Origin of the sequence: Pseudomonas sp. BN505 (genome assembly GCF_029873175.1) — a bacterium.
Lineage (GTDB): Bacteria > Pseudomonadota > Gammaproteobacteria > Pseudomonadales > Pseudomonadaceae > Aquipseudomonas > Aquipseudomonas putida.
Genome location: NZ_SSOI01000015.1, coordinates 1 through 56892 on the forward strand (window position 1 = coordinate 1; position 56892 = coordinate 56892).

Annotated in this window: 48 protein-coding genes (1 of these 48 only partly in view); 26 read left to right on the plus strand and 22 right to left on the minus strand. The window is 63.1% G+C overall.

Annotation, left to right across the window (positions count from 1 at the left end):
• Nucleotides 1-354 precede the first annotated feature (354 nt).
• Genes E8E78_RS02465 through E8E78_RS02480 form a run of 4 tightly spaced genes read right to left on the minus strand, consistent with a single transcriptional unit; the run spans nt 355 to nt 5434 of the window.
• Entirely contained in the window at nt 355-1908 is a 1554-nt protein-coding gene (locus E8E78_RS02465) for an ABC transporter substrate-binding protein (protein WP_049273625.1), read from the minus strand.
• Between the two features lie 4 nt (nt 1909-1912).
• Complete coding sequence (locus E8E78_RS02470; protein ID WP_049273624.1) at nt 1913-3112, minus strand: LLM class flavin-dependent oxidoreductase; 1200 nt, start codon at nt 3110-3112, stop codon at nt 1913-1915.
• Nucleotides 3113-3124: 12 nt separating this feature from the next.
• Nucleotides 3125-4348: a lipase family protein gene (locus E8E78_RS02475; RefSeq protein WP_059395064.1), complete on the minus strand. Its 1224-nt coding sequence runs from the start codon at nt 4346-4348 to the stop codon at nt 3125-3127.
• Between the two features lie 12 nt (nt 4349-4360).
• On the minus strand, nt 4361-5434 hold the full coding sequence (locus tag E8E78_RS02480; protein ID WP_016500369.1) for a PhnD/SsuA/transferrin family substrate-binding protein: 1074 nt from the start codon (nt 5432-5434) through the stop codon (nt 4361-4363).
• A gap of 293 nt (nt 5435-5727) precedes the next feature.
• Here E8E78_RS02480 and E8E78_RS02485 point away from each other — a divergent pair, with 293 nt between their 5' ends.
• Nucleotides 5728-6786 (plus strand): sigma-54 dependent transcriptional regulator, encoded by a 1059-nt coding sequence (locus tag E8E78_RS02485; protein ID WP_049273620.1) that lies wholly within the window; start codon nt 5728-5730, stop codon nt 6784-6786.
• Nucleotides 6787-6929: 143 nt separating this feature from the next.
• On the opposite strand, the gene ttdB is transcribed toward E8E78_RS02485, so the two are convergent.
• From ttdB to E8E78_RS02500, 3 genes are read right to left on the minus strand one after another with little or no spacing between them, the layout of a single operon-like run.
• The gene (gene ttdB, locus E8E78_RS02490; RefSeq protein WP_003259286.1) at nt 6930-7538 is read right to left on the minus strand and encodes a L(+)-tartrate dehydratase subunit beta; all 609 of its coding nucleotides are present in this window, start codon (nt 7536-7538) and stop codon (nt 6930-6932) included.
• Nucleotides 7535-8434 (minus strand): L(+)-tartrate dehydratase subunit alpha, encoded by a 900-nt coding sequence (gene ttdA, locus E8E78_RS02495; RefSeq protein WP_280313983.1) that lies wholly within the window; start codon nt 8432-8434, stop codon nt 7535-7537. The genes ttdB and ttdA overlap by 4 nt, the downstream gene beginning before the upstream one ends.
• Nucleotides 8435-8487: 53 nt before the next feature.
• A complete protein-coding gene (locus tag E8E78_RS02500) occupies nt 8488-9819 on the minus strand; it encodes a dicarboxylate/amino acid:cation symporter (RefSeq protein ID WP_016500366.1) in 1332 nt (443 codons plus the stop codon).
• 194 nt (nt 9820-10013) lie between these two features.
• Between E8E78_RS02500 and E8E78_RS02505 the strand changes: the two genes are divergently transcribed.
• The 6 genes from E8E78_RS02505 (at nt 10014) to E8E78_RS02530 (ending at nt 17688) form a co-directional block, all read left to right on the plus strand.
• Nucleotides 10014-10925 carry a LysR substrate-binding domain-containing protein gene (locus E8E78_RS02505; protein WP_016500365.1) on the plus strand — a complete coding sequence of 304 codons (912 nt, stop codon included), beginning with the start codon at nt 10014-10016 and terminating at the stop codon, nt 10923-10925.
• 152 nt (nt 10926-11077) lie between these two features.
• Entirely contained in the window at nt 11078-11587 is a 510-nt protein-coding gene (locus E8E78_RS02510; protein ID WP_041167783.1) for a sigma-70 family RNA polymerase sigma factor, read from the plus strand.
• Nucleotides 11588-11590: 3 nt separating this feature from the next.
• Nucleotides 11591-12538 (plus strand): FecR domain-containing protein, encoded by a 948-nt coding sequence (locus E8E78_RS02515; RefSeq protein WP_049273616.1) that lies wholly within the window; start codon nt 11591-11593, stop codon nt 12536-12538.
• Nucleotides 12539-12726: 188 nt separating this feature from the next.
• Nucleotides 12727-15213, plus strand: a complete 2487-nt coding sequence (locus E8E78_RS02520) for a TonB-dependent siderophore receptor (RefSeq protein ID WP_049273614.1) — start codon at nt 12727-12729, stop codon at nt 15211-15213.
• A gap of 59 nt (nt 15214-15272) precedes the next feature.
• Nucleotides 15273-15758, plus strand: coding sequence for an isochorismatase family cysteine hydrolase (locus tag E8E78_RS02525; RefSeq protein ID WP_016500361.1), 486 nt, complete (start codon nt 15273-15275; stop codon nt 15756-15758).
• A gap of 79 nt (nt 15759-15837) precedes the next feature.
• Nucleotides 15838-17688, plus strand: coding sequence for a DUF3857 and transglutaminase domain-containing protein (locus E8E78_RS02530; RefSeq protein WP_049273612.1), 1851 nt, complete (start codon nt 15838-15840; stop codon nt 17686-17688).
• 158 nt (nt 17689-17846) lie between these two features.
• Here the strand turns inward: E8E78_RS02530 and E8E78_RS02535 are convergent, their stop codons facing one another.
• The 5 genes from E8E78_RS02535 to E8E78_RS02555 all read right to left on the minus strand — a co-directional run bounded on the left by E8E78_RS02535 (nt 17847) and on the right by E8E78_RS02555 (nt 25689).
• Entirely contained in the window at nt 17847-20297 is a 2451-nt protein-coding gene (locus tag E8E78_RS02535) for a TonB-dependent receptor (RefSeq protein ID WP_016500359.1), read from the minus strand.
• 85 nt (nt 20298-20382) lie between these two features.
• Nucleotides 20383-21330, minus strand: coding sequence for a FecR domain-containing protein (locus E8E78_RS02540; protein WP_059395056.1), 948 nt, complete (start codon nt 21328-21330; stop codon nt 20383-20385).
• A 2-nt stretch (nt 21331-21332) separates the two neighbouring features.
• Nucleotides 21333-21863 (minus strand): sigma-70 family RNA polymerase sigma factor, encoded by a 531-nt coding sequence (locus E8E78_RS02545; protein ID WP_016500357.1) that lies wholly within the window; start codon nt 21861-21863, stop codon nt 21333-21335.
• Between the two features lie 97 nt (nt 21864-21960).
• Nucleotides 21961-24732 (minus strand): amino acid adenylation domain-containing protein, encoded by a 2772-nt coding sequence (locus E8E78_RS02550; protein ID WP_114942453.1) that lies wholly within the window; start codon nt 24730-24732, stop codon nt 21961-21963.
• A gap of 258 nt (nt 24733-24990) precedes the next feature.
• Entirely contained in the window at nt 24991-25689 is a 699-nt protein-coding gene (locus E8E78_RS02555) for a pirin family protein (RefSeq protein ID WP_049275402.1), read from the minus strand.
• Between the two features lie 175 nt (nt 25690-25864).
• Here E8E78_RS02555 and E8E78_RS02560 point away from each other — a divergent pair, with 175 nt between their 5' ends.
• Nucleotides 25865-28381 carry a UvrD-helicase domain-containing protein gene (locus tag E8E78_RS02560; RefSeq protein ID WP_280313971.1) on the plus strand — a complete coding sequence of 839 codons (2517 nt, stop codon included), beginning with the start codon at nt 25865-25867 and terminating at the stop codon, nt 28379-28381.
• 7 nt (nt 28382-28388) lie between these two features.
• On the opposite strand, the gene E8E78_RS02565 is transcribed toward E8E78_RS02560, so the two are convergent.
• Entirely contained in the window at nt 28389-33278 is a 4890-nt protein-coding gene (locus E8E78_RS02565) for an NEL-type E3 ubiquitin ligase domain-containing protein (RefSeq protein ID WP_327192120.1), read from the minus strand.
• A gap of 180 nt (nt 33279-33458) precedes the next feature.
• On the opposite strand from E8E78_RS02565, the gene E8E78_RS02570 reads away from it, so the two are divergent.
• The 4 genes from E8E78_RS02570 to E8E78_RS02585 all read left to right on the plus strand — a co-directional run bounded on the left by E8E78_RS02570 (nt 33459) and on the right by E8E78_RS02585 (nt 37634).
• Nucleotides 33459-34385 (plus strand): alpha/beta fold hydrolase, encoded by a 927-nt coding sequence (locus E8E78_RS02570; RefSeq protein ID WP_016500352.1) that lies wholly within the window; start codon nt 33459-33461, stop codon nt 34383-34385.
• Nucleotides 34386-34460: 75 nt separating this feature from the next.
• Nucleotides 34461-34880, plus strand: a complete 420-nt coding sequence (locus E8E78_RS02575) for a VOC family protein (protein ID WP_049275405.1) — start codon at nt 34461-34463, stop codon at nt 34878-34880.
• A complete protein-coding gene (locus E8E78_RS02580; protein ID WP_049275406.1) occupies nt 34877-35656 on the plus strand; it encodes an alpha/beta hydrolase in 780 nt (259 codons plus the stop codon). Before E8E78_RS02575 ends, E8E78_RS02580 begins: the two co-directional genes overlap by 4 nt.
• A 298-nt stretch (nt 35657-35954) precedes the next feature.
• Nucleotides 35955-37634, plus strand: a complete 1680-nt coding sequence (locus tag E8E78_RS02585; RefSeq protein WP_016500349.1) for an MFS transporter — start codon at nt 35955-35957, stop codon at nt 37632-37634.
• Nucleotides 37635-37764: 130 nt separating this feature from the next.
• Here the strand turns inward: E8E78_RS02585 and E8E78_RS02590 are convergent, their stop codons facing one another.
• On the minus strand, nt 37765-38334 hold the full coding sequence (locus E8E78_RS02590; protein ID WP_016500348.1) for a hypothetical protein: 570 nt from the start codon (nt 38332-38334) through the stop codon (nt 37765-37767).
• A gap of 9 nt (nt 38335-38343) precedes the next feature.
• A complete protein-coding gene (locus tag E8E78_RS02595) occupies nt 38344-38751 on the minus strand; it encodes a VOC family protein (protein ID WP_016500347.1) in 408 nt (135 codons plus the stop codon).
• A gap of 215 nt (nt 38752-38966) precedes the next feature.
• Here E8E78_RS02595 and E8E78_RS02600 point away from each other — a divergent pair, with 215 nt between their 5' ends.
• Nucleotides 38967-39872: a LysR family transcriptional regulator gene (locus tag E8E78_RS02600; RefSeq protein WP_016500346.1), complete on the plus strand. Its 906-nt coding sequence runs from the start codon at nt 38967-38969 to the stop codon at nt 39870-39872.
• A 48-nt stretch (nt 39873-39920) separates the two neighbouring features.
• Here E8E78_RS02600 and E8E78_RS02605 read toward each other — a convergent pair whose 3' ends face one another.
• Nucleotides 39921-40394 carry a YMGG-like glycine zipper-containing protein gene (locus E8E78_RS02605; protein WP_049275407.1) on the minus strand — a complete coding sequence of 158 codons (474 nt, stop codon included), beginning with the start codon at nt 40392-40394 and terminating at the stop codon, nt 39921-39923.
• A 145-nt stretch (nt 40395-40539) separates the two neighbouring features.
• Here E8E78_RS02605 and E8E78_RS02610 point away from each other — a divergent pair, with 145 nt between their 5' ends.
• Genes E8E78_RS02610 through E8E78_RS02625 form a run of 4 tightly spaced genes read left to right on the plus strand, consistent with a single transcriptional unit; the run spans nt 40540 to nt 43950 of the window.
• Complete coding sequence (locus E8E78_RS02610) at nt 40540-41136, plus strand: paraquat-inducible protein A (RefSeq protein ID WP_049275408.1); 597 nt, start codon at nt 40540-40542, stop codon at nt 41134-41136.
• On the plus strand, nt 41133-41762 hold the full coding sequence (locus tag E8E78_RS02615) for a paraquat-inducible protein A (protein WP_049275409.1): 630 nt from the start codon (nt 41133-41135) through the stop codon (nt 41760-41762). Before E8E78_RS02610 ends, E8E78_RS02615 begins: the two co-directional genes overlap by 4 nt.
• Nucleotides 41762-43402, plus strand: a complete 1641-nt coding sequence (locus tag E8E78_RS02620) for an MlaD family protein (RefSeq protein ID WP_049275410.1) — start codon at nt 41762-41764, stop codon at nt 43400-43402. The genes E8E78_RS02615 and E8E78_RS02620 overlap by 1 nt, the downstream gene beginning before the upstream one ends.
• An 11-nt stretch (nt 43403-43413) precedes the next feature.
• Nucleotides 43414-43950, plus strand: a complete 537-nt coding sequence (locus E8E78_RS02625; RefSeq protein WP_049275411.1) for a PqiC family protein — start codon at nt 43414-43416, stop codon at nt 43948-43950.
• Between the two features lie 18 nt (nt 43951-43968).
• On the opposite strand, the gene E8E78_RS02630 is transcribed toward E8E78_RS02625, so the two are convergent.
• The 3 genes from E8E78_RS02630 to E8E78_RS02640 all read right to left on the minus strand — a co-directional run bounded on the left by E8E78_RS02630 (nt 43969) and on the right by E8E78_RS02640 (nt 48125).
• Nucleotides 43969-45483, minus strand: coding sequence for an MDR family MFS transporter (locus tag E8E78_RS02630; RefSeq protein WP_049275412.1), 1515 nt, complete (start codon nt 45481-45483; stop codon nt 43969-43971).
• A gap of 10 nt (nt 45484-45493) precedes the next feature.
• A complete protein-coding gene (locus E8E78_RS02635) occupies nt 45494-46162 on the minus strand; it encodes a TetR/AcrR family transcriptional regulator (protein ID WP_049275413.1) in 669 nt (222 codons plus the stop codon).
• Between the two features lie 208 nt (nt 46163-46370).
• Nucleotides 46371-48125: a phosphoethanolamine transferase CptA gene (locus E8E78_RS02640; protein WP_080889205.1), complete on the minus strand. Its 1755-nt coding sequence runs from the start codon at nt 48123-48125 to the stop codon at nt 46371-46373.
• A gap of 204 nt (nt 48126-48329) precedes the next feature.
• On the opposite strand from E8E78_RS02640, the gene E8E78_RS02645 reads away from it, so the two are divergent.
• Nucleotides 48330-48485: a DUF2986 domain-containing protein gene (locus tag E8E78_RS02645; protein ID WP_016500341.1), complete on the plus strand. Its 156-nt coding sequence runs from the start codon at nt 48330-48332 to the stop codon at nt 48483-48485.
• 140 nt (nt 48486-48625) lie between these two features.
• Here E8E78_RS02645 and E8E78_RS02650 read toward each other — a convergent pair whose 3' ends face one another.
• Both E8E78_RS02650 and E8E78_RS02655 read right to left on the minus strand, forming a co-directional pair.
• Complete coding sequence (locus tag E8E78_RS02650; protein WP_041167779.1) at nt 48626-49000, minus strand: hypothetical protein; 375 nt, start codon at nt 48998-49000, stop codon at nt 48626-48628.
• 180 nt (nt 49001-49180) lie between these two features.
• Entirely contained in the window at nt 49181-49771 is a 591-nt protein-coding gene (locus tag E8E78_RS02655; RefSeq protein WP_049275415.1) for a biliverdin-producing heme oxygenase, read from the minus strand.
• Between the two features lie 119 nt (nt 49772-49890).
• Here E8E78_RS02655 and E8E78_RS02660 point away from each other — a divergent pair, with 119 nt between their 5' ends.
• The gene (locus E8E78_RS02660) at nt 49891-50382 is read left to right on the plus strand and encodes a GNAT family N-acetyltransferase (RefSeq protein ID WP_049275416.1); all 492 of its coding nucleotides are present in this window, start codon (nt 49891-49893) and stop codon (nt 50380-50382) included.
• A gap of 13 nt (nt 50383-50395) precedes the next feature.
• Here the strand turns inward: E8E78_RS02660 and E8E78_RS02665 are convergent, their stop codons facing one another.
• A complete protein-coding gene (locus tag E8E78_RS02665) occupies nt 50396-51304 on the minus strand; it encodes a LysR family transcriptional regulator (RefSeq protein WP_016500337.1) in 909 nt (302 codons plus the stop codon).
• Nucleotides 51305-51397: 93 nt separating this feature from the next.
• Between E8E78_RS02665 and E8E78_RS02670 the strand changes: the two genes are divergently transcribed.
• The 7 genes from E8E78_RS02670 to E8E78_RS02700 form a co-directional block, all read left to right on the plus strand.
• Nucleotides 51398-52345, plus strand: coding sequence for a ketopantoate reductase family protein (locus E8E78_RS02670; RefSeq protein ID WP_049275417.1), 948 nt, complete (start codon nt 51398-51400; stop codon nt 52343-52345).
• On the plus strand, nt 52342-52740 hold the full coding sequence (locus E8E78_RS02675) for a VOC family protein (RefSeq protein ID WP_016500335.1): 399 nt from the start codon (nt 52342-52344) through the stop codon (nt 52738-52740). Before E8E78_RS02670 ends, E8E78_RS02675 begins: the two co-directional genes overlap by 4 nt.
• Nucleotides 52737-53192: a MaoC family dehydratase gene (locus E8E78_RS02680; RefSeq protein WP_016500334.1), complete on the plus strand. Its 456-nt coding sequence runs from the start codon at nt 52737-52739 to the stop codon at nt 53190-53192. The genes E8E78_RS02675 and E8E78_RS02680 overlap by 4 nt, the downstream gene beginning before the upstream one ends.
• Nucleotides 53189-54421: a CoA transferase gene (locus tag E8E78_RS02685; protein ID WP_016500333.1), complete on the plus strand. Its 1233-nt coding sequence runs from the start codon at nt 53189-53191 to the stop codon at nt 54419-54421. Before E8E78_RS02680 ends, E8E78_RS02685 begins: the two co-directional genes overlap by 4 nt.
• Nucleotides 54418-55236: a shikimate dehydrogenase gene (gene aroE, locus E8E78_RS02690; protein WP_049275418.1), complete on the plus strand. Its 819-nt coding sequence runs from the start codon at nt 54418-54420 to the stop codon at nt 55234-55236. The genes E8E78_RS02685 and aroE overlap by 4 nt, the downstream gene beginning before the upstream one ends.
• A 3-nt stretch (nt 55237-55239) precedes the next feature.
• Nucleotides 55240-55677, plus strand: a complete 438-nt coding sequence (aroQ, locus tag E8E78_RS02695) for a type II 3-dehydroquinate dehydratase (protein WP_049275419.1) — start codon at nt 55240-55242, stop codon at nt 55675-55677.
• A 152-nt stretch (nt 55678-55829) separates the two neighbouring features.
• Nucleotides 55830-56892: the 5' portion of an MFS transporter gene (locus E8E78_RS02700; RefSeq protein WP_049275420.1), read on the plus strand. It continues 350 nt past the right edge of the window; the window shows 1063 of its 1413 coding nt (coding positions 1-1063); it begins with the start codon at nt 55830-55832; the stop codon falls past the right edge of the window.

A 56892-nucleotide genomic window follows, 5' to 3' on the forward strand; every position in this document is an offset into this window, starting at 1 on the left:
CGTCGTCGTCAGTCTGTTCGGCCTGCACGGTGACGGTTTGCAGCTGGGTGTCTTCGGCGTGGGCCAGCGGCGCGCTGGCGGCCAGAATGGCCAGCGCCAGTGCGCTGGGCTGGAATTTGGGGTGCAGCAAGGTAACGCGGGGCATTGGCTGGGCCTCGTTCAATAGTAGGATTGTGGAAGTGACGAGGGCGCAGCCGCGCCTGTGGTTGGTCTGGTTGTTGTGTTGTCTGTCCCGGCCCTATCGCCGGCAAGCCAGCTCCCACAGGAACTGCGCTGGCTTGAAGGCTTGCGCTATCCCTGTGGGAGCTGGCTTGCTGGCGATAGGGCCGGGACAGGCGGTAGAGGGCCTGCAGGTCAACTTCTGAGCCACAGGCTCTCGAACCGCCAGGTACTGAACAGCGACTGCTCGGCCTGCGCGCCACCCACGCGGGTGCTGACGCTGTCGAGCAGGTCGGCAAAGCCCCAGATCAGCATGCCGCCGCGCTCGTACTGAATGCGTTGCGCGCGGTGCACCAGCGCCTTGCGTTTTTCCAGGTCCGGCTGGGCCATGGCAGCGAGGAAGGCCTCACTGAATTCGGGGTCGTGGAAGTGGGTTTTGTTGGCCACTGCGAACGGCGCGTCGGTGTGGATGGCACTGGCCAGGTACGGCGCACCGATGCTGCCGCCGGTGCTCAAGGTCCAGTCGTCGCGCTGCGGGCCCTGGAAGGTGGCCAGGTCTACCTGGCGCACGTTGATGGTCACACCGATACGCCGCGCCTGCTCGGCCAAGACCAGGGCCGAAGCCAGACCCGCCCCTGGTGTGGTCACCAGTTCCACCTGCAGCTGTTCATGGCCGGCTTCGCGCAGCAACTGCGCTGCCCGCCGCGGGTCGTAGGGGCGCGGGCCGATGCTGTGGTCGAAGGTGGGGTCGAACGGTGCATACAGGTCGTTGGCCACCCGGCCCTGGCCATTCAGCGCACGGCGCACCAGTTCCTCGCGGTCGGCCAACAGGCGGAATGCCTCGCGCACGCGCGGGTCGTCGAACGGTGCCTTGGCGGTGTTCATGTCGAACGACAGCCAGTTGCCACTCACCGACTTCAGCAGCCGCAGCCGTGGGTCGGCCTGCAGCACCTGCAGGTGCTCCGTGGACATGACGTTGGCCATGTCGATCTGCCCGGCACGCAACGCCGCCAGGCGGCCGGTCTGGTCCTTGAAGTCGATGATCTCCAGTTCATCGGCGTAGGGCTTGCCGGGCTTGTAGTAGTTGTCGAAGCGAGTGAACAACGAGCGCTGGCCCGGGGTGAAGCTTTTCAGTTTGTATGGCCCGGCACCGACCGGGTTGGTGACCGGGTGGTAGTCCACCGGTACGATGCCGCCGAAGTTGACCCAGGTTTCCGGCAGCGGCAGGTAGCTGCGCCCTTCGCGAAAGCCCAGGCGCACGGTACGGTCGTCCAGCTTGACCAGGTTGTCGCGGTCCACCCAGTGCAGCAGCGCCGCATAGGGCGAGGCCAGCTGCGGGTCGGTGAGGCGGCGGATGGAGAAGATCAGGTCATCGGCGTCGATGGTCTTGCCGTGGTGGAACTCCAGCCCAGGTTTCAGCCGCAAGGTCCAGCCGCTGGCATCGGCGTTGGGCTCGGCGAACTCGGCCAGGGCCAGGCGCGGCTGCATCTGCTCGTCCCATTCCCACAGCTTGCTGTACAGGGCAAAGCCACGCACGATGCCGCTGCCGATGGGCTTGTGGGCGTCGAGGTTGCCGCTCTGGTTGCCGTCGATGATGCCGAGGCGCAGGCGCCCGCCATGGCGCGGCTGGTCGGTGGCGGCATGGGTCGGGCTGTCGGCGGGGCCGCAGCCGGCCAGTAGCCCGCCCGCCAGCACCCCGGCGTGGCCGAGGAAGCCGCGCCGGCTCAGTGGGTAACCGTCCCAGGCCATGGCGTCAGGCCCCGTTGCTGGCGTGCAGTTGCACGGGTTGGCCTGCCGGGCGGGCAATGGCTGCACGCTGCGCACGGAAGTGCGGCAGGATATGCTCGCCGATGCGATAGGCCTCCTCCAGATGCGGGTAGCCGGCGAGGAAGAACAGGTCGACACCGATGCTGTGGTACTCGCGGATACGCGCCACCACGTTGGCATAGCTGCCCACCAGCGCACAGCCCGGCGGGACGCCGATGTAGCCGAAGCCGGTCCACACATTGGGGTGGATGAAGAAGTCGTCGAACGCCTGCTGCTCGTCCTGGTCGCTGTAGCCGTGCTCGTAGCTCAGCTTGCGCGCCGTGCGCAGGCCGGCGTGGGCGGCGCGGGCCTTGACCGTGCCCTTGGCCACGCCTTCGTCGAAGAAACGCTTGGCCTCCGCCAGTGCGGCTGCTTCGGTGTCACGGGCGATCACGTCGATGGACAGGCCAAAGCGGATGTCGGTACGGCCCCACTTCAGCGCGCGGGCGCGGATGTCGGTGATTAGCGCGGCAATTTCGTCCGGGTGCTCGGCGCGCATCAGGTAGAAGTCGGCGTGCTTGGCGGCGAACTCACGTGCTGCCACCGACGAGCCAGCGGTGCAGATCAGCGGCAGCTCGGCTTTTTTCAGCGGGCCGCGCAGGCCACCGCCTTCGGCGCGGTAGTAGGTACCTTCATAGTGAAACTGCTCGTTGTGCCAATAGCCGCGCACCACGTCCATGAATTCGGTGGCACGGGCGTAGCGCTGGTCATGGTCTTCGAAGTCGCCCACCTGGCGCTGGATGGCATCGGAGCCGCCGTTGATGATGTTCCACACCAGGCGGTTGCCGGTGGCGCGCTGGTAGGTCGCGGCCTGTTGCACAGCCACCCACGGGGTGTAGTGATAGGGCTGGAACGCGGTGACGAATTTCAGCGTGCGGGTTTCCCGGGCCAGCAGCGAGCACACCGTCCATGGCTCTTCGCCGGTGGGGGCGTTGACCATCAGCGCGCCGCCAAAGCCGTTTATTTCAGCGGCGCGGGCGATTTGGCCGAGGTAGTCGATATAGGTGAAGTGATCACCCACGGCGAAACCTGACACCGCACCGGTACTGGGCCCACCCGCATGCCAGTCACCGCGGTTGCGCGGGTCGCCGGGGAGGAACTGGGTTTCGCCATGCAAGGGCAGGCGGGTGAAGAATTCGATGCTCATGGGCTGGCCTCCTTACTGGACGCTTGGGCTGCAATTGGGGGTAACTGGCTGGCCACTGATGACCTGGCGGGCGAAGGGGATCGAGTCCTTCAGCGAGGCATTCACCGTTTCGCTGTGGCCCAGGCCCTTGTACAGGTGGCCCTGCACCACCGAGCCGGCCTTGCAGGCGTCCTGCATCAGCGCCACCTGGGTGGCGGCGGCGGGGGTCTTGTCCTCGGCGCCGGTGCCGATGAAAATCGGCTGGGCCAGTTTCAGGGTCGGGTACGACACCTGCGCCAGCCATGGCTTGAGCTGGTCGCCCTTGTAGTCTTTCTTGGCGTTGGCCGGGGTCAGCCCTGTGCCGACCACGTCGCTGACCAAGGCTGACAGGCAGCTGGTGCGCGCCTGTTCGAACAGCGGCAAGGCTTTGTCGGTGTAGAAGTCGCGCGGGTCGATGCTCGGGTCGTACTGCTGCGCTGCCAGCAGGGTGTAGAAGCCATAGGCCAGGGCCGGGTCGACCTTGTCCTGGTCCTGTTCACCGACATTCTTCGAGCCCACGGTGTAGATCACCCCCGTGCCGATACTGCCCTTGACGCCCAGCTTGGGCGCATAGGTCGCCGCATAGGCACCCGCGGCAAAGGCCCCCGCGCCACCTTGCGACTGGCCTATGATCAGCACTTTGTCTGCCAGCCCTGGCACACCGGCTACCACAGCCTTGGCAGCATCGAGAATGCCGTAGGCCGCCATGCGGTTGTTCAGCAGCGGGTGGCCGCCCGGTACACCGAGGCCTTGGTAGTCGGTGGCGACGATGGCGTAGCCTTCATCGAGCCAGCGGTTGAGGTATTGCACGTCGCGGTAGCTGCGGCCAGCCCAGGACGGCGCGCAGATATCTGCCACGCCGACGGTGCCGTGGCCCCAGCTGGCGACCGGCCAGCCGCCCGCAGGTGCCTTGCCTTTGGGTATGAACAGTGCGCCGGAAACCACGACGGGGGTCTTGCCGTCGATGCCATCCAGCGAGGTGTACAGAATGCGTTGCGCGCTGGCTGCATTGGGCAGGCTGAGCGCCTGGTCCAACGGCTCGCTGCGCAGCAGTTTCCCGGGAGTGGCGGGGATGGCCTTGCTCCAGGTGTAGAAGGCCGACACACGGCCATCGCCCTGCTGCGGGTCGGGTTTGGGCGCGTAGGTTTCGGCGGCCATGGCATCGACGGACAGGGCCAGGGCGCTGAGGCCAAAGACGAGCGAAGCAGGCAGTTTCATGGGTTAAGGCTCTCAAGGTTGTTGGCTGATCTGGGCGTCGAGGGACGGCCAGTAGTGGGTCAGTTGCAGGTCGATCAGCGCCTGGCGGGTAAAGCCCGTGGCCAGGTCGCTGGTGATGTCGTAGGGCGTTCGGATCAGCCGGTTGGCCAGGGCGTACTGCCCCAGGGCGTCGTAGTGGGCCTTGAGCTGGGCATCGCTTTTCGGCGCCCAGCGTGCCTTCCACGCGACCGGGTCGTCCTGGTCGTCCCGGCGCAGCACGCTTTCGCTCACACCGGCACGCGAAGACAACCCGTAGTAGGCGTCGCGGTTCTGCTCCTGGGAGATCCACCAAGCCGCGCGCACCCAGGCGGTGGCGACCAGTTGCGTCAGGTCGGCGTGCTGCTGCACGAAGCGGTCAGTGCCCCACAGGTCCGACACCAGCCGCCAGTCGTTGGCGCCTTGCTTGGTCGACCAGAGGATGCGCGCCACGCCTTTGTCTTCCAGGGCATAGGCTTCGTTGAGCAGCACGGCGGCGTCGACCTTGCCGGCGGACACCGCAGCGGCGCCTACTTGTGGGTTGAGGTTGGCGATCTTGAAATCACCGAGTGCCAGACCCTGGCTTTGCAGGAAATTGCTGAAGGCGAACTCCCACGGGCGGCCGCGGTGCAAGGCCAGGCGCTTGCCTTTGAGGTCCTGGATGCTGCGCACCGTCGAGTTGCTAGGTACTACCAGGTAGATGTTGTTGCCGCTGCCACCCGGTACCACCAGCTTGCCCGGCACCTGGCCGGCACCAGCGATGACCGAAGGCAGGTCGCCGCGTACGGCAAAGTCCAGGCTGTCGTTGCTGAAGCCTTCGTTGATTTGCGGCCCGGCGCCGGCATGGGGCAGGGCGGTCCATTGCAGTTTCACGCCGCGGGCGGCCAGTTGCTGTTCCAGCCAGCCTTCTTCGATCACCCGCCCGGGGATGCCGCCGAACACCGGCGCTCCACCCTGGGTGAACGCGACAATGGCGATGCGCACCGCCGCCGGTGGCTCGGCTGCCAGCGCAGCCAGGCTGAGGAACAGGCCGCCCAGCAGGGCGAGGGCATGACGCCAGGGATTGTTCATGTGCAGCTCCAGGCAAAGGTTCTACAGGCCAGGAGCGAAATGCATGCCAGCATGCCTTAAATTGGCTGAAGTCCCCTATTTACAAGGCCTCCAGCCATGAACACGTTGGCGTGCGAGTAAAGGTCTGCTGATCGGCGGGCAGGGGAGTGCTGACGGGTTGCTGCTGTGGCAGCAATGGGTTGCTGAAAATTTGAATATTCTTAATTAGAATATCTAAAGATTAATTAATAATTTTTTGATCTAATTTGTTTCATGCACTATGGGCCTGCGCGTCAACTGCCAGGAATGCCCCTATGTCGCTGATCACCCACCCCAATGCCCGCGAGCTGACCAAGTCGGTACGTGCCACCGTGCTCGTGTTCAAGGACCCGCGCTCCCAGGAACTGCTCAGCCGCATCGAGCGCCTGGCGCCCAGCGAGGCCAATACCCTGATCATCGGCGAAACCGGCACCGGCAAGGAGCTGGTTGCCCGTCATATCCACCACCTCAGCCGCCGTGGGCGTGAACCCTTCGTGGCTGTGAACTGCGGTGCCTTTGCCGAAACCCTGGTGGAGAGCGAGCTGTTCGGCCACGAGAAAGGCGCGTTTACAGGCGCCACCAGCAACAAGGCCGGCTGGTTCGAAGCGGCCAATGGCGGCACGCTGTTCCTTGATGAGATCGGCGACCTGCCGCTGAACATGCAGGTGAAGTTGCTGCGGGTGCTGCAGGAGCGTGAAGTGGTGCGACTCGGCTCACGTACGCCGATCCCGATCAACGTGCGGCTGGTGGCGGCGACCAACGTCAACCTGGCCGATGCGGTGGTGGCGGGGCACTTTCGTGAAGACCTGTTCTACCGCTTGCATGTGGCGACGATTCGCTTGCCGCCGCTGCGCGAGCGGCCGGGGGACATCCTGCCGCTGGCGGAATTCTTCATCGAGGAACATTGCCGACGTCTGGGTTACGAGCGTGCTTCGTTGAGCCCGGATGCCGAACGTAAATTGCTGGCGCATAGTTGGCCGGGCAACATCCGCGAGCTGGAGAATGCCATTCACCATGCGTTGCTGGTGTGCCGGTATCAGGTGGTGGCGCCGGCGGACCTGCACCTGGTCGATATGCGGCCACAGGTGTCGGCGCCGGTTGCGCATGCGTATCTGCCTGCAGCGGGCGCAGCACCGCCTGACCTGGAAACCGCGTTGCTGGCGTTGTTCGAGCAGAATGTGCCGAATTTGTATGAGCACATCGAGGAGACGGTGTTCAGGGCGGCGTATCGATATTGCCACGGCAACCAGTTGCAGACAGGGCGGTTGCTTAACATCAGCCGCAACATCGTGCGGGCGCGGCTGGAGAAGATTGGCGAACTGTCGAAGGCTTGATTTGCTTGTCTTGGGGCTGCTTCGCGGCCCATCGCCGGCAAGCCAGGCTCCCACAGGGACTGCATATGCCCTGAGGCTCATACGATCGGGGTGGGAGCTGGCTTGCTGGCGATGGGCCGCACAGCGGCCCGAAAGTGGCTTGGTTATTTGATGAAGCGCACCTGGCTGTTGATCTTCTCGATCACTGCCCCTTTACGCTCGTTGAAGCGGGCCTTGTTCTGCTCGAACAGGTTGTTGCCCTTGGTATCGATGGAGATGATCAGCGGCCCGAACTCGCGAACACGGTTCACCCAAAGGGTCTCCGGCATGCCCAGGTCCTGCCACTCCGCACGCTCTATCTCTTCCACCTGGGTTGCAGCCAGCACTGCGCAACCGCCCGGGAACACCGCATGCACCGCCTTGTTTTCCAGGCAGCCGGTGGTGGTTTCCGGCCCCATGCCACCTTTGCCGACAATCAGCTTCACACCGGTCTGCTCGATGAACTGCTTCTCGAACTTTTCCATGCGCATGCTGGTGGTCGGGCCAATGGAAACCATCTCGAAGCTGCCATCATCCTTCTTCCTGACGATAGGGCCTGCATGGAAAATCGCACCGCCACGCAGGTCAACCGGCAGTTCGCGGCCCAATTCGATGAGGCGCCGGTGTGCCACGTCACGGCAGGTCACCAGTTGGCCGGTGAGGTAGACGACGTCACCGACGTTGAGGTTGGCCAGGTCTTCGTCGCTGATCGGTGTGCTCAGGATCTTTTTCACAGTACTACCCCTTCGTGCGAGAGGATGTCGTAGGTCAGGTCGGCGTTGATGCGGATCTTGCCGCGGCGATGTGCCCAGCAGCCGGTGGACACTGCCACGCCGATGGTGGAGGGGTGGCGGGCCGAGGACTCGATGTTCACGCCCATTACGCTGCTGTTGCCGGTGAGCCCCTGGGGGCCGATGCCGATTTCGTTCAGGCCGTCTTCCAGCAGCTTTTCCATCATTGCTGCGCTTTCGTTGGGGTGGCTGGAGTCCACCTCGCGCAGGATGGCCTTCTTCGACAGGCGTGCTGCTGTCTCTACCGAGGTCGAAACCCCGACCCCCACCAGCAACGGCGGGCAGGCGTTGACCCCGCGAGAGGTGATCACATCGAAAACGAACTCGGTCATCCCTTCATAGCCTTGCCCCGGCATCAGCACCTTGGCCGAACCTGGCAAGGTGCAGCCGCCACCGGCCATGTACACATCGACGATGGCGTAGTCGGCATCGGGGATGATTTCCCAGTCCAGCCACGGGATTTTCGAGCCGGTGTTGGTGCCGGTGTTCTTCTCGATGAAAGTTTCCACCGCGTTGTGGCGCAACGGCCCCTGGATGGTGGCTTCCTTGGTGGCGTTTTCGAGGATGCTTTCCATCTCACCCAGCAGCGGGAAGCGCGCCCCGGCCGAGACGAAGTACTGGATCACCCCGGTATCCTGGCAACTGGGCCGGTTGAGCTTGTCGGCGTACTCCTGGTTGTCGGCCATCGAGTCGTACACGGCGATGGCCAGCGGGTTGGTTTCGGCGGCGCGCAACTTGGCGGTCTTTTCCTTCACGTCTTTGGGCAGGCGTTTGCCGATATAGGCGGTGAACTTGGCCATCACGTCGGTAAGCGATGACACGGCGGTTTCTTTGTCCATGATTATTTCCTCACTGCATCACAAGGCGGGTTCTTTTTGCTGTTATCGAAAGGTCAGGGTGTGGGTGTGCCGGCCTCCAGTTGTGCAAGGGCAGGGCGGGTATCGGTGGGTTGAGGTTCTGCCGGTAGCTGGCCGTCCAGGGCCTGGGCCATGCGTTGCTTGTCCAGTGCACCGACCCAGTTGGCGATAGCCACGGTGCCGACGGCATTGCCGATGGTGTTGGTGATGGCGCGGGCTTCGGACATGAAGCGGTCCACGCCCAGCAGCAGCACCATGCCGGCCACCGGGATGTTGTCCATGGTCGCCAGGGTTGCGGCCAGGGTGATGAAGCCCGAACCGGTCACCCCTGCGGAGCCCTTGGAGGTGAGCAGCAGTACGCCGAGCACGAGCAGTTGGTCCATCAGGGTCAACGGGGTGTTGGTGGCCTGGGCGATGAAGATGGCGGCCATGGTGTAGTAGATGCACTGGCCATCCGGGTTGAAGGTAAGGCCCGAGGGGATCACCAGGCCCACCACCGGTTTGGACACGCCGACCTTTTCCAGCTTGTTCATCAGTTGTGGCACCACCGATTCGGACGAGCTGGTGCCCAGCACCGTGAACAGCTCTTCCTTCAGGTACTTGAGGAACTTCCACAAGTTGAAGCCGGACAACCTGGCAATGGTGCCCAGCACGATCACCACGAACAGGAAGCAGGTCAGGTACATGGTTGCCATCAGCTTGCCCAACGACACGATGGAGCCCAGGCCGTATTTGCCGACGGTGAAGGCCATGGCGCCGCAGGCGGCCAGCGGGGCTACACGCATGATCATGCCGACGATGAAGAACATGCCGTGCGAGAACGCCTCCAGCACATCCACCATGGGCTTACCACGAGGGCCGAGGTGCGAGAGGGCGATGCCGAACAGGGTGCTGAACAGCAGGATCGGCAGGATTTCGTTCTTGGCGAAGGCGTCGGTCACGCTGCCGGGTATCACATGCAGCATGAAGTCGATGAAGCCGCCGCTGTTCCCGGCCGCGGCAGCGGTGTAGGTCGAGATGCTCTTGGCGTCGAGGGTGGCAGGGTCGACGTTCATGCCTTGGCCGGGCTGTACGATGTTGACCACCACCAACCCCAGTACCAGGGCAAAGGTGGACAGCACTTCGAAGTAGATCAGCGCACGCACACCCACGCGGCCGAGTTCCTTCATGTTTTCCATCTTGGCGATGCCCAGCACCACTGTGGCGAAGATGATGGGGGCGAAGACCATCTTGATCAGTTTGATGAAGGCGTCGCCGATGGGCTTCAAGTCTGCGCCCACCTGGGGCCAGAACACCCCGATCAGCACCCCGAGGGTTACGCCGATCAATACCTGTACGTAAAGCTTGCCGAACAATCGCTTGGCCATTGCCGTCTCCGAATTATTGTTGTGAGTCGGATTTATCTGGCGGCCGGGCTGATCGTGGGGTGCAGGTCACACCTGGCCTTGGCGGCCGAAAAGCCCAGCTTCTCTGTGGTTAATCACGCAGGGCAAAAGGTAATGGTTTTTCAAAAATGCTGTAATACAATGAAATTCAACTCATTGTTTCCCTCAGGTTAATTATGAATCCGGTATCGGAGCTGGCGTTCTTCACCCAGCTGATCAGGGTGGGCAGCCTGGCGGGTACTGCGCGCGAACTGAACCTGACACCGCCCGCAGTCTCCAAGCGCCTGGCGCAGCTGGAACAGCGCCTGGGTGTGCGCCTGCTTAACCGCACAACACGCAGCATCAGCCTTACCGCCGAGGGCGAGACCTACCTGGTGAATGCCCGGCGGATACTGGGTGAGATCGAGGAAATGGAGCGCCAGGTGTCCAGCAGCCGTGCCGAGCCCAAGGGCCTGCTACGGGTCAATGCGCCGCTGGGTTTTGGTCGTACGCATGTGGGGCCGGCAGTGTCGTCGTTTGCCAGGCGCTACCCCGAGGTGGAGGTGCAGTTGCACCTCACCGACCGCCCAATCGCCCTGCCGAACGACGCTATCGATGTGGCCATCCGCTTTGGTGAGCTGCCTGATTCGCGTCTGATCGCGCGCAAGATCGCTGCCAACCGCCGCCGGTTGTGCGCGGCGCCCGGTTACCTGGAGGCCCACGGCACCCCAGAAGCGCCAAAAGACCTGGCCAGCCACAACTGCATCGTGTTGCGCCAGAACGATGCCGCGTTCGGCATCTGGCGGCTCAGCCGTGGCAAGCAGAGCGAGTCGGTGAAAGTGCGCGGCAGCCTGAGCACAAACGATGGCGAGGTCGCCCTGAACTGGGCCCTCGATGGGCAAGGCATCCTGATGCGGGCCGAGTGGAACCTGGCTGACCACCTGCGCAGTGGGCGGCTGGTGGAAGTGCTGGGTGACTACCACACCCCGCCCGCGGACATTTATGCGGTGTACCTGGAGCGCCTGAACCTGTCGGCCAAGGTGTCGTGCTTCGTTGAGCACTTGAGAACGTTCTTCCGACAGGGAGAAACTCTGGCTGCGTGGCAGTGAGCCGATTTGCCGATGGCGTGTGGTCGGCTCAGCATACTAAGGCTTGCCGAAAACCTTGGTTTCCCATGACCGCTGCGCAAAGCAATTGCGAAATCCGGTCAGACTCGGGTTAAATGAGAGTCATTATTAAAGACGCTCTGATCGGTTCTACCATGTCCTATGCTGACCCTTCCCTGCAAAAAGCCGTGCACACGCTCTACGAGGACCATCATTCCTGGCTGTGCGGCTGGCTGCGCAGCAAGCTCGGGTGCATGGAGCATGCGGCCGACCTGGCCCAGGACACGTTCATACGGGTGCTGACCCTGCGCAAGGCCGCGGAGCTGCAACAGCCACGGGCTTATCTGAGCAGCGTGGCCCGCAGCCTGATGATCGACATGTTCCGGCGCCGTGCCGTGGAGCAGGCCTACCTGGAAACCCTCGCGGCACGGCCCGAGCAGGTAGAGGTTTCGCCCGAGGCGCGCCTGCTGATCATCGAGACCCTGCTGGAAATTGATCGGCTCCTCGACGGCTTGGGCACGCGTACCCGCGAGATCTTCCTCATGGCCCAGCTGGATGGCCTGAGCTATGTGGAAATCGCGCGGCGCCTGGATGTTTCGCTCACTACCGTCAAAAAGCATGCAGTGCGGGCGCTGACCCATTGCCTGATGCTGGCCGAGGCGTGAACGATGGCGGGGGCTGAACCGTTGGACCGCAATACCCTGGAGGCTGCCGCACGCTGGTATGTCGAGCTGCGCTGCCAAGCGGATGACAGCACGCGAGCGGCGCATCAGCGCTGGTTGTTGAGTGACCCGCGACACCTGCAGGCCTGGGAGCGCCTGGCACGTTTGCAGGGCAAGCTGGCGCAGGTCACACCCGGTATTGCACGGCCAACGTTAAGCAGCGCCAGGGCCAAGCGGCGTGAGGTACTCAAGGTGCTGTCGGTGCTGCTGGTCGCGGGCGCGACAGGGGGTGTGGTGCTGCGTGATGGCGGCGTTGCGCGGTTGATGGCCGACGTGCGCACAGGCGTTGGCGAGCAGCGTTCGTTGTGGCTGGACGATGGCAGCCAGTTGCAATTGAACACCGACACTGCTGTTGATATTCGCTACGACGGCCAGTGGCGCGCACTTGAGTTGCTGAAAGGGGAGATCCTGGTGCAGACCGCATCGGATGCATTATCCCGCCCGTTCATCGTGCATACCGGGCAGGGGAGTGTCCGCGCACTGGGTACGCGTTTTATCGTGCGCTGCGACGCCGACGTTACGCGGGTGTGCGTGCTGCAGCATGCGGTGCAAGTGCGCAGTGCACAGAGCATGGCGGCTGTGCGGGTAGAGGCCGGGCAACAGTTGCAATTCAACACCGAAAAGATGGGCAACGTGACACCGCTAGCGGTGATGGCAGACGCCTGGTCCCGCGAGATGTTGATCGTGGATGACTGGCGCCTCGCTGATGTCGTGAGCGAGCTGCAGCGGTATCGGCCCGGGTACCTGGGCTGCGATGAGGCCGTGGGCGGGTTGCGACTGTCCGGGGCGTTTCACTTGGGCGACCTCGATATCGTCCTGGAAAACCTGACCACCACGCTGCCTGTGCGCATTCGTCGCTTCAGCCGCTACTGGACGCGCGTCGAGGCTGGCTGAAGCCTGATGCCGGTAGTTGAGCATTTTAGGGCTGCGCAGCAGCCCTAAAATGCTTGATTGAGTGTCATGGCCTGAAGGCCGGCGATTTTTTTTGCCTGGGGGGTTATCGATTGTCGTTCTCGTTCGACTTGTAGGTAGACGCGCACCAAGCGCAATGAAAAACCTGCCGCAGGGCGAAAGGAAACCGCATGCTCGCTGTCAACGATTGCAACCGCATCTTCTTGATCAACTCGACCAAAACCAGACTGGCGCGTGCAGTGCATCGCGCATTGTTCAGTGTGGTGCTGGCCGCGCCATTGGCAACGGTGATGGTCGTCAGCCCTGCGGTTGCGCAAAGCCAGGCTGAAGCTTCGTTTGACATCGCCGCCGGCCCGCTGGCCACGGCGCTTACCCAATTTGCTTCGGCAGCGGGGGTAACGGTGTCCTTTGAACCGTCTTCGGTGCAGGCGCTGAAGTCGCCCGGCCTGCATGGCCGCTACAGCCCCGATGCCGGGCTGCGTCAGTTGCTGGCGGGTAACCGGTTGCAGGTGTTGAAGCAGGCCAATGGCAGCTACTCGCTGCTGCCCATGGTCGGTGACGATTCGACCCTGCAGCTTGATACCACCAGCGTGACCGGCGCGGCCTTGGAGTCCGCCTATGGGCCGGTGAATGGCTACGTTGCCAGCCGCAGTGCCACCGGCACCAAGACTGACACGCCCATCCTGGAGATCCCCCAGGCCATCAACGTGGTCACCGCCGACCAGGTGCAGGCCCAAGGCGCGCGCAACCTGACCCAGGCGCTGCGCTACACCCCGGGCCTGGCCACCGGTGGCTTTACCGATCGCAACAGCATTGCCGACGAAATCACCAGCCGCGGGTTTGCCCCGACCCCGCTCTACCTGGACGGCGCGTACCTGCCGTATGCCGGTAGCCTTGGGGGCGCACCTCAGATCGACCCCTACACGCTGGAGCGTATCGAAGTGCTCAAGGGCCCTTCTTCGGTGCTGTACGGGCAAAACCAGCCGGGCGGGCTGATCAACATGGTCTCCAAGCGCCCCACCCGCGAGCAGCGTAACCAGGTGAAGCTTGGCGCTGGCAGCTACAACCGGGTCAACGGTGCCTTCGATACCAGCGGCCCGCTGGACGAGCAGAAGGCGTTTACCTATCGCCTGGTCGGCGTCGCCGACAAAGGCAACGAGATGGTCGCTCACTCGCACAGCGAGCGCTTGTTGCTGGCGCCGAGCCTGACCTGGGCGCCAAATGAAGACACGTCCCTGACGCTGCTCGCCCAAATCCAGCGTGATGATGGCCTGCCCGATTATCAGACGTTGCCGATGATCGGCTCGCTCAAGCGTGGCCCGACAGGCCAGCATATCGACCGGGACTTCTTTTCGGGGGACTCGCGGTACAACGATTACAAGCGCAACCAGTATATTTTTGGCTATGACTTCAGCCACCGTTTCAACGAAGACCTGGCCTGGCGCTCAACGGCGCGATACACCGATGTGCGCGACCGCTACAAGGGCTTCTACCTGCGCAGCTTTGTGACGGATGGCGATGTAGTCGACTACACCCGCGCCAACCGGGTCAAGCTTGACTGGCGCCAGCACAACATCGCCTACACCATCGATAACAACCTGGAGTACACCTTTGACACGGGCGCACTGCGGCACACCTTGCTGGCCGGCGCGGACTACCGTCACTTCTCGCGCAAGTACGATGGTTACAACGCCTACAACGTGTTGCCGGTCGACCTGTATGGCAAGAACAACTACCCCACCAGCAACGTAACGCCGGTGCTGGATACCCGTTGGGACAACACCCTGCGCCAGACGGGGCTGTACGTGCAGGACCAGATCAAGCTGGACAACTGGATCCTGACGGTAGGCGGGCGCCAGGACTGGGCGGAAGTCGACAACAAGGATCTGCTGGCGCACAGCATTGCCTCCCAGCGCGACACCAAGTTCACCGGGCGCATCGGCCTTACCTATGTCACCGAGTTTGGCCTGGCGCCGTATGTCAGCTATTCCCAGTCGTTCTTGCCAACCGTGGGCACGGCAGCACCCGAGCGCGGCGGCAAGGCGTTCGAGCCAAGTGAAGGCGAGCAATACGAGGTGGGGCTGAAGTACCAGCCAGTCGACGGGACCTTGTTCACGGCTTCGGTGTTCCAGGTGAAACAGAAGAACATGCTGACCGGCGATACCGAGTACCCGCAGTACCAGACGCAAAATGGCGAGGTGCGCTCGCGTGGTGTGGAGCTGGAGCTCAAATCCAGCATCGAGAATGTCGATGTACTGGCCGCGGCCACCTACATCGACTCGTTCTATACCAAAAGCACCTATGGCGACCAAGGCAACCGCAATGAGGCGCAGGCCCCGGTGTCTGCCACATTGTGGGTGGATTACCACTTCACCCAGGCCACTCTCAATGGCCTGACGTTTGGCGCCGGCGCACGTTACACCGGCCGCAAGCAGGGTAACTCGGCCAATACCTTCGAAGTACCGGCTTATGCCGTGTATGACGCCACCGTCAGCTACGATCTTGCCAAGCTCGACCCAAGCCTGCGCGGCCTGCAGGCCAGCGTGAATGTGCAAAACATCTTCGATCGCGAGTACGTATCCGACTGCAACTATGCGTTCGGCTGCTATTACGGACAGGAGCGGGTTGCGTCGGTAGAGATGACCTACGACTGGTGATCAAGCCCCCGCGCCACGCGGTATACTCCGCGCCATTTTGCCAATGGCGGGAGAACGCTATGCGCCAGGTTTTGCTCATCGTCGATGTCCAGTCCACCTTCAGCCCGCCCGAGTGGCTGGTCGATGGCTTGCGGCGGTTGTCAGCGAACATTCCTACCATTGCCTCGGTCGAGTTGCATGACGAACAGGTCACGCCGTTCGAGCGGCAGCTCGGCTGGCACCCGGCGGCCGAGGACGAAAGCCTGGTCGAGGCCGACCAGGTGTTCATCAAGCATGGCTACGGGCAGAGCGCCGAAGCCATCGAGTACATCAGGCAACTGGGTGTGGAGCGGGTGCTGGTGTGTGGGCTGCAGACCGAAACCTGTGTGCTGGCCGCTGGCTTTGCCCTGTTCGATGCGGGGCTGACGCCCACCCTGGTGACGGACATGACGGTAGGGTCTTCGCTGGACCGGTCGGCCAAGCTGGGTATCGAACTGTGGCAGCATCACTTCCGCCAGGTCACGACCTCGGCTGAAGTGCTGGCCGAACTGGCGGGACAACGCTAAAGAATATTGTCACTTTGCCATCATGCGGCGCCAATGCGTATCATTGTCGATTGCATTCCGCTGATCGAGAAGGATCTCCATGCTTAAAAAGCCATACCTGGCAGCTGTTCTGCTGCCTGTCACAATGCTCTGGGCGGGCCTTGCCCACGCCTTTACCGATGGTATCGACCGTTCAATCACCCTGGAAAAGGTCGCGCAGACGTTCGTCGTGCAGAAGGACGGCAGCTTCCGTCTTGATGTCGACAGCGTCATGCTGATCAACGAAGAACGCGCCATCAAGACCAATGCCCAGCACCCGATAAGCTACAACCGTTCGCTGGAGACACTGGAGGTGGTCGAGGCCTACACGCAAAAGCCCGACGGCCGCAAAGTGCAGGTGGATGCCGCGCACATCAAGGAGCAGCAGGAGCAGGCTTCTGCGCAGGCGCCGATGTTCCAGGACTCGGTCAACAAGGTGGTCATCTTCCCCGAGGTTGCGGTGGGGGACCGGCTGGTGCTGCGTTATCAACGTAACCGCGCTACGCCGCTTTTCCCTGGGCAGTTCGAAGACATCACCGTGCCGCAGTTCTACCCGGTCGGGCAGTTTTCGCTGACCTACGACCTGCCCCAGGGCATGCCGCTGCAGGCCGATGCCCGTGGTTTCAAGGCGTCGTCACCCGCCAGCGGGGAAGGGCGCACGGTGTATCGCTGGGACTATGTACCGGCGGCGCGGGCGCGGATCGAGACAGGTGCAGTGTCGTACCTGGACTACGGCCATTACCTGGCGGTTTCGACGTTCTCCGGCTTCAAGGACTTCGCCCAGGCCTACCAGGCCAGGGCCACGGTCGAGGTCACTCCGCAGATCAGTGAACTGGCGAAGCGCCTGACGGCCGGCTTGCCCACCGCGCGGGAAAAGGCGCTGACCCTCAGTGACTGGGTACGCGAGAACATCCGCTATGTGGCGGTGTACGTCGGCGCTGGCGGGGTGGTGCCGCATGCCGCGCAAACCGTACTGGACAACCGCTACGGGGACTGCAAGGACCATGTTGCGCTGCTGGAGGCGCTGCTGGGCGCGGCAGGCATCAAGAGCACCCCGGCGCTGGTGAACCAGGGCACTGCCTATGTGTTCCCCAAAGTGCCGACCTTGGGTGTGCTGAACCATGTCATCACCTATGTGCCGGGCCTGGACTTGTACCTGGACTCGACTGACCCATCGGTTGCTTCCGGTTACCTGCCGTTGACCGTGCTGAACAAGCGAGTGCTGCTGACTGCCACTGGTGAGTTTGGCAAAACCCCGGCCATGCAACTGAACCAGGTTTCCAGTGACTTGCTGTTCAAGGTCAAGACCGATGGTGGTGCCGACTTCACCAATGTTTCGACGGTGAAGGGCTGGGCCAGCGAGATGAGCCGCTTCGGCTTGAAGTTGATGAAACCGGAAGACCGGGAAATGCTGGTCGAAAGGGTGCTGGCCGCCTATGGGCAGCGTGGCAGTGGTTCGATCAAGATCGAGCCGCCCACCGCCAACGGCGACTTTGTCAGCAATGTGGATGGGCACACGGAAAACCTGGTCAACCTGCCGGGGCCGGTGGGTGTGGCGACCCTTACCAGCCTGGCGGGCGGTATCTCGCAGAACGTCTACAGCTTCACCCTGGAGAAGGAACGCAGCCAGAGCTTCGTGTGCATTGGCAACGACACGGTGGAGACCTCGCGCTTCGAGTTCCCCGCCCAGGTCAACGTGCTGGCAATCCCGAAACCTGTGAAGCTGCATGACGGCAATGTCGACTACAGTGCGCGTTATTCCCAAGAGGGCAACGCAGTGTTGGTGGAGCGGCGTTTCAAGTTCAGCCACCCGGATGTAGTCTGCTCGCCGGAGGACTTCACGGCCATGAAACCGGCGCTGGAGGCAATGATCCGCGACCTGCAAAGCCAGATCATCGTGCAGGCAGGGTAGCTCTGACACCGGCCGGTTAAGCAATCAGGGCCGCTTTGCGGCCCATCGCCGGCAAGCCAGCTCCCACAGGCCCAGCGCAGGTCTCAAGTCGTGCGCGGTTCTTGTGGGAGCTGGCTTGTCGGCGATGAGGCCAGGACGGGCAGCACAAGGCAGTAGCTCTAGAAGTCCCAGCGCGTCGTCACCATCATGTTGCGTGGCTCGCCGTAGTACGTGGTATCGAAGTTGCCAAGCCCGGTCAGGTAGACCTTGTCGAACACGTTGTTGGCATTGACCGTGAAGCTCAGGTGCTCGCTGTACTGATAGCGGGCCATCAGGTCCACCAGGGTGTAGCCGCCTTGTTTGATGCGGGTGTAGTCGTTGGCGATCGGGCTGTAGATGTTGCCGTAGAAGCCGCTCTGCCAGCGCAGCCCACCGCCCACGGTCACCTGGTCGAATGCGCCAGGCAGGCGGTAGGTGTTGAACAGCCGCACTACGTGCTCAGGCTTGGTGGTTGCCAGAGGGAAGCCGAAAATCCGTTGGTCGTCGGCGTCGCGGGTACGGGCGTAGGTGTAGCCGGCGGTGACGTTCCAGCCGGGGGCCAGTTCGCCGGCCAGCTCCAGTTCGACGCCCTTGGTGGTGGCGCCGTCGATGGCTTTGTAGATACCTTCGTTGGTCACCGGGTTGGTGCCGATGTTGGAGGCGACGTTGTCTTGCTCGATGCGGAAGAACGCCAGGGTGCCGTTCAGCCTGCCGTCGAACCAGGCAGCCTTCAGCCCGGCTTCATAGCCGTCACCTTCGACGGGGGCGAGGGTGGCGCCGTTGATGTCCTTGTAAACCTGCGGCTGATAGATCGACGTGTAGCTGGCATACACCGAGTAGGTGTCGTCCAGGTCATAGACCACGCCCGCATAAGGGGTGACCACACCGTGTTCCTTGTAGCTTGCGTGGGTGTCGCTCAACGAAGACGTTGGGTAATAGTCCTGATCATCGTTGTACTTGAAGGTGCTGACCCGGGTGCCGAGGATGAGCGAAAGCTTGTCGGTCGGCCTCAGGCGGGTGGCCACGTAGGCGCCGTTCTGGCTTTGCGTGGTGGTGTAGTCGCCGTTTTTCGGGAAGTTCTGTTCCGGCAGTTTGCCATTCCAGTCGAAGATGGAGCCGGGCACCATGGCGAACGCGCTGCCGTCGTAGGTATCGCCGGTCTGCTTCGAATGAGAGGTCATGAAGCCTGCCACCAGGTCGTTCTCGCGGCCGAACAGGGTGAACGGGCCGGAGACATTCACGTCTGCGGTGTTCTGCACGCGGTGACCTTCCCAGCGCCCCCAGTACAGGAACATGCCCTCGCCGGTCGCCGGATCCGGGTTGCCGCCGCTGGCGGACGCCAGGCGCGTGTCATGATCGCTGATCATGTGGCTGAGGCTGAGCTTGACCTTCCAGTCGTTGGCCAGGGCCTGCTCCAGTGAGGTGAAGTAGGTGGTGGACTGGAAGTCGCGGCGGCTCCAGTCTGCCGCCGGGTTGTGCGAACGCGAGAAATCGGTGCGGCTGCCGTCGGAAAAGTAAGTCGGGTTACCTGTCCAGGACGACCCGCGCGGGGTGGTGGCCTGGTTGTCGATGCCGAAGGTGAGCAGGGTGTCTGGCGTCAGGTCGGCTTCAAGAATGCCGTAGTAGACATCCTTTTTCTGCTTGTAGTGGTCCAGGTACGACTTGCGGTCCTGGTAGGCACCCACCAGGCGGCCACGCACGCTACCGCTGTCGTTGAGCGAACCCGAAATATCACCTTCGGTACGGTAGTTGTCCCAGGACCCTGCGCTGGCGGTGATCGACGCCTTGAAGTCTTGAGTGGGCTTCTTGCGCACCAGGTTGACCGTCGCCGAGGGGTCGCCAGAGCCGGTCATCAGGCCGGTCGCACCCTTGATGACTTCGATGCGGTCGTAGGCGGCCATGTCGACGTGGGTCACGCCCTCATCGTAGACGCCGTCGTAGATGGTGTTGATGCCATCGTACTGGTAGTTGGTAATGGCAAACCCGCGGGCGGAGTACTCCATGCGTTCGCTGTCGTAAGCCTGAACCGAAACCCCGGGCGTGTTGCGCAGCACGTCGCCGATGTCTTGCGAGCCATGGTCGTCGATCACCTGGCGGGTGATCACGCTGACCGACTGCGGCGTTTCGCGCAGGGTCAGCGGCAGCTTGGTTGCGCTGGTAGAACCGCCGGTGGTGTAGGCGCCGGTACCCTCGGTGACGTTACCCAGCCCCAGGGCATCGACGCGGCTGGGGGCTAACTCCAAGGCATCGCCCTGTTGGGTGCTTGACAGCAGCGAATAGCGCCCGTCGCTTTCCCGGGTAGCCTGCAACCCGGTGCCACTGAGCAGAATCTGCAAGGCTTGGTCGACGTCATAGCGCCCCTCAAGCGCAGGCGAACGTTTACCGCGCGTCCAGTGGGTGTCGAACGACAGCACGATGCCAGACTCGGCAGCGAACTGGGTCAGCGTTTCGCCAAGGTCGCCCTGCGGCAGGTGGTAGTCATGGGCTTGCGCGGCGCTGGCAGCGCCAGGCCCCGCTAGCAGTGCAGTCAGTAACAGGCAGGTGCGCAGGCCTGGCGCAGTGAAAGGCCTGGGGTTGAAGCGGCAGGTCATCGTCGCGTTTCTCTGATAGGTAAAAGTCGGGATACCTATGAGTCGGATAACCCCTGGCAAAGTGATCAGGCGCCCAGCATTTTTTTTACGCCGCCGTGATGGTGACCCAGAAACGCGTACGCACCTGGACCTGCACCGGCAGTGACGTGGTCAGCGCGCGCAGGATCTGGTCGGTATCGTCGAGCCGGTAGGTGCCGCTAATGCGCAGGCCTGCCACGGCTGGCGTGCAGCGCAGCCAGCCCGGGCGGTAGCGTGAAAGGTTGCTGATGAACGCGTCGAGGCGCTGGTCATTGGCGATCAGCAACCCCCGGCCCCACGCATCTGCGGCCAAGGGGACGGTTTCCAGCGCGGCGAAGCCCTGGTCGTTGAACCGACAGCGCTCGCCGCTGTTTACCAGCAGGGTCTGGCCCGAGCTCAGGGTTACACGCGCCTGCCGGGCAAATACCTCCAGGCTGCTGCCGTCATCGAACAAACGCAGGGCGAAGCGGCTTTCGCCTGCCTCGACCGTGCCGTTTCGGGTGCTGACCGTGCAATGCTGGCGAGCTGGCACCGTGACCATGACTTCACCTTGGCGCAGCAGCAAGCGTGCAGGGCCGAGGCCGTCATCCACATCGACTGCAGAGGCGGTATTGAGCATCAACGCAGTGCCATTGCTCAGCATCAGCGAACGCTGTTCGCCCACGCCGGTGCGCACGTCTGCCAGCAGTGGAGACTGCTTGACCTCCCGGTATCCCCCCAGGCCCAGCGCGCCGCCGCCCAGCAGTATCAAGCCAGCCTTGACCACCCGCCGACGGCTAGCGTTGCGGCCGTGGGCTGCCAGCGCCAGTACGCGTGCAGACGCCGGGTTTTCGCTGGCTGCCATGCGCGTTTGCAGGCGCTCTGCCTGCTGCCAGGCCCAGGCATTGACCGGCGTCGCATTCAGCCACAGCTGCCAGGCCGAGTAATCACTGGCCTGCACCTCACCGCTGTTGAGCTGGCTGAACCAGTGCGCGGCCTGGCGCAACGAAGCCAGTTGCTCGGCATTCAGGTTCATGCTCAGTGGCCATGCCCAAGGCTGTAGATCATGCAGTGCTCGGCCGCCTTGGCAATGTAGCGGCGCACACTGACTTCGGAAATACCCAGCTGGGTGGCGATGTGTTTGTAGGGCATGCCATCGATCTGCGAAAGCAAAAACGCTTCACGTACCTTGGGCCCGAGCGCGGCTAGCATGGCGTCGAGCTCGAACAAGGTTTGCAGCAACGCCACGCGTTGCTCAGGTGAGATGTCCAGTGCTTCGGGTTGCTCGGCGAGCACCTGTAGCCAGGCCCTTTCCAGGTGCAGCCGGCGCAGGTGATCGATCATCAGGCGGCGAGCGATGGTTGCCAGGTAGCCTTTGGGTTCGCGCACGGCGTCCAGCTTTGCAGCGGCGTCGGCTGCAGACATGACACGCACGAACACATCCTGGACGAGGTCTGCTGCCAGGTGGCTGCAGTTCACCCGCGGTTTCAGCCAGTTATGCAACCATTTGCTCTGGGCGCGGTATAGCTGGCTGACTTGAGAAGTAAAAGCTATATCCGGGATGCTCATCCATGCCGCCTGAAAATGTTTACAAATGTTAATGGTTCGCATTTTAGGCAGAGTATTTCAGGGTTTGCAATCACAGCGCCATTGCCGGCAAGTCAGCTCAAGCAGAGGTAGCACGCTCGGCCGCATCGGCTCCACGCGCCTGGTTTTGCTTGTTCCATCGCGTAAACAGCAGACGCAACAGGGTGTTCCAGCAGTAACCCACCAGTACCCCTCCGGCGAGTGCCAGGGCGACCTCGAACAGCGGATGCCTGAAAACATGGTCCGCCAGCGACTGGAACTGGAAATGCGTCAGGTAGATGAACAAGGTTGACGATGCAATGACCGCACCTCCCCGTGCAACCAGGGCGGGCACTGGCACCGAGCGGACCCAGATAAGGGCCAGCATCGCCGGCAGGGCGATATCGATATAACGCAAGAAAGCCTCCCAGCCAACGCCGGCAACCGCCATCAGGTCCAGCTCGCCGACCACCAGCACGGCCACCGCGCTGGCCACCCACTTGCGCGCGGTGGTATCGGCATGGTGCACGGCCATGCCCAGCACCATGACCGCCAGAAAGTGCTGCGGTACCCGGTTGAGCAGCGCACTGGCGTCGAACACGAAGCGGCTGAGCAGCACATCCAGCGCCACCAGCGCACAGGCCGCAATGATCAGGCAGCGGAACGGGTCGGCGAGGACGGCTTGGCGCACGCGCCTGATGGACAGCACCACACCGATGATCAGGATCATCTGTACCAGCACTTCGATGTACCAGTAATTGAACAGGCTGACCTCGCTGGCCGGGAACCAGTTGGACACCAGCAGCAGCGATTGCCAGTGCAACCGGTCGAACACCAGCTGGATCAGCGCGGTGTACAACAGTGTGGGCACCACGATGGCCGTCAGCGACCTGAGCAGCGTGCGCGCATCGCCACGCTCTTCGATGGCTTTGAGCTGGAACCGCGCCAGGCTGATGCCGGAGACCAGGAACAGCACCGATGTTTCGCCGACGATCAACCAATGGTCGAACTCGCTCAGGTGGCCGACCACGATCAGGATGATGGCCAGCATCCGCACGAACACCGGCATCTCCATCACCCGCCACGCGCTTTTCGGGGGCGCATTCAGCTCGGCCAGCTGGCACACCGGCAGCGTTTCCCAGCGCTGTGGCAGGTGGCCGATCAGCTCCTCCAGCACCCGCGAGGCTTGCACGAACGACAGCGAGTCGCCACCCAGTTCGACAAAGCTCAACCTGGCGTCCATGCGCGGTACCTGGAGGATGCGCGCCCAGGCCGTGCTCAGTTTTTCCGCCAAGGGGGACAAGGGAAGGCTGGCGCTGTCGTCAAATGGCGCAGGCAAGGCGCGTTTGTCCACTTTGCCGTTAGGGGTGAGTGGCAGCGCCTCGAGGAACATGAACAGCGCCGGCACCATGTAGTCCGGCAGCTGGCCGGCGAGCGCCTGGCGCAGTTCATCGGCGCTGGTGGGCTTTTGACCAACGCAATAGGCCACCAGCCGGATCGACGCGCTGTCGTGGTTGGCCACGACCACGCATTGGCCGATGTGGGGGTGACGGGTGATGGCGTTCTCGATTTCCGCCAGCTCGATGCGGTGGCCACGGATTTTCACCTGGCTGTCACCGCGCCCCAGGAAACTGGCGCTGCCATCGGCCAGGTAGGTGCCCAGGTCACCGGTGCGGTAACAGCGGTCGCCTGCGTCCCCGGTGAACGGGTTGACGATGAACTTGGCCTCGGTCAGCGCCGGGTCGCCCCAGTAACCCTGCGACAGATAGGGGCTGCGGATGAGGATTTCACCGGTTTCGCCCACGCTGACCAGCTGGTTGGCCGCGTTGACCACCAGCAACTGCGCATTGGCGATACCTTTGCCCAAGGGCACCCGTGAACTGTCCCCGTCAGGGGAGAGGGTATGGAAGGCCATGGCTTGTGGCGTTTCCGTGGTGCCATAGAAGTTGACACTGACAGCGCAGGGCGCAATGGCGCGGATCTGCTGGTACAGCGCCGGGCTGAGCGCATCGCCGCCCCAGAACAGGTAGCGCAGTTGATCGAGTACCTGGCCATTCATGTGTGCGCCGGTCTCGATCAGCTTGCCCAGCGGCGGGGTGAGGTGGATTACGCTCACGCCGTGCTGTTGAATCCAGCCTGCCAGCTGTGACGGGTCGGTCAGGGTCGGCTGGGCGGGGCAGGCGATGGTCGCGCCAATCGACAGGGGCGTGAACACGTCGCGGTACACCGGGTCGTGGCCCAGACCGGAAAGCAGGGAGAAAGTATCAGCCTGGGTAAAGCCATGCTGGCGCACATGCCAGTCGATGAAGTGCACCAGGGGCGCGTGGTGAGTAACGATACCCTTGGGTTCACCGGTGCTGCCCGAAGTGAAGGTGATGTACGCCGGTTGCTCGGGGTTGACGCTGGGCAGCGCGACCTGTTGCCAGGGAAAGGCTTGCAGTGCCTCAGCGGGGGCTTCCGGCACCGTAACCACAATGGGGCCGGAGGCGTCGAGGGATGCATCACCACAGCGCAGGACGACCGCAGGCGCCAGTGTACGGATGATCTGCCCGATGCGCGCGGGAGGGTATGCAGCGTCGGCCACGGTAAAGGCCAGGCCGGCACGCAGGCAGCCGAGCATGGCGTACACCAGGGCGGCGCTGCGGCTGGCGACGATGACCACACGATCGGTACCACTGGCAGCGTTTTCTACCAGATACGCGGCAATGCCTTGGCTTATCTGCGCCAGTTGGGCATAGCTGCAGCTGCTGTGCCGGGCAAGGATGGCGGTGGCATCCGGGCAGCGGCCGGCCTGTTCGAGGAAGGCGTGGTGAATCGGCTGGTCAGCACGGTACTCCAGGCGCAGCGTTGGGTTCGGGCGCAGGTCCGGCATGATGGGTGAGGGCTCCGCATGAACGTTGGGGCTGGCTGGTAGCACAACGCTAGTGCAGGGTGGCCGATGGCGCCAATGTTCAGCGGGATTGGGCGTTGCTTGTCGACAGTCGGGTGCGCTGCGCGCCGCTCTCGTGACACAAGGTGGCTCCCACAAATATAGCGTGGGCCCGGGGCCTGTGCGGTCCCTGTGGGAGCTGGCTTGCCGGCGATGAGGCCAGTACAGATACTGCACGGCAGCCTGCACTGGCCCGATCCATCAGGCCACATCCACCAGCACGATCTCGCTGTCCTCGATGGCGGTCACCCGCAGCACGTCTTCCTGCTCGATCGCTACACCGTCCCGCGCCTTGGCCCGCAGCCCGTTGACGTCCACCAGCCCCTTGGCCGGCACCAGGTAACCCCTGCGGGCGGCATCGAAGCGGTACTCGGCGGTTTCACCTGCACGCAAGGTGGCGGCCACCAGGCGGGCATCAGTGCGAATCTGCAGGCTGTCTTCATCACCGGCACGGCCGCTGGCCAGAGTCACGAAGCCTTCGCCACGTTCGCCTTTGGGAAACGGCCGGCTGCCCCACTGCGGTGCTTCACCCGTGCGCTCCGGCACGATCCAGATCTGGAAAATACGCGTATCTACGTCTTCCAGGTTGTACTCGCTGTGCACGATACCGGTACCGGCACTCATCACCTGCACGTCACCGGCTTCGGTACGGCCTTTGTTACCCAGGCTGTCCTGGTGGCTGATCGCGCCTTCACGCACATAGGTGATGATTTCCATGTCGCGGTGCGGGTGCGGCGGGAAGCCGTTGCCAGCCGCGATCAGGTCGTCGTTCCATACCCGCAGGTTGCCCCAGTGCATGCGCGCCGGGTCGTAGTATTCGGCGAATGAGAAATGGTGGTGGGCATCGAGCCAGCCGTGGTTGGCGTGGCCGAGGCCTTCAAAGGGTCGCAGTTGCAGCATGGTCGTGCTCCTTGAATCAGTGGAATGACGCCATGATGCGCTAATGAAACATCGAAAATAAGCGTAAATATCGGCTTAAAACAATCATATTGTTCGATGTAAATTGCTGCCATGCTTTATTCGCTTCATCGCCTAATCCACTGATCTGCAAGCATTCGCTGGCGATTTTCCGTCGATGCGGCGAACATGCCAGCTGTTTTTGTTTTTCAACGGAGTGACCGTGGCCCACGAGCAACCCCAGGCCCCCGCCGACCTTACCCCACCCGCGCAATTGCCCTGGTTTCGCCGCCTGGCCGCCCGCCTGCTGGGGCGTGGCCTGACCCGTCTGCAAGCCCAGCACCGTGACTCCTGGTTCCTCGGCCACGCCACCGGCCAGCGTAGTGGCCACGCCGAGGGCGTTCGTGAAGGGTTCGACCGCGGGCGGGTGGAGGGTTACGAAGCCGGGCGCCAGGTGCTGGTGATCCGCGATACCCGGCCTGACATCGCTGCCGTGCCCGGTCAGGACGACAACCTGTTCGACGACTGGCGCCTGCCGTTGACAGCCGAGCTGAAAAAGCGCTTCAAAGCCGACGTCGCCCAACGCCTGCCCGCCGAGGCGCAACCCAGCGCCGCGCAGTGGAAACTGATCTTCAGTGACACCCCGTCCACCTGTGTGGTGGCCGGCGCCGGGGCAGGCAAGTCCACGTCGCTGGTGTTGCGCATCCTGCTGCTGCGCCATTATCTGGGTTACGAGCTGGACGCGATGACCGTGGTCACGTTCACCCGCGAGTCGCGCAAGGACTTCATCAAGCGCCTGGTGCAGGTATTCGCCCTGTGGCAGATCAGCCTGCAACCGGTGCAGGCTCGCGAACTGGTGCGTACTTTCCATTCGCGCATCCTGCCGCTGGTACGCAGCTTGCCGGGCTTCGGCCAGGTGCGCGCCTTCGAGACACTGGGCAACGAGATGCCTGCCGGGCGGGAGGCCGAGGCCGACAGCAACCCGTTCGACCTGCGCCTGAACGATGCCCAGCGCCAGCAACTGAACCAGTGCTATAGCAGCGTGCTGGGTGAGAGCCCGCGTTTTGCCGAGCTGGTCGGCCTGTTGCGCAGCGAAGCCTTGCAACTCAAACCACTGGACCCGAACAACCCTGACGTGCAGAAGCGCGCACAGGTGACCCAGTTGGCCGCCCAGCGCGACGAAGAACTGTGCGACGTAATCGAGGACCTGTGGTTCGCCGCCGGCGCCTGGCCGATCAAGGGCATCGAGCCTTGCCGCGAAACTGTCGACATCCGTGGCAGCCGCTTCCATGTGCATGGCCGCCTGGCTGGTCAGGGGCCGTTGGTGGTGCTGGGCTTCGACCCGGCTGAAAGCCCACAGTACCAGCGCCCCGGCGCCAAGTTGGCAGTGCGTGCCGAGTGGGCGGTCAAGCGAACCCTGTTGCAGGCCTTCTGCGACCGGCCGCTGATCTGGCTCGACAACTATGCCATGGCCCGGCGCCTGGCGGCCTCGTTGGCTGGCGATGCCGTGGCCGGCCCGGGGTTCGAGTACAAGGTCAAGGGCGAACTGGCACCGGCGCCGTTGCTGGACGCCTTTGTCGGCGCGGCCAACTTCATCGAGAACCTTGGCCTGGACGTGAACAACGCGGTGGCGGCGATGAGCTTCCCGCCCGGCGACAGCGATGCCTTGTTTTTCGAGGCCCTGGCCCTGTACTGGAAGGCCCTGGAAGCACACCTGCTGGACCAGTCGCCGCCGGTGATGAGCTACAACCGCATGTTCGCCCTGTTCAGCGAGAACAACCCGGAAAACCTGCAACTGCTGCCCGACCCGTTGTTGCGGCCTCTGGCGCACCTGATGATCGACGAGTTCCAGGACGTGTCGCCGCAGATCGTCAGCTGGCTGCGCGCCAGCCTGGCTGAAATCCGCCGGCGTGGCCCGACCATGCACACCGGGCGCCATGCCCAGCATTCGTCGCTGCTGTGCGTGGGTGACGACTGGCAGTCGATCTATGGTTGGCGGGGCAGCTCGCCCAAGTACTTCATGGAGTTCACCAAAGCCTTCCCGTCGCCGGCCAACACGCGGGTGATGCTGGTCGACAACTATCGTTGCCAGCAGCAGGTGATCGACGCGGCCGAGCACCTGGTCAAAGGCACCCCGGCGATTGCCGGCAAGAAAGCCCGCGCCAGTGGCCCGGCAGCCGAATTGCCGGGCTCTGCGGTCAAGGTGTTCGACCGTGACGAGGCCGCCTTGGGTGAAACGCTGATCGAGCACTACCAACGGGGTGAGACGGTCATGATGCTGTACCGCAAGGGCAGCGACAGGGCCTTGATGAGCGAGCACCTGCAAAGCGTGCTGCACGCCGAGGCGGCGTTGCCGGCCGAGCAGCGCCGGCTGCGTCAGTTGACCTACCACAGTGCCAAGGGCTTGCAGGCCGATGCGGTGTTCATGCTGGGCGACTGCCAGTACCTGACCAGCTCGCCCTACAAGAACCAGGTGTACCGCCAGGCGGGTCTGGGCAAGGCCGGGGATGCCCAACCGTTCGATACGGCGCAGAAGGAAGAAGTGCAGCGCCTGGCCTACGTGGCGGTGACCCGCGCGGTGCAGCACTGCTACTGGCACGTGGAGGCCGCCAGTGGTGACGCCGCAGCGGCCCCACGGGCGTCCGGCCGGGTGGATGGCAAGCAGGCCTTCTTCGAAGACCTGCGCGGGCAGTGAGTGGGGTTCAGCGGCCGATTGTTTGCGTCTGGCGGGTGAGGCTGATCAGCAGACCGGTTTCAACCTGCTGCTGCTCGGCAGTCAGCGCGTCCACGCCTTGGCGATACTGCTGCTCGTTGAGCGCGACGCGACGCAGCCTGCCCTCGGCATCCACCGGGCTTTCAGGCATGACCCTGGCCAAAGCTCGTCGCACAGAGCTGTCCAGGGATGTCACTGGGTCGGCGGTTTCATCCAGGCAGTAATAGAGGTAGTCAAGGCCTGGCCGCCAGAAGTCGGTTATCAGGCTGAACTGTGCCGCATGCTCTCGTTTCAAGTACTCGACCCAGCCCGGCTGCTGGGTCAACCATTGTTCTCGAGCGGTGGCATCCGTATCCAGCTCAAGGACCGCAGCTTTCACCTTGTCGATGATTGTCTGGTTGATCCTGGCCGTGCTGCGGTACAGCATGCCGCTGCTCGGCTCAGGGTAGTCCAGCACGGTAGCCAAGGACTGGCGCAAGGCCAGGCGCAGCTCGATATCGTCCACCAGCCCGGTTTCCAGGGCGGAGTCCGGAAAGGCAGAGGGCTCGTCGAGCACATCGTACGAGGGTAGATCTTCATCGAAGATATCATTTAGTAGCGCCTGCTTGCGCAAGGACCGTTTCCAGCTGATGCGGTCCGCCAGTTGATTGACCTGATCGCGTCGATACAACTTTCGATACAGGTTCAGCAGATCGGCCGGCCGACTACCGACATGGCCTGCAGTGTCGTGGGCCAGCACCTCTATCTCCAAGGCACTGAAGGCGTCGGCACCTGCGTCGCCGCAGGTCGGGGGGAAGTCCCCGGCCACAGCCGCGAGGCGTTCGCGCAACACGGTGTCGTGGGCAGCGTCATCAAGCAGCTCCCATACACGCTCCCTCAGGGCCTCGGCATCACTCCGCGCTTCTGCCGACTGGGCAACACGTTCGAGCACCCCCAGCAACGCTGCGTTTTCACCTTGGTCAAAGAGGCCGCTCCACAGCTGCTCTTCGGCACTGCTCGCGCCGCCACGGAAAAAACCTTGCCACGGCGGTACGTCTTCTGCGTGCTCGAATACATTGACGCCACTACTGCCCAGGCGCGCACGTGCCTCGGCTTCCAGCGTGTTGTAGTTGAACAGCCAGCGGCGCTCAGGCAAGCGAGCGGCGACATCGCGGGCGAACGGGGTGCGCAGTACACCTGGCAAGTCTGGCAGGGTACGAATGCGGTTGGAGGAGAGGTTCAGATAGCGCAGCTCGTACTGGGGCTGGCTCATGAGTGTTGTCAGGCTGCCGGGCCATTGCTGCAGTTCGCAGCGGTCAAGGTCCAGGTGGCTGAGGCGGGCCATGGAGCGCAGGTCTGGCGCCAGCCGCAGTGGGTTGCCCGACAGGTGTAGTACCTTGGGATGGATCATGTCCTGAAACTGGGCGGCCAGGCTCTCATCAAGTGTGATCTGGTTGCTGCCCAGGCCAAGTCCATCCAGGGGCAAACGCGTCAGGAAGGCCAAGCTGGCATTATCGAGCCGCAGCCGGTTACGGCTGAGGCCGAGCACCCGCAGGCCAGGCATCGCCCCAATGGCCTGCTGGGCAGTGGCTGAAAGGGTAGTCAGGCCATTGCCTGCCAGGCCCAGTTCGCGTAGCCGTGGTGCAGACTTGAGCGCCTCGAACAATGCTTCAGCGTCCATCTCCGGGTTACCGATGATTTCCAGGGTGTCCAGGTCAGGGAAGTTTGCCAGGAAGCCACCCTCCAGGCGTCGCATCTGCAACCCATCAAGGACGAGTTGCCGGATATGCGGCATACGGGCAGTGAACGCTGGCAGCGCTTCCAGTTGCATCTGGCTCAGCACCAGCACTGCGCGTTGCGCGCCGCCTTCACGGCGCGAAGCACTCATCAGTCGCTCGGTGAATTGCTGGCGATCAAAGCGTTCTTCAAGGGTGCGTGAGGTGCTGACCCAGCGGTTGAGATCACGGTTAAGCGTGCGCTGCTCGGCTTCCAGTTGGCTGATTGCACTACCCAGGTCGCCTCCTTGGGCAAGTTCGGTTTGCAGCGCGCTGATCTCCTGGCTGCTGAGTTCGGGGTAGAGTGCCCGAAATCGACGCGCGGCTGGCAAGGCTCGCCCTTGCAAACCACGGCCGCTCAGGGGATAGCCAAGCTGGCCGTTGGCCAATCGCAAGGGGGAGCGGAACCTGGGATTGATGGGTTGCTGGCCGAGCAGTGAGGCGCAGTGCTGGCGATCGCCGAGGGCGAGTTCCAGCAACTGGGCAGGGTCAGCCTGCGGGTGTTCGGCTTGCAGCGCCTGTTGCAGGCGCAGGCTGTCCTCGTTGGCCAGGCTGGGTCTGAAAATACCGATGATGGCGCGGTCAAGCCGCACTCGAGCTTGCAGAAGGCGAGCTTCCTCGGCAATGCGAAGCGGCACCCGCCCGTTTGTCAGGCGTTGCCGTCCGGCGTTGCTGATGTTGGCAAGCAATTGTTCAAGCGCGCTGTCCGGTAGCCCGGGAAACTGCCGGGCGAGGGTTTGTGCGGTTGCTGGGCGTGTGGGACGGTGTCTTTGTTGCAGGCTCTCGAACAGCGCCTCGCGATGCTGTTCCAGGTGTTGCGCGAGCTTTTTGTTCAGCGCGTGCGATCGGTGCTCGGCTAGTGTGTCACCGAGCAACTGCTCAATGGCTTCTTTATCCATCTGATCCAGCACGGTCTGGCTCAGCTGGCCATTGTCCAGGTCGGTACGGGTAATTTCGATTTCCACTTGGCCCAGCGTGTGCGGGGGGCCGTAGCGCACAGATTCGCCCCAGGGCTCTGGCCCTTGGTAAACCTTGAGCACGTTCCCCTCGGGCCACCCCGGCAGGCGCAGCAACTCAGGCAAGGCGAAGTTCTTGTACGCAGCCAGCGGCAACCCATGGCGCACGCAGTTGATGATCTGTTGAGTTTGATTGTCCAGTTGCAACCGCTGCAGCGCGTCGATCAACAAAGCGGGTGGACGCAGGCCTGCTGCCTGAGCGCGGCGCAGCACGTCTGGATCGGTACCGGTACTGCGCATGGCATGGTCCAGTTCGCTGTCGTCCAGGCCTGCGCTATGGTCGCCAAGGCGGCGCATGAGCTGTTCGCGGTCCCATTCCAGAGGCTGCTCATGAGCCAGTTGCCAGCGGGCATTACCGTGGTGGAGCAAGCGTGGGGCATAGGCCTGTGCATCCTCGGGGTGGCGCACGTACCATTGCTGGTCTGCGTCCTGAAACACTTCGTACAGCGTCCCATCCAGCTGGAGAAAGGTCTTCCCATCGATGTGCACATGGCCGAGCAAGTCGGGTTGGGCCCCATCAGGGATAGCCGTTGTGCTCGCATAGGGCGTCATGTCGGGGTGCCAGAGCACTTCTTTGTCTTCATGCCACACACTCGTCAGCGCATCTACAAAGCCTGACGCCTGGACGAGCTTGGCGCCGGTAGCAAAGCCGGCAATCACTGCCGCATTGATTGCCAACGATTCCAGTTGCGCCAGTGCTTGCCGGGTATCGCCTTCTTCCCACGCCTCGAACCCGGTGAAAACCGAGCTCATCAGGTCGTAAGCGAAAACGCCGAGCATGACTGTGTTCAACCCGGGCACGAAAAACGCAGCGACGTTCAGCACATTCATGCCCAACTCGAGCCAGTGCTTCAGTCGCTTGTCGCGGGCCCTGGCGTCGACCTCGGCGGTGGGGACCGCAATGGTTCTTGCGTCGGCCTTCATCCGCGCAAGGTGGGCGTTGTACAAGGTCGCCCAAGGGTCGGTTCTGATTGGCGAGAGGGTGAAGGGGATTGCGGGCATTTTTCTGGGTTTGCGTCTGCCTGCTTCATCCTGTTCGAACAGCGCATTTTCCAGTTTGTCGGCCAGTTCCTTTTGCCTGTCTTTGTAGGCGAAATGCACCACGCTTTGGCGAAACTCGCTTTGCAACAGGCGGCTACGCAGGTGTTTGCCGGCGTCCTGGCGAGAAGCAAACTCCCTTATAGGGTGCTCGCTGTCGCCAGGCATATACAGGACGCAAGGGTTTGTCCGGTCGGGATTGTCTGGCCCGATGAACAGCATTTCGTGGACGGGGATACCGAACAGGCTGAAGTTCCAGCAATGCAGTGCCTGTTTTCCATAGGTAGGGTGAGGCTTGCCCTCGCACAGTTGCACAAGCGCATCGAACCCATGTTCGCTCAGCAGGCCTTTGAGCTTTGCAATCAGTGCCTGAACCCTCAGGGCCTCGCGACTCGCGGCTATTGACCGGCGCTGGACTTCAGCGCGATTGACACCCTCATGGGTTGCCAGCAGATGCTCCTGATAGCGTGCGCCTAGGTCCAGCCCCCGACAATGGTTGACGAAGTCCGCCATCGTCAGGCCCGGTATAGGCGAATCACTGCCAGCAGCGCTGGTGAGCCTGCTGTAGGCACCTACTTCGGCCAGGCCCTCGAAGTTGTGCAGGGCAGCCTCCAGCAAGCTGCGTGCTTGCGGTTCGCCCACAGGGCGGGTGGCCAGCACATCCACCTCAAGGTCCGGCACCAAGGGCGTTTCTACGTCGGGTACGCCGACCCAGATGTTGGCGTCTGATTCAAAGGGCTGGAACACATATTGCGCCCTGTCTACGGGCACGCTCACTTTCAAGCGCTTGGTCAGCAGTGGGGTGCAAAAGCCGACGATGTCCTGGAAACCCGCCAGTGCCTGCCTGACATGTACCAGGCGTTTGTCCCGCGTTTCGATAGCTCTGAGCAACTGCTCACGCGCTGGCGCATCGGCAGTGGCGTACCAAGAGTAAGGGGAGCCATCTTCATCCAGATACTCCTTGCGCAGGCTTTGCAGCACTTTGTGCGTATGTGCGGGCTGAAGAACCTTGCTCCATTTCGGTAATGTTCGGGTTATCTGGCTTTGATGTAACGGCGTGGGGTTGGTCATGGCAACGGTCTCTTGCGTTGGGGGCCAATAGTCCACGCTCATCAAGGCGCCATGGTGCGGTAGATAGTTGTGGTCAAGGGTCGGTGCTGCGCATGCGCGGGTCGGTGAGGGGCTAGCGGCGAGGGGGGATGTGCGAGAGGGTGAGGCAGGCCAAGACGCAGGCAGCCAAGGAGAATTGCAATGCGTTCGCTGTGCAGTCCGAAAGATCACCTGCTCGACCTCGATGGTATTGAAATAGCGGTCCGCACCTGGGGCGCCGAAGACGGTATTCCCGTACTGGCCTTGCATGGCTGGCTGGATAACGCTGCCTCGTTCGAACGCCTGGCACCGATGCTGGACGGTTGCTTTGTGGTGGCCCCCGACCTGGTCGGCCATGGCCGTTCGGACCATCGCCGCCGCGACAGTGGCTATTACCTGTGGGAGCATGCCGAAGACATGCTGGCGGTGACCGACAGCCTGGGCCTGGCGCAATTCCATGTGCTGGCCCATGGCATGGGCACCGGTGTGGCGTCGCTACTGGCGGCCATGACCAGTGGCATTGCCAGCATGACCTTTCTCGACGGCATGGGTGCCCCGTTCACGGTGGCCGAGGATGACCGCGTGCAGCACCTGGCGCGGGCCTACCGGCTCAAACGCATGGTCCAGCGCAGCCAGCTGCCGGGCTTTGCCGAGCCGGACGTCGGCCGCTTCGACGACCTGGACACCGCCCTGGCGCAACGGCGCGAGCGCCTTGACACCGAACTGTCGGAAGGTGCCGCACGGCTGCTGGCGTTGCGCGACCTGCTGCAACTGGGCGATGGCTATTGCTGGCGCCACGACCCGCGGCTGGTGTTGCCCGAACCCATGCCGCTGACCGAGCGCGACGCATGCGACCTGCTCAACCAGATCCGCTGCCCGCTGTACCTGCTGTTCGGCCGTCAAGGGGCATTCACCGGCGAGGCTTTTACCCGGCGTCAGGCAGCCTTGCCCAGCCATGCCAAGGTTTCCTGGCATCCCGGCGGGCACCACTTCCACCTGGATGCCCCGGACCGGGCGCTGGTCGACCAACTGCTGCGTATCCTGGCGCACCATGAAGGGGGCGTGCTGCAACGCTTGGTAAACGAGTAGCTGGTTCTGTTCACTCCGGGCGAAGCTGGGCTATGGTGGCGAAACTATTCGCACTCACGGCACAAGAAGCCCGGTATGCGACCGTTCGCTATCAAGCACATAGATCATCTTGTTCTGCGGGTCAGCGACCTGCCGCGCAGTGTTGCCTTCTACACCGAGCTGCTCGGTTGCGATGTCAGCCGCGTGCGCGAAGACCTGGGCATGGTGCACCTCGCCACGGGCACGGCGATGATCGACCTGGTGACCCTGGACGGCCCGCTGGGGCGGCCAGGCGGGGCGGCGCCGGGGCTGGAAGGGCGCAACCTGCACCATTTCTGTCTGCGTATCGAGCCGTTCGACGAGGCCGCCTTGATCGCCTACCTGGAAGCCGCCGGGGTAAAAGTGGAGCCGGCAGAAAAGCGTTATGGCGCTGAAGGCGAGGGTCCGTCGCTTTACTGCTACGACCCGGATGGCAACCAGGTCGAGTTGAAGGGGCCGGTAGCGGAGGCGGTATGAGCGACCTGCACATGCGCGAGCACTGGGTCGACACCGCGCAAGGCAAGTTGTTCGCCCAGGATTGGACGCCGTTGCAGGCACAGGGGGCGCCCATTGTCCTGCTGCATGATTCGCTGGGGTGTGTGGCGTTGTGGCGCGACTTCCCAGCGCAGTTGGCGCAAGCCACCGGGCACCGGGTAATCGCCTACGACCGCTTGGGCTTTGGCCGTTCGGACGCGCATCCGGGCAGTTTGCGCCTGGGCTTTGTCGAGCGCGAGGCACAGCAGGGTTTCGCGGCGCTGCGCACGTATTTCGGCATCAGTGATTTCATTGTGTTTGGTCACAGCGTCGGCGGCGGCATGGCCGTGGCCTGCGCGGCGGCCTTCGCCAGCCAGTGTGTGGGGCTGATTACCGAGTCGGCACAGGCGTTTGTCGAAGCACGCACCCTTGAAGGCATTCGCGCAGCCGACCTGCAGTTTGCCGAGCCCGGGCAGTTGCAACGGCTGCAACGCTACCACGGCAACAAGGCCGAATGGGTGCTGCGCGCCTGGGTGGACAACTGGCTGTCCGAGGACTTTGCCGACTGGAACCTGGATGCTGCGTTGGCGCAGGTGCGCTGCCCTTTGTTGAGCCTGCATGGCGATGACGACGAGTTTGGCTCGCCCGCGCACCCCGAGCGACTGGTGGCGCTGTCGGGCGGGGCGGCGGCGATGCAGTTGCTGCAAGGGTGCGGGCATGTGCCGCATCGGGAGCAGGCGGAGGCAGTATTGAAGGCGGTCGCACGGTTTTTGCGGTGATGCCTTTGCGGACATAGTCGGTCTTGACGGCTGGCGCTCCCACAAAAGTCCGTGATGTGCCGCTACAGCTTCTGCATGCGCACCCGGTGATGCCGTCTCGTTCATGCCGCCCTCTTGTGCGTGGCCAGGCGGGTGGATATCCCGGCAATCCCGATTATGCTTCATTTACCTTGCTGCGATCCGAGGCGGCCCGCCTCGTCGTGCTTCGCGCAACCAAAGCAAGCCCCAGGGCCTGGGTGCGACGGTGAAGTGGTTGTGAGGTGCTCCGGCCTGTATGACGACATCACGGAGGCAACCCATGGCGGTTCTCGACAGCGCATCCACGGGCAGTAGCGCGCCCCAACGCGGTATCACCAAGGAGGAGCGCAAGGTCATCTTCGCCTCATCCCTGGGCACGGTGTTCGAATGGTACGACTTCTACCTGTACGGCTCCCTCGCCGCGATCATCGCCAAGCACTTCTTTGCCGGTGTCAATGAAACCACCTCGTTCATCTTCGCCTTGCTGGCCTTTGCCGCCGGTTTTGCCGTACGGCCGTTCGGGGCAATCGTGTTCGGCCGCCTGGGTGACATGATCGGGCGCAAGCATACGTTCCTTATCACGATTGTGATCATGGGCCTATCTACCGCTCTGGTGGGCCTGCTCCCGAGCTACAGCGCGATCGGCGTGGCCGCGCCGGTCATCCTGATCACCTTGCGGTTGCTGCAGGGCCTGGCCCTGGGGGGTGAGTACGGCGGCGCGGCCACCTATGTGGCCGAGCATGCGCCCAAGGGCCGTCGCGGCTTTTTCACCGCCTGGATCCAGACCACCGCCACGTTGGGGCTGTTCCTGTCGCTGCTGGTGATCATGAGCTGCCGCACGGTCATGGGTACTGAGGTGTTCGAGGCCTGGGGCTGGCGGGTGCCGTTCCTGCTGTCGATCCTGCTGCTGGCGATTTCGGTGTACATCCGCATGCAGCTCAACGAGTCGCCGGTGTTCATGAAGATGAAGGCCGAGGGCAAGGCATCCAAGGCACCGCTGACCGAGTCGTTCGCCCGTTGGGACAACCTCAAGGTGGTGATCATGTCGCTGCTGGGCGGCACCGCCGGCCAGGCCGTGGTGTGGTACACCGGGCAGTTCTATGCGCTGTTCTTCCTGTTGCAGATGCTCAAGATCGAGCCGCAGACGGCCAACCTGCTGATTGCCGGCTCGTTGCTGATCGGCACGCCGTTCTTCATCATCTTCGGTAGCCTGTCCGATCGCATTGGCCGCAAGAAGATCATCATGGCCGGCTGCATCATCGCTGCGCTGACCTATTTCCCGATCTTCAAGGCGCTGACCGAGTACGGCAACCCGGACGTGTTCGTCGCCCAGGAGCAGAACCCGGTCGTGGTAGTGGCTGACCCTGGCCAGTGCGCGTTCCAGTTCGACCCGGTGGGCAAGGCCAAATTCACCAGCTCTTGCGACATCGCCAAGAGCCTGCTGGCCAAGCGCGCCATTCCCTACACCAACCAGGCGGCCGAACCTGGCAGCGTGGCGCAGATTCGCATTGGTGAGCGGGTGCTGCCGAGCTTTGAAGGCAGCAGCATGGCCGCAGCGGACTTCAAGGTGCAGAGTGAGGCGTTTACCGCCACCTTGAGTGGTGCGTTGAAAGAAGCCGGCTACCCGGAAAAGGCCGACCCGGCGAAGATCCACTACCCGATGGTGCTGTTGCTGCTGACCATTTTGGTGATTTACGTGACCATGGTCTACGGCCCGATTGCTGCCTGGCTGGTCGAGCTATTCCCGGCGCGTATCCGCTACACCTCGATGTCGCTGCCTTACCACATCGGTAATGGCTGGTTCGGTGGCTTCCTGCCGACGGTGGCGTTTGCCATGGTGGCGGCTACCGGGGATATCTATTACGGCTTGTGGTACCCGATTGTGATCGCGGTAATGACGGCGGTGCTGGGGATCTTCTTCCTGCCGGAGACCAAGGACCGGGATATCAACCACACCTGAGACTGATGGGGCAGTTGTGCTGGCCTCTTCGCGGGCTCGCCCGCTCCCACAGATACAACACAGATTTCACGGCGTGTGTTGTACCTGTGGGAGCGGGCGAGCCCGCGAAGAGGCCGGTACAGCCCACTAATCAATCGAAGTAGCCGCGCAGGCCAAAGGCATACCCGGTATCCACCTGCGCGGCCTCACCCCGGCTCCAGCGCTTCTTCAGCACGAACTCGAACGCCGGCTCGTACAACCCGTCGCGCACCAGCGCCCCCGCCAGTACCTCCACGTCATACCAGCCATTGTCCAGCTCGATGATCGGCCGCCCCGGCACCTGGTAGCGGGCAATCAGGTCACCCAGGGTCTTGGGCGTGAAGTGCTGCAGGATGCGCCAGGTGTACAGCATCAGCGCACCGTGCTCGACCCGCAAAACATAGCCATTACGCCGGTGCTTCAGGCGGCTGCCAGCTTCGCGCAGGGCCGGGGTATGGCCATCGAGGGTGAACAGAATGCGGTAGGGCAGGTTGTCGACCCCCGCCAGCGGCAGCACGACGCCTTCGCGTACCGCCTTGTCGCCGATGTCACCATGGGTAAAGGCGTAGGCGAGGTCGTCCGGTAGCTCATGCTCCTGCTTGAAACGTTCGAGCAACTGGATATCGCCAAGCAGAAAGTAATCGACCAGGTCGTTCAGTACTTCGCTGAATTCGTGGCGCATCTGTTTTCCTTATTGGTGCGCGTGGGGCTGTCTGTGTTTCTGGGCGATCTGGATCAGGTTGCCACAGGTGTCATCGAACACGGCCACGGTGACGGGGCCTAGGTCGGTGGGCGGCTGGGTGAACTGCACACCCGCCGCGCAGAGGCGGGTGTATTCGGCCTGTATATCGCGCACGCCAAACGAGGTGGCGGGGATGCCATCCTGCTTGAGCGCAGCCTTATACACCTTGGACGCCGGGTGCGCGTCGGGCTCCAGCAACAGCTCGACGCCGTTGGGATCGTTGGGGGAGGTCAGCGTCAGCCAGCGGTGCCGGCCCATGGGGATGTCGTGCCTGGGCTCGAAGCCGAGTACGTAGTGGTAGAAGGCCAGGGCCTTGGCCTGGTCGTCGACAAGAATGCTGGTGACCACGATCTTCATAGGCGTACACCGTAATGCTGAGGCCGTTGGGTATCAGTAAAGACGTTCGGGAGTATTTGGCCAGCAGCTGTTCCCGGGCTCGGGCGATCGCTCTACAAAAAAACTGCTCAAGCCATAGGTAAATCCTTCATCACCCGGCCCCCGTCCGCCAGCCAGCGGGGTTAAAGTGTCAGGCATGATCCCTGCGCGCCCAAACCGGCGTCAAAGAGGTGCCCGTGGCTGCCTATACCCTGCGACAACTCAAGTACTTCGTCACCACCGTGGAGGCCGGTAGCGTTGCCGAGGCCTCTCGCCAGCTGTACATCGCCCAGCCGTCCATTTCCACGGCCATCAAGAGCCTGGAAGAAAGTTTCGGCGTGCAGCTGTTCATTCGCCACCATGCCCAGGGTGTGTCGTTGACGCCCAGCGGCAAGCGTTTCTACGCCAAGACCCGATCCCTGCTGCAGATGGCCCACGAGTTCGAGCAGAACGCCCTGGCTGACAACGACACCGTCGCCGGGCAGATCGACATCGGCTGTTTCGAAACCGTGGCACCGTTGTATCTGCCGCGCCTGATCGCCGCCTTCCGCCAGCGTTACCCAGGCGTGGATATCCGCCTGCGCGACGGCGAGCAGCAGGAGCTGATCCAGGGCCTGACGGCCGGAACGTTCGACCTGGCGTTCCTCTACGATCATGACCTGGACGGCACCATCGAAGCCGAGCCTCTGATGCCGCCGCAAAAACCTTACGTGCTGCTGCCAGAAAACCACCGCTTTGCCGGCCAGGCCCAGGTATCGCTGCGTGACCTGTGCCCGGAGCCGATGATCCTGCTGGACGTGGCTCCCAGCCGCACCTACTTCGTCAGCCTGTTCAACGAGATGGGCTTGACGCCGAACATCGTCTTCAGCTCACCGTCGATCGAGATGGTGCGGGGCATGGTCGGGCAGGGTTTCGGTTTTTCGCTGCTGGTGACCCGACCGCATTCGGAATACACCTACGACGGCCAGCGCCTGGCCCTGCTGGATATCGCCGAGCCGGTGGCGCTGTCGGGGCTGGCGGCGGCGTGGTTGAAGCGGGTGCAACTGACCAAGCCTGCACAGTTGTTTGTGGAGTTTTGCCGGGAAGAACTGGCGAAGTTCTGAGGCTGGCACGCCATGCTGCGCGATCCAGGAGCATGGCGTGCCCGCTGATCAAGGGTTGACCTGATAGCCGCGCCCTTGCAGGCAGCCGGTGTAGGCACTGGCATGGGCCTGGGTTTTAGCCTGGTCCTCGCTGCGCCGATCCTGTCGCCGGTCCTGACGCTGGCGCATGCCGCCTACCGCTGCACCGGCGGCGGCCGTTTCGCCGGCACGGTTCTGCCGGTATTGCTGTTTGGCATCGTCACTGGCCCGGTCATACAGCTCCTCGTGCTGGTTGCCGCGCACTTGCGCGCCCACGGCACCGGCGGCGGCGCCTGCTGCTGCCCCACGCACCCGGCCACCGACATGGGCTTCGCTGGACGTCGCGGCGCTGTTCGCGGCGTTGGTAGCGACGGTATTGCAATCGTTGATGTCCAGTTGCATCTGCTGGCTGCTCTGGCCCTTGAGCGGCACGACCGACTGCGCCTGGGCTGCGGATGCGGCACACAACAGCACCAGCAGGTAACTCCACGTGAACGTACGCATGGCACACCTCCACCGGGCAGAAAGCCCGTTTCACAGGATAGTCCGTCATCGGTTGGGGATGGCGGATTTGTCTGCATGGTCTACACCGGATAACAGAGTTTGCCATTGCATGTGACCCTCACGTCGGGCTAACCGTGGACACGCCATGACCCAGCCCCAGGATCTGATCATCTGTGAGTACTGCAACACGGTGTACCAGCGTGCACCTTTGCTCAAGCACCAACGCGCCCTCTGCCTGCGCTGTGGCGGCGTGCTGTACCGGCACACGTCACTGACCATCGAGCAGCGGCTGGCCTTGAGTGTGACCGGCGGCATCCTGCTGGTGTTCGCCAACGCCTACCCGGTGATGACCATCGGCATGCAGGGGCTCACCCATTCGGCGACGTTGTGGGATGCGGTGCAGATCCTCAGCCAAGGCAGCATCACCTTCATCGCCCTGGTCATGGCGCTGTCGATCATCTTTGCGCCGCTGCTGCAGATTGCCCTGTTGTGCTGGGTGTTGAGTTTTGCCCTGGCCGGCCAGCGAGCCCCAGGTTTTGCCCTGTGCATGCGCGGCCTGGAGAGCCTGCGGCCGTGGAGCATGCTGGAAGTGTGCCTGCTCGGGGCCATGGTGGCAGTGATCAAGCTGGCCGGGCTGCTTGATGTGATCCCCGGCATCGGCCTGCTGGCCCTGGCCGCGCTGAGCATGCTCATCATCCACATCGCCGGCAAGGACATTCGCGACCTATGGGTGCAGGTATGAATTACCCGGCCAACGCCGACGAGCTGGGCCTTTGTCTGTGCCATGGCTGCGGCCAGGCCTGCGACCTGAGCAGCGGCGCACACGCCTGCAACCGCTGCGGCGCCGCCATTCACCGGCGCAAGGCCAATGCCATCGTTCGTGGCTGGGCGTTTCTGCTGGCGGCGCTGGTGTTCTACATCCCGGCCAACCTGCTGCCGGTGATGCACACCGAAATGCTTGGCAGTGGCAGCGAAAGCACCATTGGTGGTGGTGTGCTGGAGTTCTGGGAGGCCGGCGCCTGGGACATCGCGCTGATCATCTTCATTGCCAGCGTGGGGGTGCCTGCCATCAAGTTCTTCTCGCTCGGCCTGCTGCTGTTCACCGCCCAGCACCGTTCCACCTGGGCCTGTCGTCAGCGTTCGCAACTGTACCGCTTTGTCGAGCTGATCGGGTACTGGTCGATGCTCGATGTCATGGTGGTGGCGCTGGTGGCGGCGCTGGTGCAACTGCGCGGGCTGGGCACCATCGAGCCGCGGGTAGGCATCCTGTTTTTTGGCATGGTGGTGGTGCTGACCATGTTGTCTGCGATGAGCTTCGATCCACGCCTGATCTGGGATAGCCATGCCAACGAGGGGAGGCCGCACTGATGGGGCAACAGACTGACGAGCGCGAGGGCGCAGGCCAGGTTGAGGTACGTACCCGACGCTGGAGTGTGTCGCTGGTGTGGATCGTGCCGATACTGGCAATGCTGATCGGCGCGTCACTGGTGGTGCGCAACTGGATGCAGCAGGGCCCGGTCATTGCCATTTCCTTCCACTCGGGAGAGGGGCTGGTGGCCGGCAAGACCCAGGTCAAGTACCGCAGCGTGGTGATTGGCGAAGTCACGACGGTGGACCTGGCCGATGACAAGAAAAGCGTGGTCGCCAAGGTGCAGTTGTCCGACGATGCCCGCGCGTTCGCCACCCATGGCGCGCGCTTCTGGGTAGTGCGCCCGCGCATCGGTGTGGGTGGGGTTTCCGGGGTGGATACGCTGCTGTCAGGCAGTTTCATCGGGGCCGATTCCGGCGAATCGAAAACCCCGGAAAAGTCCTTCGTCGGCCTGGAACTGCCGCCACCTGTTACCTTCGACGAAAAGGGCAAGCGCTTTTTCCTCACCGCCAGCGACCTTGGCTCGCTGGATGTCGGCTCGTCGATCTACTACCGCAAGATCCCGGTCGGTGAGGTGGTGTCCTTTGCCCTGCAAGACGATGGCAAGGGAGTGGAGATTGGCGTGTTCGTGCAGGCCCCCTACGACAGTTTCGTCACCGCTGATAGCCGCTTCTGGAATGCCAGTGGCGTCGACATGCAGATTGGCGCCAACGGCCTGAAGGTTGATACCGAATCACTGTCATCGATCCTGGTGGGCGGGTTGGCCTTTGGTTCGCCCGATTTTGCCCCGCAGGCCGAGCCTGCTGCCGATCAGGCCCGCTTTCAGCTGTTTGCCGACCGAGAGTCCGCCTTGGCCCCGCCCAATGGCCAGGCGCAATACCTGCAGCTACGCTTCGACCAGGCCATGCGTGGCCTGTCGGTGGGGGCGCCGGTGGAGTTCAAGGGCGTGGAGTTTGGCCGGGTCACCTCCATCAAGCTGGACTACGACGCCGAGCGGCAGTCCTTCCCGGTGGTGGTCGATGCGGTGATCTACCCGCAGCGCCTCGGGCCGGTGCACCGCAAGATGCTGGCAGTGTTCAAGCACACCGAGGGCGACATGGATGGGGCGCGGCAGCTGATCGGCACCTTCGTCGAGCACGGGCTGCGGGCGCAGGCGCGTAGCGGCAACCTCATAACCGGGCAGATGTTCATATCCCTGGACTTTTACCCGGGTGCTCCCAAGGTGGCCTTCGACATGGCCGCCAACCCCATCACCATTCCCACCTTGCCGGGCAGCCTGGAACAGTTGCAGGAGCAGTTGCAGCGCGTGGTCGAGCGCATAGCCAAGCTGCCGCTGGAAAGCATTGCCAGCAACCTCGATGGTAGCCTGCGTGAGCTGCGCGCCAGCCTCAAACAGTTCAATGGCCAGACGTTGCCGGATGTGAAGGTGGCGCTGGACGAAGTGCACAAGACCCTGCGCACGGCCAATGCGGCCATTTCCGAGGACTCCCCGCAGCGCGAGCGGATGGGCGAAACACTGGATGAACTGGAGCGCATGTCGCGGTCGCTGCGCGACCTCGCCGACTACCTGGGCCGGCACCCCGAGTCGCTGATTCGCGGGCGGCCGAAAGCGGCCGGGGCCGCAGAGCTTGAACCCTGAGGAGACAGCCGATGCAACGACTGCGCAATGTGTGTGTGGCCAGCCTGCTGGTGTGGCTCGGGGGCTGCAGCAGTACGCCGAACAACTACCACACGCTGGTGCCGAACGAGCCGATGCGTGACAGCGGGCAGCACATCCGGGTGACCCGGGTTGTCGTGCCGCCCCAGGTGGATCGCCCGCAACTGGTGGTGCGGCAAGGGCAGAGTGGCCTGGCCATTCTGGAGACGGAATGGTGGGGTGCCAACCTGGTGGATGAGTTTCGCAGCGCCTTGCAGGACCAGCTGGGTGGGCCGGCGGGTGACGCCAAGGCGGCAGTGCGGGTGGACGTACAACGCTTCGATACGGTGCCGGGGCGCTATGCCTCGCTGGAAACCGTGTGGCGCCTGAAACTGGTGGGGCAGGCTGAGCTGACCTGCCGCACCTCGGTGCAGACTGCCGCTGACAACAGCATCACCAGCCTGGTAAATGCGCACCAGGCCAACCTGCGCAAACTGGCCGAGGCAGTGCGGGGCAGTGCCGCTCGGGGTAGCTGCTTGCCATCTGCCTGAAGGCCTGTCGACCTGTGTTCACGCCTGCGTGGCCTTGCGCAGCGGCACCTCGCGCAGCAGCCAGGACAGTGCGAAAGCCACGCTGGTGATCACCCCGGCCAGCAGGAACACACCATGCATTGCCCCGGAAAACGCCTGCAGGTAACTGTGCTGCAGGGCCGTGGGCAGGGCATGCACGGCGGCCGGCGAAAGGCTCGCGGCACCCCCGGCACTGGCGGCGAAGTCACTGCCCAGGTCGCCCAGCAAGCTGTGCGAGAACAAGGCGCCGAACAGCGACACACCGATGGCGCCGCCAATCGAGCGGAACAAGGTGGCCCCGGAGGTGGCCACGCCCATGTGGCGCAATTCGACGCTGTTCTGCACGGCCAGGATCAGCACCTGCATGACCATACCCAGGCCGGCCCCCAGCAAGCCCATGTACAGGTTCATCAGCGCCATGGGCGTGTCCAGCTGGAGCCGGCTGAGCAGGCCCAGGGCAATCACTTGCAGCAGGGTGCCGATGATCGGGAACACCCGGTAACGCCCCCAGCGGCTGATCAGCCGCCCAGTAATCGCCGACACCACCAGCAGGCCACCCATCAGTGGCAGCATCTGCAGCCCAGCACTGGTGGGCGTGGCGTTCTTCACCACCTGCATGTACAACGGCAGGAAGGTGACGGCGCCGAACAGCGACACCCCGACGATGAAACCGATCAGCCCGGCAAGCACGAAGGTCCGGTGACCGAACAGGTGCAGCGGCATGATTGGCTCGACGGCGCGGCGTTGTTCCAGGACGAAGCCGACCAGGCCGATCAGGGCGAACAGCGCAAGGCACAGCATGTCCAGCGACTGCCATGCCAGCAGGCTGCCGCCGAGGCTGGTGATGAGCACCAGGGCAGCCAATGCCACGGTAAGGAAGAATGCGCCGATGTAGTCCACCGTATGCCGTACCAAAGCCACGTGCGGGCGGAACACGCTGCCGATCACCAGCAGCGCCAGCAGGCCCAGGGGCAGGTTGATGTAGAAGATCCAGTGCCACGACAGCTGCTCGACCAGAAAACCGCCGATCAGCGGCCCTACAACGGTGGCCAGGCCGAACACGCCACCGAACAGGCCCTGGTAGCGGCCACGTTCGGCAGGCGGGATGACATCACCGATGGCGGCCATCGCCACTACCATCAAGCCTCCGCCACCCAGCCCTTGCAGGGTGCGGAAGGCGATCAGCTGGGCCATGTCCTGTGCTGCGCCACACAAGGCCGAGCCCAGCAGGAACAGCACGATGGCCACCTGCAGCACACGCTTGCGGCCGAACTGGTCACCGAACTTGCCATACAGCGGTACCACTACCGTGGAGGCCAGCAGGTAGGCGGTGACCACCCACGACAGCCAGCGCAGCCCACCGAGGTCGCTGACGATGGTTGGCAGTGCGGTAGAGACGATGGTCTGGTCGAGGGCGGCTAGGAACATCACCAGCATCAGCGCTGCCAGCAGCAGTGGAATGGAGGTTTGCGCGTCCGTTGCGGCGGGGGAAGTATCAGTGGATACAGGTTGCACAGTGCTTACCTCAGCTGGGGGTGGCGTTGGCCTGGGCATGCTGCAGGCCAGCGTCTTGCAGGCCTGCGAGGGCAAAGCGGTAAAGCTGCGCTGCAACGGCCTCGCTGGGCATCTGCAGAATCTCGTGCAGCGCCCCGGAGCCGCCGCGCGGGCCGATCAGCAGCATTGCCCACGGCGCTGTGACGCACAGGATGCAGCGGGTCAGGGCCGGTTCGTCGACCGGGATGGTGCTGACCTCGCTGAACAGCCCCTTGAGCAGTGACAGGCGCAATGGCGCGGCGGCCTGCAGATGCGCCTGGCCGTGAGGGCTGGGCGCGAGGATTTCTGCGGCCAGAACCCGCAAATGCCAGTTGTCCCGATCCTGGGTGGCCTTGTGCACCACCAGTTCCACCAGCACGCGCAGCTTTTCGGCTGGCGCGTGGTTGCCTTGAGTGATGCGCTGCAGGTCGCTGAGGTCGAGGAAGCGTTTGCGGGCCTCGTCGAGCACGGCCAGGTACAGGCCGTTGCGGCTGCCGAAGTGGTAATTGATCGAGGCCAGGTCGACTTCGGCCTTGGCCGCGACGGCCTTGTTGCTGGTTTCGGCATAGCCGAGCGCGGCGAACAGTTCGCCGGCGGCTTCGAGGATGCGGGTGCGGGTGACGGCGCCGTCCTTGCGGGGTTCGCGGGGGGCTGCGGACATGTTGGGTACTCTGCAAACCAGGAATATGGGCAGAGCGTTGTCGAGTCTTAATTTAAAATCAATTTAAATTTAATTTATACAGCAAACGGCCTATCGCGATTCTTGCGGGAGCAGCCTTGTGCTGCGAGGCGGCCGGTAGAGGCCACACATCCGTGTGCCTCCAATACCGGCCTGTTCGCAGCACAAGGCTGCTCCTACACGTGACGATCTACGGGTGATTACTGGCGGTTTCCTGCACCCGTTCGGGCTTGTCCAGCGGCAGGTGGTCGAATTCGCGCAAGCCATCCTTGCGGTACGGGTCGCCGATCCAGCGCGGTGCCACCACAAATTGCGGGCTCACCAGGCTCTTGGCCGGCTCGAAGCGGTCATAGCTCAGCCCGGCCAGGTCGGACAGGGTATGGATCAGGTGCGAGCTGCTGTAAGGGCGGTAGGCCATGGCCTGCATATCACGTGGGTGCTCGGCCTGCCAGCTGGGCGAGGTCCACAGCAGGAACGGGATGGTGTACATCGGCCGGGTCGGCGCGCCTTCGTTGCGCCCCAGGCGGTCGTGGTTGCCGGAGCTGTACACGTCTTCGCCATGGTCGGACAGGTACAGCAGGAAGCCATTGGGGCTGCCGGCCGAGTAACGCTTGATCAGGCTCGATACCACGTAGTCGTTGTAGCGCACCGCGTTGTCGTAGAAGTTGTAGGTTTCTACCTGGTCTGGCGTCAGCTCTTTCGGTACGCCCTGGCTGTCGGTGAAGTGCGCGTAGTCGTTCGGGTAGCGGAAGCGATAGTCCATGTGCGTGCCCAGCAGGTGGACGATGATGAACTTGTTCGGCGCAGGGTCTTGCAGGGCCTTCTCGAACGGTGCCAGCACCACGTCATCGTACTGGCTGGCGTTCTGGTTGCGCTGGTTGTTCAGGTATACCGGCGCGTCGGTCTGCTGCGAGAACGTGGTCAACATGGTGTTGCGCTTGGTCATGGTCTGCTGGTTGGTGATCCAGAAGGTCTTGTAGCCTGCCTGTTTCATCAGGTTGATCAGCGACGGGTCGGTGAGGAAACGGTCCGGGTTCTGCTCGTTGCCAAAGGTGAGGATCTGCTGCATTACTTCGATGGTGTACGGGCGTGGCGATACCACGTCGCGGAACACCGTCAACCCCTTGTCGCTGGCGGCCAGCGCGTCGAGGTTGGGCGTGGTGTCGCGGTTGTAGCCATACAGGTGCATGTGCTCGCGGGTGGTGGACTCGCCCAGCACCAGCACCAGCGTGCGTGGCGCCGTACCGCTGCTGTCACGCAGGTTTTGCAAAGGCGGCAACGCGGCGTTCTGCGCCAGCAACTTCTGCATGTTGTCCAGTTGCTGAAGGTACTGACGGTAGCCGACCAGCAGTTGCCAGGGCACTGCAGGCTCCATGCGCTGCTGCACTTTTTCGGCGGCATCGGCGAAGTTGCGCTCCTGGGTGACCATCTGCTTGTAGAACGGGTATACCAGGTTGGCTACCAGCAACAGCGCCACCACTGGCAGGCGGCTGCGCAGGGGCAGGGTGACCGGGCGCACGCGCTTCCACAGTAGCACCGCCACCAGCGTGTACAACAGCAGCGCCAGGCCCAGCCACACGCTGAAGTACTGGCTGAAGTATTCACCGGCTTCGGCGGTATTGGACTCGAACATGACGAAGATGACGCTTTGCGAGAACTCCTGGCGATAGATGCCGAAGTAGCTCAAGCCCACCAACGATGCAGCCCAAAGCACCAGGCCGATGACTGCCGCCGTGGCGCGGGTGAAGCGGGGCAGCAGCAGCACCGGGGCCAGCCACAGGCTACTGAGGAAGAACGCATCGCGAAAACCGGCGAAGCCGGTAGTCCCGCTAAACAGCAGCAACGCCTGGGTGACGCCGGAGAAGTACCAGAAGAACAGCAAAAGCCAGCCCAGGCCGGCCCAGTCCACGCGCGTGTGCGCGGCGGGGGATGTAGTGTGTGACACGTATGCCTCGTCGTACCTTGGCGGCCAGTGGATGTGCCCGTGACCGGAAAGGGCGTGACGCTAAGCTGCGGCGTGTGAAAATAACGTCAAGGTGGCGAGGAATAGGGGCCGGCGGGTAACCCAGCGCCATGTTTACTGGCGTAATGCGCAGGCCGCACAGGTATGATGTGGTCAGCGAAACCGCACTGACAGGCCCTGTGGACTATGAACCGTCGTAAGAAGATCAAGCAGCTATTGGAGGCGCATGCCAAAAAGGCCAATGCCAAACTGGCGCCGCGCAAGCCCAAGTACATCTGCAAGGCTGACCGCTTGAAGATGGAGGCAGAGGCGTCGGGGGATACCCCTCAGCTGGCCGATTGAAACGGACCGTGTAGGAGCGCCTTGTGTCGCGGTCGGGCCGCAGAGCTGCCCGTGCGATCTATGCATCAATATCGAAATTGTGGGGCCGCTTTGCGGCCCGATCGCGACACAAGGCCGCTCCTACAGGGATCGCGTCGGCTTCAACGGCGGTAGTAACGATGCTCGTCATGGTGGCGCTGGTGCATGGCCCGCTCATGGCGGCGCTCCCAATCACGGCGCCGTTCCCAGTCACGCCGCCGCTCCCAGTCCCGCCGGGCTTGCTCGCGCCGCCACTGCTCACGGCGCCAGTCGCTTCTGTGGTCATGCCAGCGGTCGTCGTCGTGCGCCAGCAGCGTGGCCGGCTGTGTATCGGCCACACTGGCCACCCTCGACCACGGGCTGCCGGCAGGCTGCAACGGTGACTGAACAGCCGGTGCCGGCGCCACCGGTGCTTTCATTTGAGTTGCTGATGCCGTGCCCACCGCCGCGAACGAGAACAGGCCGAGCAGCACCAACCTTGCGACATGTATTTTCATGAGCGAAGCCAACCTCTGATAACAATTGAGCCATCTGGCCAGCAGGTGTGGGGCGAACCTTTTCTCGCGTGCCGCGACCTTTCTGTGCCTCCCACATAGACCGGTAAACGGGAAAAAGTTCGCTGCAGCAACAACTTGTAGAACTTTTGACGCCTGATTACCCCTGTCCATACCCAATGCTCATCGGCCTGCGAACACTGCTCGCAGGTGTGCCCGATAACTGTCGAACGCGGCAATCGCCCCAACAATCACCTCGGCCTCTTCCTCGTCGTTCAGCACCAGGCCATCAAGCCTGGCCACGAACTCGCGCCAGTGCAGTGCACGACCATCGGGGTGCGGCGCCAGGTGGCGGGCACCCTCATTGCCATTCAGGCCCAGGCGCTGGGTCTGCTTGAACAGGAACGCGGCACCCAGGTTGGAGCCTTCACTGCAATACAGCCACCCCAGGGCCTGGGCCGGGCTGGCACTGACCGGTTGGGGGGGCGTTGGCAGCGGCAGGCCCAGATCGAGCAGGTCTTCCTCGACTGCGGCAAAACGCGACAGCTCAACCAGCCGCGGCAGCCACCGGTTCAGCTGCTCGTCCTGATACAGCGCCAGCAGGCTGCCGTGAAAGCGGTGCTGTACCTGCAGGAAGTGGCCATAACGCTCACGGCTCTCGAAAGGCCGCGCCGCCATCACCAGTTCGTCGACTTTGTCATGGTCGCTGCTGCTGGCCGCTTTCAGGCGTTTGCAGCGTCCTGGCGCTGTGAGAGGGAGTGGGGCAGCGGTCATAGGCGTGTCCGTGAGCGAGTAGGCAATGCGCCAATGATGCGTGCCATCCCAGGTAGGCGGCAAGCACAACGCTACTGGTTTACCATGCTTGACGCTTTCACGTTTCCAAGGAGTCAGCCATGAATACCCCGCAGTTCCGCACCCCCACTGTTGCAGACGCCGAGCGCTGCTACGCCATTGAAATCGGCGCCTATGAAGGGGATGAAGCGGCCACGCTGGAGAAGATCCGCACCCGCATCGCGCAGTATCCGCAAGGGTTCCTGATCCTGGAAAACGCAGGTGAGATCGTTGGCTTCATCAATAGCGGTTGCGCCCACGAAGTCGTCATGTCTGATGAAGACTTCAAGGAACTGATCGGCCATGACCCGGCAGCACCGAACGTGGTGATCATGTCGGTGGTGGTGGACCCGGTGCACCAGGGCAAAGGTTACGCCAAGCGCTTGATGGACGAATTCATCGCCCGCATGAAGGCCTCGGGCAAGCAGACCATTCACCTGATGTGCAAGCAGCAGCATGTGGCGCTGTACCAGAAGATGGGGTATCAGTACGTGAAACCGTCGCCGTCGGATCATGGCGGCATGGCTTGGCATGAGATGGTCATGGCGCTGTAACCACACGAATACGTCAGGCCGGTCGACCGAACAGGCCGTGGATCACTTCCCTGAGCCAGCGGTTGCCGCTGTCCTGGTGGTAGCGCGCATGCCAGTGCTGTTTTACCGTGAAACCCTCTACCGCAAATGGGCAATCGTGTACCTGCAGGTCATGCATGTCGGCAAGGGTGTGGCCGATATGCCTTGGCAGAGTGGCGACCAGGTCGGTGCTGCCGACGATCATCCCCAGCCCCAGAAACCCTGGTAGCTCCAGCACGATCCGGCGCTCGATACCGGCCCGGGCCAGGCCGGCCTCCAGCAACTTCTGGCCGGTCCCCGCGCTGATCTGTACATGGCCCTCGGCGTGGTAACGGGCCACGTCCATGCCGTGTGCCAGGCGCGGGTGCTGGCGGTTGCTCAGGCACACCCAGTCCTGCTCGAACAATACCTGCTGGTACATCCCGCCACCCAGCCAGGGCACAAAGCCAATGGCCAGGTCGGCCTCGCCCGACTCCAGGGCACTTTCGCTATTGCCGTCGATGCGCGCTGCCTCCAGGCGAATGCCTGGGGCATGGTTGCGCAGGTGGTTGAGAATACTGGGTAGCAAGGTGATATGGCTGGCATCGCTGACACACAGGCGAAAGCGCCTCTGCGCGGTGGCAGGGGTGAACTGTGGTTCCCACGCCGTCAGCCGACGCAGTGATTCAAGCACTTCGCGACAAGGCCCGATCAACTGGTCGGCGCGCGGAGTTGGGGCCATACCACCTGGGGTGCGTACGAACAACGGGTCGTTCAGTTGCTGACGCAGGCGGGCTAGCCAGATGCTGACGGTTGGCTGGCTCTGGCCTAACTGTTCTGCAGCGCGGGTGACGCTGCGGCAGTGATAAAGCAGGTCGAACAGTTGCAGCAGCTTGGGTTCAGGCAGTACGTCGGCGGCACTCATTATTGTAAATCTCAATGGGCGTATTAAGGTCATTGTATAGCCCGAATGAGCTGCGCTGCATAAGGTAATCGCAAACCACTGGAGGTCTGCGATTTGAAAATCTGCATTCTGGGTGCCGGCGCCCTGGGCTGCGCGATTGGCGCGGCATTGAGCGAGGCAGGGCACCAAACCTGGCTGCTCAACCGTAGCCGCGAGCACGTCGAAGCCATCAACCTGCACGGTTTACAGGTGCAGGACGAACACGGCGAGCGGCAAGTGCGTGTCAATGCCACCACCGATGCCAACGACGTGGGCGTGACTGACCTGGTCGTGGTGCTGGTGAAGTCGTTCCACACCGCCGAAGCGATTGCCGGTGCCACGGCGCTGCTCGGCCCGCAAACGCTGGTGCTGTCGCTGCAGAACGGCCTGGGCCACGAGGACATTCTGGCCGAGGTGGTCGGGCCGCAGCGCGTACTGGCTGGCAAGACCTATGTGGGCGGTGTGCTGCTGGCACCGGGGTCGATCCGTGCTGGCGTGGCGGGCAAACACACATACATCGGCGAGCTGGACGGGCAACTGACACCCCGCGCGCAGGCCATCGCCGAAGCGTTCAACGCTGCCGGGCTGGCCACCACGGTCAGCGACAACATCCTCGGCACCATGTGGGACAAGCTGCTGGTCAATGTCGCTACCGGCGCGCTCAGCGGTATCACCATGCTCAGTTATGGCCAGCTCTACAACGAGCCTTTGCTGGAGCAAACGGCCAAGGCCGCCGTGGCCGAGGCCATCGCCGTGGCCCGCAGCGCCGGTATCCGCTTGAGCCTGAACAGCCCTGATGCCGCCTGGCATCTGGCTGCCGAAGGTCTGCCATCGAGTTTCCGTACCTCGATGCTGCAAAGCCTGGAAAAAGGCTCGGTCACCGAAATCGACTTCATCAACGGCTCCGTCGTGCGCTGGGGCCAGCGTCATGGCATCGCTACACCCGTCAACGCCACCTTGGTGGCCTGTATCAAGGGCATCGAGCGCGCGATGGCCGATCACCAGAAAAGGGACAACGCATGAGCCAGCCAAAAGCCTACCTCGAACACGTCGCCTTCTGGGTGCGTGACATCCAGTGGCACATCCGCTTTTTCAGTGAAGTGTGTGGCATGACCCTGCGCGAAGTGCAGGGCAGCATCGAGCAGCCCGCTCAGTACTGGACGCTGGGAGGCCTGCAATTCATCCATCAGCCCGATTTCGACGGCCCGGAAGGGCGCATGGCGCACCTGGGCATCATGTGCGAAGACCTGGAGGCGGCGCTGGCTGCGGCGCAGCGCTTCGGTGTCAGCGAAATGCCCCAGGGCCGCAACTGGTTGCGCCTGCCTGATGGCCTGGCAGTGGAATTCATCCAGGCGCTGCCCAGGGCCTGTGTCGCGCAGGCATTGGCGATTGACCCGCGTGCGGAGGTACAGGCATGAGCGTGATTGAAAAGTACTGGGACGATGCCCGCGAAGGCGATGAGTGCATCAGCCCGACCTACACCGTGACCCGCGAGCGTATCCTGGCCTACGCCGACCTGACCGGGGACCACACCCCGGTGCATGTGGACGAGGCCTACGCCAATGCCAGCCACTTTGGTTGCCTGGTCGCCCATGGCCTGTTCGGCCTTTCGATTGCAGATGGCTTGAAGACCCAGTGCGCCTACCGCTTCCTGCCGGGCATGTCGCTGGGTTGGACCTGGGACTTCGTGTTACCCATCAAGGTCAACGATGTGCTGCACGTGCGCATGCGCGTGGGTGCGATGCGCCCGAGCAACAGCCGCCCAGGCTGGGGCATCGTGGTGCTGCCATCGGAACTGATCAACCAGCATGGGCAGGTCGTGCAGCGTGGCGAGCACCGGTTGATGGTGCCGCGGAGGGTGCAGGCATGAGCCAGGCATTGCCATTGGCGGGTATCCGCGTCATCGATTACAGCCACTTCCTTGCCGGCCCTTATGTCGGGCGCTGCCTGGCGGCGCTGGGCGCCGAAGTGATCAAGGTCGAACGACCGGGTAGCGGCGATGCTGGCCGCCAGCACGCGTTTACCCTGGACGATCAGCAGAGTGGCTACTTCCTGCAATTGAACATGGGCAAGCAGGGGGTCAGCGTGAACATGAAGGACCCGCGCGGCAAAGCCTTCATGCAGCGCCTTGCCGACTCGGCCGATGTGTTCATCGAGAACTACCGGCCGGGCGCGCTGGACAAGCTGGGGTTGGGCCATGCCGAGCTGTCGGCGCGTAATCCGCGCCTGGTGTATTGCTCGATTTCCGCCTACGGCCACACCGGCCCGGATGCCCATCGCGCCGGCTTCGGGCTTATTGCCGAAGCCAAGAGCGGGATCATGCAGATGGTCGGCGTGCCGGGTGAAGCGCCGCCACTGCTGCGCATTTCGCTGGGCGACATGTACACCGGCATCCACGCTGTCGCGGCTATCAACGCGGCGTTGCTGGGGCGGGTGAGCAGTGGCCGCGGCCAGCACATCGACATGGCCCTGTACGACACGCTGGTGTCGATGCATGAATACGCCGTGCAGTGCTACACGCTGTCCGACGGCACCGTGCTGCCCGAGCAGACCGGCCATGACATGCCCACGTCCACCTTGTATGGCGTATTCCGCGCCGCGGATGGCGACCTGGTGATTGCTGCCCAGGTCGATGATGCCTGGCAGCGTTTTGCAGCCATGCTCGAAGCCAACGGCGGCCCTGCAGGTTTTGGCAACGACAGCCGTTACCACAGCCTCAACGGCCGCAATGCCCACCGCGAGGCGATTCTGGCAGTGGTCCGTGATTGGGTGGGCGCGCGTTCGGTGGCTGACATCCTCGCCCTGCTCGACGCCATCGATATCCCCAGTGCCAAGGTCCAGCGCATCGACGAGGTGCTGGCCGACCCGCAAATCCAGGCGCGCAATATGGTCATCGAGCAGCAGCACCCGCGTTATGGCACCTTGCGCCTGCCCAACCTGCCGTTTCGCTTTTCCGACTGTGACACCACGATCCACCAAGTGGCCCCGGACCTCGGCCAGCACAATGCCGAAGTGGCCGCGGCGCTTGGCTTCAGCCCTGAAGAAATCACCGCCATGCAGGCAGACGGTGTGCTGTTTACCCACGGAGATGCACGATGAGCGACCGTTACGCAGTGATCGGCCGGCCGATCAACCATACCAAGTCACCGCTGATTCATGGCCTGTTCGCCCAGGCCAGCGGCCAGCACCTGGACTATGGAGCCATCGAGGGCTCGTTGGAAGGCTTCGAGGCCCAGGTGCTGCAATTTCGCGGTGACGGCGGGCTGGGCATGAACATCACTGCGCCGTTCAAGCTGCGCGCCTTCGAGTTGGCTGACCGGCGCAGTGAGCGTGCGCAATTGGCCCGTGCTGCCAACGCACTCAAGTTCGAAGATGGCTGCATCGTGGCCGAAAACTTCGATGGTATCGGGTTGCTGCGCGACATCGAAGACAACCTCGGTGAACCGCTGCGCAACCGCCGCGTGTTGGTGCTCGGTGCCGGGGGTGCAGTACGTGGGTCACTGTTGCCCTTTCTGCAGGCGGGGCCCAGCGAGCTGGTGATTGCCAACCGCGACATGAGCAAAGCCCTTGCTTTGCGCAACGAACTGGATCACCCCAGGTTGCGTATCAGCCGATACGAAGCGCTGCAAGGGCAAACCTTCGACATTGTGGTCAACGCCACTTCCGCCAGCCTGGTCGGGGAACTGCCGCCGTTACCTGGCGCGGTACTGGGCGAGACGCGGCTGGCCTATGAGCTTGCGTATGGCAAAGGCCTCACGCCGTTCCTGCACCAGGCGCGGGAGGCCGGTGTGGCACGGGTTGCTGATGGCGTGGGCATGCTGGTCGAACAGGCCGCAGAGGCGTTTGCCTGGTGGCGAGGGATACGGCCCGAAACCCGTGCTGTGATCGATCGCCTGACGATCCCGCTGGAGTAAGCCATGGCCGCCAATGTCCTGATGCTGCACGGCATCAACCACAACATGTTCGGCAAGCGCGACCCGCGCCAATACGGCTCCGCGACCCTGGCCGACATTGATCAGGCCTTGAAGGCGCTGGGAGAAGAGCTGGGGGCGAGGGTCGAGAGCTTCCAGACCAACTTCGAAGGTGCCCTGTGCGAACGTATCCATCAGGCCGTTGAGGACCGGGTGGATGCGGTGCTGATCAATGCCGGGGCGTGGACCCATTACAGCTATGGCATTCGTGACGCATTGGCCATTCTCGAAGCGCCGGTGGTTGAAGTACATATGTCCAACATCCATGCTAGGGAGCCGTTCCGACATCATTCGGTATTTGCCGAAGTGGTGCGCGGGCAGATCTGCGGGTTTGGCGTCGAGACTTACCTGCTCGCATTGCGTGCGGCCATGCGCATGCTCTAAGCCCTGACACCGACCTCTGTGGGAGCGGGCGAGCCCGCGAACACCGGCAAAGCCGGTGCCATGCAACGTGGTGGCTGCTTCGCGGGCATGCCCGCTCCCACAAAGGCTGCACAAGGCCCATGACTGATTACCAACCAAAAGGACCCGTAACCTTGGCCAGTCTGGCAGCAACCAACACCCCCCGCCAAGCCACCTGCATCGCCTTGCTGGTCGCTATCACCTTCTTCATGGAAAACCTCGACGCCACCGTGATTGCCACGGCCTTGCCGCAAATGGCCAGTGACTTCGGTGAAAGCGCTGTCAGCCTGAACATCGGCATCAGTGCCTACTTGCTGGCAGTTGCGGTGTTCATTCCGCTCAGTGGCTGGGTGGCCGACCGCTTCGGACCGCGACAGGTATTTGCCGGGGCCATCGGCCTGTTCACCGTGGCGTCGTTGCTGTGCGGCATGGCCCCGACCCTGGAAACCTTCGTCGCCGCCCGGGTGCTTCAGGGCATTGGCGGTGCCCTGATGGTACCGGTGGGCCGGCTGGTGGTGCTGCGCACGACCGAGAAGAAGGACCTGGTGAACATGCTTGCAGTGATCACTTGGCCCGGCCTGGTGGCGCCAGTATTGGGCCCGCCACTCGGCGGCCTGATCGTCACGCATTGGTCGTGGCCCTGGATCTTCTACCTGAACATCCCCCTCGGGTTGCTGGCCATTGCGGCTGCGTGGGTGCTGATTCCGAATGCGCGGTCAGATGAAAAACGCCGTTTCGACACGCTGGGGTTCGTTTTCCTGGCATCGTCTTGTGCAGCGTGGCTGGTCGGTCTGGAAATGCTTGGCTCGCTGGCGGGTGGCAGCTTGGGCGCCGGGCTGGGACTGGTGTCGCTGGGCGGCTTGCTGACCTGGTTGGCAATTCGCCATTGCCGGCGTCATGCTTCGCCGCTATTGCCACTGGATACCCTGTCTATTCCCACGTTCAGGGTCAGCATCGTGGGGGGAACGTTGTTCCGCCTGTCGATCAGCGCCTTGCCGTTCCTGATCCCGTTGCTGCTGCAGATTGGTTTCGGCTTGTCGCCAGTGGATGCCGGGCTGCTGGTGCTGGCGATCTTCGCCGGCAACCTGGCGATGAAGCCGTTTACCACCGGGTTGCTGCGCCGCTATGGTTTCCGCCGCGTGTTGCTGGTCAACGGGCTGATTGGGGTTGGTTGCATTCTGGCCTGCCTGGGCTTGC

What these genes read in the sequence shown, in the direction of transcription:
- E8E78_RS02465 (WP_049273625.1), bottom strand. Translation starts at nt 1,908, where the DNA reads ATGGCCTGGGACGGTTACCCACTGAGCCGGCGCGGCTTCCTCGGCCAC.
- E8E78_RS02470 (WP_049273624.1), bottom strand. Translation starts at nt 3,112, where the DNA reads ATGAGCATCGAATTCTTCACCCGCCTGCCCTTGCATGGCGAAACCCAG.
- E8E78_RS02475 (WP_059395064.1), bottom strand. Translation starts at nt 4,348, where the DNA reads ATGAAACTGCCTGCTTCGCTCGTCTTTGGCCTCAGCGCCCTGGCCCTG.
- E8E78_RS02480 (WP_016500369.1), bottom strand. Translation starts at nt 5,434, where the DNA reads ATGAACAATCCCTGGCGTCATGCCCTCGCCCTGCTGGGCGGCCTGTTC.
- E8E78_RS02485 (WP_049273620.1), top strand. Translation starts at nt 5,728, where the DNA reads ATGTCGCTGATCACCCACCCCAATGCCCGCGAGCTGACCAAGTCGGTA.
- ttdA (WP_280313983.1), bottom strand. Translation starts at nt 8,434, where the DNA reads ATGGACAAAGAAACCGCCGTGTCATCGCTTACCGACGTGATGGCCAAG.
- E8E78_RS02500 (WP_016500366.1), bottom strand. Translation starts at nt 9,819, where the DNA reads ATGGCCAAGCGATTGTTCGGCAAGCTTTACGTACAGGTATTGATCGGC.
- E8E78_RS02505 (WP_016500365.1), top strand. Translation starts at nt 10,014, where the DNA reads ATGAATCCGGTATCGGAGCTGGCGTTCTTCACCCAGCTGATCAGGGTG.
- E8E78_RS02510 (WP_041167783.1), top strand. Translation starts at nt 11,078, where the DNA reads ATGTCCTATGCTGACCCTTCCCTGCAAAAAGCCGTGCACACGCTCTAC.
- E8E78_RS02515 (WP_049273616.1), top strand. Translation starts at nt 11,591, where the DNA reads ATGGCGGGGGCTGAACCGTTGGACCGCAATACCCTGGAGGCTGCCGCA.
- E8E78_RS02520 (WP_049273614.1), top strand. Translation starts at nt 12,727, where the DNA reads ATGCTCGCTGTCAACGATTGCAACCGCATCTTCTTGATCAACTCGACC.
- E8E78_RS02525 (WP_016500361.1), top strand. Translation starts at nt 15,273, where the DNA reads ATGCGCCAGGTTTTGCTCATCGTCGATGTCCAGTCCACCTTCAGCCCG.
- E8E78_RS02530 (WP_049273612.1), top strand. Translation starts at nt 15,838, where the DNA reads ATGCTTAAAAAGCCATACCTGGCAGCTGTTCTGCTGCCTGTCACAATG.
- E8E78_RS02535 (WP_016500359.1), bottom strand. Translation starts at nt 20,297, where the DNA reads ATGACCTGCCGCTTCAACCCCAGGCCTTTCACTGCGCCAGGCCTGCGC.
- E8E78_RS02540 (WP_059395056.1), bottom strand. Translation starts at nt 21,330, where the DNA reads ATGAACCTGAATGCCGAGCAACTGGCTTCGTTGCGCCAGGCCGCGCAC.
- E8E78_RS02545 (WP_016500357.1), bottom strand. Translation starts at nt 21,863, where the DNA reads ATGAGCATCCCGGATATAGCTTTTACTTCTCAAGTCAGCCAGCTATAC.
- E8E78_RS02550 (WP_114942453.1), bottom strand. Translation starts at nt 24,732, where the DNA reads ATGCCGGACCTGCGCCCGAACCCAACGCTGCGCCTGGAGTACCGTGCT.
- E8E78_RS02555 (WP_049275402.1), bottom strand. Translation starts at nt 25,689, where the DNA reads ATGCTGCAACTGCGACCCTTTGAAGGCCTCGGCCACGCCAACCACGGC.
- E8E78_RS02560 (WP_280313971.1), top strand. Translation starts at nt 25,865, where the DNA reads ATGCGGCGAACATGCCAGCTGTTTTTGTTTTTCAACGGAGTGACCGTG.
- E8E78_RS02565 (WP_327192120.1), bottom strand. Translation starts at nt 33,278, where the DNA reads ATGACCAACCCCACGCCGTTACATCAAAGCCAGATAACCCGAACATTA.
- E8E78_RS02570 (WP_016500352.1), top strand. Translation starts at nt 33,459, where the DNA reads ATGCGTTCGCTGTGCAGTCCGAAAGATCACCTGCTCGACCTCGATGGT.
- E8E78_RS02575 (WP_049275405.1), top strand. Translation starts at nt 34,461, where the DNA reads ATGCGACCGTTCGCTATCAAGCACATAGATCATCTTGTTCTGCGGGTC.
- E8E78_RS02580 (WP_049275406.1), top strand. Translation starts at nt 34,877, where the DNA reads ATGAGCGACCTGCACATGCGCGAGCACTGGGTCGACACCGCGCAAGGC.
- E8E78_RS02585 (WP_016500349.1), top strand. Translation starts at nt 35,955, where the DNA reads ATGGCGGTTCTCGACAGCGCATCCACGGGCAGTAGCGCGCCCCAACGC.
- E8E78_RS02590 (WP_016500348.1), bottom strand. Translation starts at nt 38,334, where the DNA reads ATGCGCCACGAATTCAGCGAAGTACTGAACGACCTGGTCGATTACTTT.
- E8E78_RS02595 (WP_016500347.1), bottom strand. Translation starts at nt 38,751, where the DNA reads ATGAAGATCGTGGTCACCAGCATTCTTGTCGACGACCAGGCCAAGGCC.
- E8E78_RS02605 (WP_049275407.1), bottom strand. Translation starts at nt 40,394, where the DNA reads ATGCGTACGTTCACGTGGAGTTACCTGCTGGTGCTGTTGTGTGCCGCA.
- E8E78_RS02610 (WP_049275408.1), top strand. Translation starts at nt 40,540, where the DNA reads ATGACCCAGCCCCAGGATCTGATCATCTGTGAGTACTGCAACACGGTG.
- E8E78_RS02615 (WP_049275409.1), top strand. Translation starts at nt 41,133, where the DNA reads ATGAATTACCCGGCCAACGCCGACGAGCTGGGCCTTTGTCTGTGCCAT.
- E8E78_RS02620 (WP_049275410.1), top strand. Translation starts at nt 41,762, where the DNA reads ATGGGGCAACAGACTGACGAGCGCGAGGGCGCAGGCCAGGTTGAGGTA.
- E8E78_RS02625 (WP_049275411.1), top strand. Translation starts at nt 43,414, where the DNA reads ATGCAACGACTGCGCAATGTGTGTGTGGCCAGCCTGCTGGTGTGGCTC.
- E8E78_RS02635 (WP_049275413.1), bottom strand. Translation starts at nt 46,162, where the DNA reads ATGTCCGCAGCCCCCCGCGAACCCCGCAAGGACGGCGCCGTCACCCGC.
- E8E78_RS02645 (WP_016500341.1), top strand. Translation starts at nt 48,330, where the DNA reads ATGAACCGTCGTAAGAAGATCAAGCAGCTATTGGAGGCGCATGCCAAA.
- E8E78_RS02650 (WP_041167779.1), bottom strand. Translation starts at nt 49,000, where the DNA reads ATGAAAATACATGTCGCAAGGTTGGTGCTGCTCGGCCTGTTCTCGTTC.
- E8E78_RS02655 (WP_049275415.1), bottom strand. Translation starts at nt 49,771, where the DNA reads ATGACCGCTGCCCCACTCCCTCTCACAGCGCCAGGACGCTGCAAACGC.
- E8E78_RS02660 (WP_049275416.1), top strand. Translation starts at nt 49,891, where the DNA reads ATGAATACCCCGCAGTTCCGCACCCCCACTGTTGCAGACGCCGAGCGC.
- E8E78_RS02665 (WP_016500337.1), bottom strand. Translation starts at nt 51,304, where the DNA reads ATGAGTGCCGCCGACGTACTGCCTGAACCCAAGCTGCTGCAACTGTTC.
- E8E78_RS02675 (WP_016500335.1), top strand. Translation starts at nt 52,342, where the DNA reads ATGAGCCAGCCAAAAGCCTACCTCGAACACGTCGCCTTCTGGGTGCGT.
- E8E78_RS02680 (WP_016500334.1), top strand. Translation starts at nt 52,737, where the DNA reads ATGAGCGTGATTGAAAAGTACTGGGACGATGCCCGCGAAGGCGATGAG.
- E8E78_RS02685 (WP_016500333.1), top strand. Translation starts at nt 53,189, where the DNA reads ATGAGCCAGGCATTGCCATTGGCGGGTATCCGCGTCATCGATTACAGC.
- aroE (WP_049275418.1), top strand. Translation starts at nt 54,418, where the DNA reads ATGAGCGACCGTTACGCAGTGATCGGCCGGCCGATCAACCATACCAAG.
- aroQ (WP_049275419.1), top strand. Translation starts at nt 55,240, where the DNA reads ATGGCCGCCAATGTCCTGATGCTGCACGGCATCAACCACAACATGTTC.